The following is a 57,166-nucleotide window of genomic DNA, read 5'->3' as shown; positions in this document are numbered from 1 at the left end:
AAAAGTTGTAGGTGACAACACCAACAACGGCAAAAGTGATGACAAGCTGACCACAAGTTTAATATTTTAACAAATCTTTTGCCGTAACCCCCTATCTAAATCAAGTAATTGACAGCTAGTAACTTAATTTCGAATATTCAAATTTATCTTAACCCTGTTAACCCCCTCTCATTGCAATCTGCGGTTGCTGTTGTCACCAACAACGGCAAAGGTTAACAAAATTAAATTCTAAAAGCTCGTTCAATCGGACATAAAACTTCTTGAAAATTTCACGCACCCGTATACTTTTTTACATTAAATTTTGATTTAAAAAACATCTGTCTATATTTGCACCGCTAATCTATAGTTTTACTATATAAAAAATGAACGGTATCGCACTACATCATCTTCATCTGCATCACCACCATGTGGTGATCAGCTAATATGTATGTTTCTACGCGAAATAACAACCTCCGTTTATATTCTTTTTTATCATAGTCTCTTAAATTCAATCTTTTGAAAACACTTAAAATAGCTATCCAAAAATCGGGTAGGCTCAACGAAAAATCTGTTGAATTATTAAAAAATTGCGGCTTAAACTTTGAAAACTACAAAAGCTCGCTTATCTCTCCGGTATCCAATTTCCCTTTAGAGATCCTTTTCCTCCGTGATGATGATATCCCTGAATATGTGCAGGATGGTATTGCCGATTTAGGTATCGTAGGCGAAAATGTGATCCAGGAAACCGAAGTTGAAGTAAGCTATCTGCAGCGCCTTGGTTTTGGTAAATGCTCGCTCAAGATAGCAGTGCCCAACAACAGCGATATCAACTCACTGGCCGATTTACACGGCAAAGCAATTGCTACCACCTACCCTGCCATTTTAGGCAAGTTTTTAAAACAACAAAATATTACTTCAGATATCCGCACCATTTCCGGTTCGGTTGAAATATCACCAGGCTTAGGTCTTAGCGACGCCATTTGCGATTTGGTATCAACAGGCGGTACCCTTAAAAGCAACGGACTGAAACCTTTTGCCGATGTAATGTCATCTGAAGCGGTACTGATAGGCAGCAAGGCCATTGCCGAAAGCGACCTTGTGCAGGAACTGATCCAGCGTATTCAATCAGTTTTACGCGCTAAAGAAACTAAATACGTGGTACTTAACGTTGAGAAAAAAAACCTCGATGCCGTTATTGCTTTATTGCCGGGCGTAAAAAGCCCGTCGGTAGTACCATTGGCCGAAGATGGCTGGGTAGCAGTACACACCGTAATTCCCGAACGTGATTTTTGGAACCGTATAAGCCAGCTTAAACAGGCCGGCGCGCAAGGCATTGTAGTAATGCCTATTGAGAAGATCATTTTATAGTAGTTGGCAGTGGCTGTTGGCAGTTTGCACTATGGTAAATTGCTGATTGTTGCAAACTGCAAACTGCAAACTGATAACTGCAAACTGGAATGAAGACATACAATTATTCAGAACTTACTGCATCCGATATCCAGAAGCTGGTTCAGCGTAATGTTGACCCGGCCAATGAGATCAGGACTATTGTTGAAGATGTGATTGCCAACGTGCAGCAGCATGGCGACAAGGCCCTGCTTGATTATGCTTTAAAGTTTGACAAGGTGGAGCTGAACAAGCTTTACCTCGATAGAGCCGAACTGGAAGAAATTGCCAAAGCCATATCTGCCGATCAGAAAGCAGCGTTGGAAACAGCGTATAACAACATTTACAAGTTTCACCAAACGCAGCTAAAAACCGAGGACAAAGTTGAAACCATGCCCGGCGTAACCTGCTGGCGCGAATTAAGGCCGATTGAAAAAGTAGGCTTGTATATCCCCGGTGGCTCTGCTGTATTGCCAAGTACGTTTTTGATGCTGGGAATCCCGGCATGTATTGCCGGTTGCCATGAAATAGTAGTTTGCTCACCCCCGCAAAAAAACGGTAGGGTAAATGCCTTTATAGCTTATGTAGCGCTGATGCTGGGGATCGATAAGATCTACCTGGCAGGTGGTTCGCAGGCTGTGGCGGCAATGGCTTACGGAACTGCAAGCATCCCTAAGGTAGATAAGATCTTCGGGCCCGGCAACCAGTTTGTAACCAAAGCTAAAACCATTATCCAGTCAACCACCACAACGGCAATTGATATGCCTGCGGGCCCGTCGGAAGTATTGGTTATTGCAGATGAAACGGCTATTCCGGCATACATTGCAGCCGATCTGCTGGCCCAGGCCGAGCATGGCATCGACAGCCAGGCTGTATTGGTTTGTACCTCCGTTGATGTTGCCGAAAAAGCCATTGCCGAAGTTGAAAAACAACTGCCTGTATTGCCCCGTGGGGAGATAGCCAAAATGGCCATCGATAATTCATATGTGGTGATCACTGATAACCTGAACGAAGCAATGAGTTTCAGCAATCAATATGCTCCTGAGCACCTGATCCTGGCAACCGACAGTTGGGAACAGATCACCGGAGACATCATCAATGCGGGTTCAGTATTTTTAGGAAACTTAACACCAGAAAGCGCAGGTGACTATGCATCAGGAACCAACCATACCCTGCCAACCAGCAGTTATGCAAGGGCTTATTCGGGTGTGTCAGTTGATTCGTTTGTGAAAAAGATCACGTTTCAGCATATCACTCGCGAAGGGATCCAAAACATCGGTCCAACAGTTGAAGTTTTGGCCGAATTGGAGGGTTTACATGCACACAGGAATGCTGTGAGTGTCAGAAACAATAGTTGATCATGAAAAAGCTTGCATACCTTTTGAGTTTGTTTGCACTCACTGCTTGTCACAACGGTAATCATAAACAATTAATATCTGATACAGTTAAACGAGATACCACTACCTCGTTTAAGCCTTATCAGCTTAATAAAGACTACATTGTAATTGACACAGGTATTTTTGATGCAACTGTTATGGGAGGCAGCTATGCCGTTGTAACAAGAAACGGAAAGCTTGCCGATACTATTGACAAATATTACGGAATTGAGAAAATTGGCAACGATAACTATTTGTATCTAACAATAACAGGTACAGGGTCGGGAGAAGATGATACTTCGAAAACACAGAAATCTCAAAAATCAATCAGTGGGTCTTTGGGCAGTTATATAATGGTCGTAAATGGTAAAAAACAAAATCTGTCAGCGTTTATAACTGACTTTAATGACTATTTTTCTTCACCATCTGTAATAAACGGCAACATTTATTTCTGGCAAATAAAAAAAATAGATACAACAGGTAATAACAGTATATCGGCTGCTAAATATGATCCGGTTACCAAGAAAACCACGAATTATTATTTGGTTGATGATTATATCGAAACAGATGATGCCAACTATTTTTCAGCGCCATATTTAAAAAATGACACCATCTATTTTGACGGAGAGAATAAAAAATTAAGAAAATTCACAAAGGATTTTAAGCCTTACAATTAAAATGTTCGACATAAATAATATACTCAGAGAAAATATAAAACGTCTTGTACCCTATTCATCGGCACGCGATGAATACCAGGGTGAAGCAAGCGTTTTCCTGGATGCCAACGAAAATGCTTTTGGCTCTCCTTTAGATCAGCAGTTTAACCGCTACCCTGATCCTTTACAGTACAATTTAAAAAAACGCATTACCGAAATTAAAGGCGTACCGCCGCGCAATATTTTTGTAGGCAACGGCAGTGATGAAGCTATCGATATCCTGTTCCGCAGCTTTTGTAACCCAGGTGTTGACAATGTGATATTGGTGCCGCCTACTTATGGCATGTACGAGGTATCGGCCAATATCAACGATATCCAGGCCCGCAAAGTAAACCTTACGGAAGATTATCAGCTAAATTTAGAGGGAATTGCCGAAGCTATCGACAAAAACACCAAGCTCATCTTTATCTGCTCGCCCAACAACCCGACTGGCAATTCTATCAACCGCGATGATATTCAAACCCTGCTGGCCAACTTCAGCGGAATTGTAGTGGTTGATGAGGCTTACATCAACTTCAGCCGTCAAAAGTCATTTATACAGGAATTGACCGAATGTGCCAACCTTGTGGTAATGCAAACCCTTTCCAAAGCCTGGGGCCTGGCCGGTTTACGTGTTGGTATGGCTTTCGCCAGCGAGGAAATCATTGAGGTGATGAACAAAGTAAAGCCGCCTTATAACGTTAACGAGTCCTCACAACAGCTGGCATTGGCTGCCCTGGCAAACGTTGGTCAGGTTAATGAATGGATTAAAGAAACCCTTACACAACGCGACAGGTTGGTTTTACAACTGAAAGATTTTGAGTTTGTGGTAGATATTTACCCTTCAGATGCCAACTTTATCCTTGTAAAAACCACCAATGCTAACGGTATTTACGACTACCTGGTAAAACAGGGCATTATAGTGCGCAACCGTTCAAAAGTTGAGCTTTGCGAGGGCTGTCTGCGCATCACTGTAGGCACACCAGATGAGAACACTATTTTACTCGAAGCGCTTCAAAACTTTAAATAAAAAAATCACTAACTCAATAATTCGCTAATTCACTAATTATAAAGAATGAGTTTACAGAAAATATTATTTGTCGACCGCGACGGCACCCTGATCAAAGAGCCTGCTGATGAGCAAATTGATTCATTTTCCAAGTTGGAGTTTTATCCGGGCGCGTTAACCTATCTGCCCAAAATAGCCAAAGAACTTGATTTTGAACTGGTAATGGTTACCAACCAGGACGGTTTAGGAACTTCTGTTTATCCTGAAGATACATTTTGGCCTGTCCACAATTTCATCCTGCAAACCTTTGAAGGTGAAGGCGTAAAATTTGCTAACCAGATCATTGACCGTACTTTTGCGCGTGATAATGCCCCCACCCGTAAGCCGGGCACTGCACTGTTAACGCAATACTTAGATGCGGATAAATACGACCTGAAAAATTCGTTTACCATCGGCGATCGTAAAAACGATGTGCTGCTGGCAAAAAACCTGGGTGCAAAAGCTATCTGGCTTAACAACAACAGCAACCTTGGCGGCAACGAGTTTAGCGAAGCAGATCATATTGATGACGTTATCGCCCTTGAAACTACCGACTGGCAAAAGATCTATGAGTTTCTGAAACTTGGTCAGCGGGTATTTGAACATCGCCGTGCCACTAAGGAAACCGATATCTATATCAAAATAAACCTTGATGGTAAGGGCGATGCCAAAATATCAACCGGTTTGCATTTTTTTGACCACATGCTGGATCAGATTGCCCGTCATGGTAGTATTGACCTGGAAATTACAGCCAAAGGAGATCTGCATATCGACGAGCATCATACCATTGAAGATACCGGCATTGCTTTAGGCGAAGTATTTGCCGCTGCTTTGGGCAACAAAATGGGAATTGAACGTTACGGTTTCTGTTTGCCAATGGACGATTGCCTTGCACAAGCTGCTATTGATTTCGGCGGCCGTAACTGGCTTGTTTGGGAAGCCGATTTTAAACGCGAAAAAGTAGGCGATGTGCCTACCGAAATGTTCTACCACTTCTTCAAATCATTCAGCGATGCCTCAAAAAGCAACCTGAATATAAAAGCAGAAGGACAAAACGAACATCACAAAATTGAAGCTATATTTAAAGCCTTTGCCAAGGCAATAAAAGTGGCTGTAAAACGTGATGTAGATAAGATGGTTTTACCAAGCACTAAAGGGCTTTTGTAACTCCCCAGCCTCCTAAAGGGGGAGTAACTAATCAAAATGGAAACACCAGATCAAAACAATACATCGGGAACCGATAAAAGCCTCGCAGAGGCACCCCCTTCAGGGGGCGGGGGGGGTATCGGCATCATCCTATACGGAGCCGGAAACATATTTTCCCTAACTGCCGCTTTAGAGCGCTTAGGTATCCCCTATGGCTTTATAAACAGCGAGGAGGATTTTGACAAGTACGACCGCTATATCATCCCCGGTGTCGGACATGCGGGCGCAGCCATGAATAAGCTTAAAGCTACCGGGCTTGTACCTTCCATCAAAGCGTTAAAAAAGCCCACCCTCGGTATTTGTGTAGGTATGCAATTGCTTACCTCTTACTCTGAAGAGGGCGACTCTAACCTGTTGGATATCATACCGGTTAAAACTTTAAGGTTTAAAGATAGCGCCGATCATAAAGTGCCGCACACGGGATGGAACAGGGTTTATCCCGAAAAAGAAAACCCGCTATTTGAAAATATACCGTCAGGTTCACATTTTTACTTTGTACATTCATACTTTATTGAGTATGATAAAGCATACACTTTATTAGCTTCTGATTACGGAAATGAATTTTCGGCATCAATTTGGCTTGATAATTTTTATGGCGTTCAATTTCACCCCGAAAAGTCGGGTGTGGTTGGCGAAACATTGTTAACTAATTTCTCAAAAATATAAAGGATATGTACATTATTCCTGCCATTGACATTTTGAACAAGAAGGTTGTTCGTCTTCGTGAAGGCGACTACAAACAGGTGACCGAATACGATGTTACCCTTGAAGAAATGATTGAACGCTACCAGAGCAACGGCACCAACTTCATCCACATTATCGACCTTAATGGCGCAAAAAATGATTTCAGCAATCAGCAGTACCTGTTTGATGTGATCCGCAAAACCGACATGAAAGTGCAGTACGGCGGAGGTATCCGCAGCATCGATAAGGTAAAAGAGCTGATAGATGCAGGCGTTCACCGCGTTATTGTTGGCACGCAGGCACTTACCAACCCTGATTTTTTACCAGATCTGAGCAAAGAGATCTGCGGCAAAGACAAATGCTCCGACCAGGTGGTAGTAGCCATCGACGTACTTGACGAGGTAATCAAATACTCAGGCTGGATGGAAAGCTCCCCCATCAAACTGATGGATTACGTTGATAAATGCCTGGCTTTAGGTTTCTTCCGTTTCCTTTGTACCGATATTAACAAAGATGGTAAATTAGGAGGTGCAGGTATTGAGCTATACGAAAAACTGCTTGATCATTCTCCATTCATTAAACTGATCGCCTCAGGCGGCGTTAGCTCCATGAGCGATATCGAAAAACTTAACCGCTTAAAAGTTGAGTCGGTAGTAGTTGGCAAAGCCATATACGAGGGCCATATCACCATTGAAAACGTGAAACACTGGAATTTGGACGCATTGATATCGATATAACCCCCCGCCCCCTGAAGGGGGTGCTGCTTAGCAGGTGGATTATTTATCAAGTATAATTTAAATGTTTTTGAAAAGCCGGGTATGAAAAAGAAGTTATTTCTGGGCGCTAACCCCGAAATATTTGCTAACGCCAAGGCACTCAGGTATAACATGACACCGGCCGAAACATTTTTATGGAGTCAGTTGAATGTTACCTTTTCAGATATAAAATTCAGGAAACAACATCCGCTGGGGAGTTACGTTGCTGATTTTTATTGTCACAAACATAAACTTGTGATTGAATTAGACGGAAGGATTCATAGCCTTCCTGACGTAATTAAAAACGATATCGACAAGCAGACTTTTCTTGAAGGTCAAGGTTTGAGGGTATTAAGATTGTCGAACAATGAAGTTTTCAATAACTTAAATAAGGTTTTGGAGCAAATAAATATGCAAATCAAAGGCACCCCCTTTAGGGGGCGGGGGGGGTTAGCCAAGCGAATCATCCCCTGTCTTGACGTTAAAGACGGTCGTACGGTAAAAGGTGTAAACTTTGTTGACTTGCGCGATGCCGGCGACCCGGTAGAGCTGGCCTGGAATTACTCGAACCAGGGAGCCGACGAGTTGGTATTTCTGGATATCACAGCTACCGTTGAGCGCCGTAAAACTATGGTGGAGCTGGTAAAAGCTGTTGCCAAGCAGATCAATATCCCTTTCACTATTGGAGGAGGTATTAATGAAATTGCGGATGCCGATGCACTGCTCAATGCCGGAGCCGATAAAATCTCCATCAATTCGGCCGCGGTACGTAATCCTAAGCTGATAGATGAACTTGCTAATGCCTTCGGTGTACAGTTTGTGGTGATTGCTGTTGATACCCGTAGCATTGGTGATAAAAATATAGTACACCTCAATGGCGGAAGACTGCCAACCGAGCGCCAAACACTGGAGTGGATCCTGGAGGCTGAAAGCCGTGGCGCAGGCGAAATCCTGCTCACTTCTATGGATCATGACGGCACCAAAAGCGGCTTTGATAATGGTTTACTGAAAACTGTTAATGATGCCGTGCACATCCCGGTGATAGCTTCGGGCGGTGCAGGCAAGGTTGAACACTTTGTTGATGTATTTGAAAAAACCAATGTGGATGCAGCACTGGCGGCTTCAGTGTTTCATTATGGTGAGATATTGATACCCGATTTAAAGCGGAAGTTACAGGGTAATAAAATAGAAGTTAGGATTTGAGATAAAGCGGCGGCCTTGCGCGATTCCCTCCCTTGGGAGGGTGTAAAGAGGGGTTTCAGCAACAGATGTAAAACCCCTCCCTGCCATTGCACATTCCCAATACACCCCTCCCCAGGGAGGGAATTAAAAGAAAAGAATGAATATAGATTTTGAAAAAACCGGTGGACTTGTCCCCGTAATCATACAGGACGAGCAAACTTTAGAAGTACTGATGCTGGGTTACATGAACCAGGAAGCTTATGATAAAACCGTTCAGGAAAATATCGTTACTTTTTATTCTCGTACAAAAAACCGTTTATGGACTAAGGGCGAAACCAGCAGCAACTTCCTGCATGTAAAAAGCATCAGCATTGATTGCGATAATGATACGCTGCTGATCAAAGTGAAAGCCGACGGCCCAACCTGTCATACAGGCTCACGCAGCTGCTTCAACACCGAATTTAATCAAAATTTTATCCTGGAGCTGGAAAATATCATTGCCGACAGGTATACTAACCCGGTTGAAGGATCATATGTAAATAAACTTCGCAACAAAGGCCTTAACAAAATAGCCCAGAAAGTTGGTGAAGAAGGAGTTGAAACTGTTATCGCCGCCCTTGCCGAAACAGAAACCGACCTGATCAATGAATCATCAGACCTGGTTTTCCATCTATTGGTTCTGCTTCGCGAAAAAGGTTTAACACTGGAAACTATCGCTAAAAATTTAGAATCAAGGCATAAGTAATATTTGTTCATGGTTCATAGATCATGGTTCATGGCTAAAATTGCCTAACATGTTAATTTTGCTATGATCTATGAACCATCAACTATGAACTAAAATGATCACCATTCAAAAAACAGCCGAGCTCACAGGCCATGCCAACCCGATATTCACGCTTGAGTTATCGCAAAAGCCGGGCATATTGTTTACGGGCGGAAATGATAAAGGATTGGTTGAGTGGGGCCTGAATGATTTCACTTTTATTAAAGTGATGTTCCCGGTTAATGCATCTATTTATGCTATTCATTGCCCGGAGGGATATCCACTTATGTTTGCGGGTTTACGCAGCGGCGAAGTTCTGGTGTTTGATTTTATTCAGCAAAAATTGCTAAAACCTTTAAGGCACCACCGCAAGGCTATCTTCGATATCAAATCATCAGTTAAAAAAGATGAGTTATTAATAGCATCGGAAGATGGCACCGTATCTGTATGGAACCTTAAAACGCTTGAAATGGTGCACAGCATAACAGTATCCAGGGACACCGTTCGTTGTATTGCCGTTTCGCCGGATCAAAAACAGGTGGCATTCGGTTGCCGGGATAATCACATCGCCATTTACGACCTGGAAGATTATACTATTATTAAAGCTCTTCACGGCCATACTATGGCTGTTTTTGCGCTTGTCTACAGTCCCGATGGGAGTTACATTGCTTCCGGCTCAAGAGATGCACAGGTAAAGATTTGGGATAGCAGCAGTTATCATGAAATAAAAAATGTTCCGGCCCATTTATTTGCGGTGAACCATATTGCATTCCATCCCACCCTACCCTATTTTGCTACCGCCAGCATGGATAAAAGTATCAAGATTTGGGGATCGGACGATTTTAAACTCTACAAAAATATCAGCAGGGAAAAAGGCTATCCAGGCCATGTGCTATCTATCAACAAATTAGCCTGGGGAACGTCCGACCAGCTCCTTTCGGTAAGTGACGATAAAAAGATCATTTCATGGGAGATTAAATTTAGTTGACATCCTTCTTTTTTTCAGGAAACTTATCTTACCAAATTAAACTACCTTCCCTCCGTATGCCTTTACCATTTTTGGATAAATAAGGCATGAAGCTAATTAAAAAAACGCTTTATACTGCACAGGTTATGGGTATGTTTTTTTTGCTCCCGCGAGTATATACCATCTTCGTTAATGGTATCAATTTTAACCTTGCCCGATGCATGAATGATGTGCTCATTATTAAGTATAATACCCACATGAGTTACCCTGCCTTCGGGATTATCAAAAAAAGCCAGATCACCTAACCGTGCTTCCTTTATCGAATCAACCTTGGTACCTTCTTTCACCTGCATGCTTGCATCCCGCTTAATTCTGAGGCCTTTAAGTTTGTAAACCATTTGCGTAAAGCCCGAGCAATCAATACCAAAATGCGTTCGCCCGCCCCACAAGTAAGGAGAGTTCAGAAATGCTTTAGCGGTAGCAGCAATATCTTCAGGCTCACCAATTTTACCAATTATTTCAAAACGTTCATGACCAATGCGGCATGAGGTCCCTTCTAAAAAAGCAAGCGAGCTGCCCGCCGGCAAATAAACAACACTATTGTCGCTCATTTTCCATGCCTGCGTAACCGGCTGGTAAGTGAGCTTTGAGGGATGGTTCCTGATATTTTTATAAGCTATATGACCAAGCATAGCAAATTGCAAGCGGCCTATCCACCCGATATACCCATCCGCCTCGGCAATGATCTTAACCCAGTTGTTTTGCCACTCAGTAATTTCAAACACTTCGCCAAATAGTAATTGCGATACCTGCTCGCTCCGCTCACTGGGCTCGGCCCTGAGCGGGATTACAGCAAGATTACATATCCCGTACTCCATAGTTCTGTAATGTCAAATAAACAAAAATCTGGCGCGTAGTTTTCAATCTACACGCGGTTAACATTTTAATATGATATTATTTAATAATTGGTATCAGTAACTTTTGGAGGTAAAAGCTATACGATAATACAAAATATTTTTAAAATATTTAGCCCAACAGAAATCTTCTGGCAATCCTTAATATTTAATTTATCACTCGCCGAATCGTCGCTAACTAAAAAGGGACATGCATTGCATATCCCTTTTAATATCCTTAAAATAAAATCCTATTCGTTCATATGCAGCCACTCTTTTTTGGCAAGCAGCTCTTCTTCGCTTTCACGGATATCTTCATCATCAACACAACAATCTACAGGGCAAACCGCAGCACACTGAGGTTCATCATGGAAACCCACACATTCGGTACACTTATCGGGTACTATATAATAAATATCGTCAGATAATGCAGCTTGTGTTTCTTCGGCATTCAGGGTATTACCATCGCCAAAATCAATTATCCCTCTAAGGCCAGTCCCATCGCTGAAACGCCAGGCCGCTCCTGCATCATAAATAGCATTATTAGGGCATTCCGGTTCGCAGGCCCCGCAGTTTATGCATTCGTCGGTGATTTTAATCGCCATATTTCTAAATATCTAATAATCTCAATTAACTTTGCCTGCAAATTACAAGCGCACAAATATAACAAAAAAAGGCTTTAAGGGTTTAATCCCTTAACATATATATGTCAAAAATTAATCCAAAAAACTCAATAAATTCATTTTCGGAGTTAGGCAGGCAACTCCTGGCCCCCGATGCGGCATTAAGCGCACTCATTGAAAACGAACAATATCATAATGCCTGGTTTACACCGGCAAGTGTTTCAGAAGCGGTTACAGCCATAGGCGCCATGCTTAACGTGGAAGATCTAACTACATGGCTTTCGAAATATGTGCTTGAAACAGGCAAACCTGCAAAAAACGTAGGGCTTATACTGGCAGGAAACATCCCGCTGGTAGGATTTCATGACGTGCTTTGTGTTATTGCTTCCGGCAACAAGGCGCTTATCAAAGCCTCATCACAGGATGCACGACTCATCAAAGCTGTTTTGGAAAAACTGGTAGCTATTGATCCTGCTTTTGCCGGCAGCTTTAACTTTGTTGACAGGCTGGAAGGTTTTGACGCCATCATAGCCACAGGCAGCAACAACAGCTCGCGTTATTTTGATTATTACTTTGGCAAAGTTCCTAACATCATTCGTAAAAACCGTAACAGTATTGCCGTTTTAAGCGGCAAGGAAAGCGCTACAGACTTATTTAGCCTTGGACATGATATTTTAGATTATTACGGCCTTGGCTGTCGTAACGTATCCAAAATACTGGTACCGGAGGGGTATGACTTTACTTTCTTTTTCGAATCGATAGAAGATCATAAAGCCATTATCAATCATCATAAATACAACAATAATTACGATTATAACAAATCCATTTACCTGGTTAACGGTGATAAACATTTTGATAATGGTTTTTTGATGGTTAAAGAAGATGACAGGCTGACATCTCCGCTGTCAGTATTGTTTTTTAACTATTATCATGGCATAGCAGAGGCCGAAAATATCATCGATCAGAATGCCGAAAATATCCAGTGTATAGTAAGCAAACTACCGCTGCAGGTTACAAGCCAGGTAGTAGGTTTTGGACAAAGCCAGCAACCCAAACTATGGGATTATGCCGACGGCGTGGATACGATGGAATTTTTGTCAAGTCTTTAAATAAAATAAATACCTTTGGGAAGTAAGGTAAAAGGCGAAAGGTTACTACCCTATTGTACTTGAACTACACCTTTTGCCTTTCAGCTTTAACCTTAAAAAAATGTATATCATAAAAGTTAAAGGTGTTGCCAAAATACCTGATTATGTACAACTGCGTGATGATAAGTTTACGCTGTTGGCTTATTTCAGGGTTGACAGACCGGATAAATCGCTTGATAAGGTTGGATTAGGCGACAAGGCCGACGAGATCATGAATATTATCAAAGATCTGCCGTTTGGGCAGATCTTAAAATTAGAGTTATAAAACAATGATTGGAAATTCTATAATAAAACTAAACAACGTTGATATTTTTCAACAGGCGCACCTGGTACTTTCAAACGTAAATTTACATGTTGATAAAGGTGATTTTGTTTGGCTGATAGGTCAGACAGGATCAGGGAAAAGCAGCCTGCTGAAAGTAATTTATGGCGATTTGGGGATTAAAGCAGGTACCGGTCATGCCTGTGGTTATGAATTAAGCAAGCTGCCCAGCCGCGACATTCCCTATCTGCGTCGTAAACTGGGTATAGTTTTCCAGGATTTCCAATTACTTACCGATCGTACCATTGAGCAAAATCTCAACTTTGTAATGCGCGCCACCGGTTGGAACGATAAAAAGCTGATTTCAGATAAAGCTCTTGATGTACTTGAAAAAGTTGGCCTGCGGTCAAAATTAAAGAAAATGCCTCACGAACTTTCAGGCGGTGAGCAGCAGCGTGTGGTTATAGCACGCGCCTTGCTTAATGACCCGGAAATAATCCTGGCCGATGAACCTACAGGCAACCTCGACCCCGAAACATCTGAAGAAATTGTACTCCTGCTCAAACAAATCAGCCAATCGGGCACTGCCGTACTGGTAGCCACGCACGATTATCACATTATCCGTGCTTTTCCATCACGTATTATCAAATGCGAGAACGGTAAGGTTCTGGAAGATGTGGAGATATGACCGCTGACCATCGATGATTACGTTGATTTCGCCGATTTTATCTGAACTCGAATTAAAGATTTTTTAGAATTTACTGGACAACTAATTTAATTGCTTCATTATAAAATCTCTGGTTCAGGCAAAATCGGCGTAATCAAAAAATTAATTTGTGTAGTCCCGCATAAAAATCAACGCAATCGGCGTAATCAAAACACCAGGGTGTCAAATCAGCGGTTCGTCTGTCACCCTTTCTTAAAATCATTTCATGCTACTGACAGCTTGACTGCTTTACAGTTGTGGCAAGATACTTGATTGCACTACTCGCTATGAAATTTAACGATATGTTGAAGAAAAAGAAGAAAGAAAATACGGATAATACTGAAAATATAAACGAAGTGAACAACGAGCAATTACATGATGAAGGGCAGGAACAAGCCCCGGTAGCAGAAGCTACAGCCACAGAAACCCAACAGGGAACTGCCGCTGCCCCAACTGCCGAAGAAAAGTTGAAAGACGAGCTGGCACAGGCTAATGACAAGTACTTGCGTTTATATGCCGAATTTGATAACTTTAGAAGGCGTACCATTAAAGAACGCGAGGAAGCCCGCAAAACTGAAGGTAAAGATGTAATTGTGGCTTTACTACCTGTACTTGACGACTTTGAACGCGCGCAACGCGCCATGGATAAGGCTACCGAAGTGACCCCGGTTAAAGAGGGCGTTACTTTGATCCAAAACAAGCTAAAAAATATACTTGGCCAAAAAGGCCTGAAAGAAATGACATCAATAGGCAATGCCTTTGATGCCGACCTGCATGAAGCTATCACCAATATTCCGGCACCTACTGATGACCTTAAAGGCAAGGTAATGGACGAAATGGAAAAAGGTTATACCCTGAACGACAAAGTGATCCGCTTTGCTAAAGTGGTTGTAGGAGCGTAACTGATTTCGGATTTGAGACTTTCAATTTCGGATTTATCCGGATGTGATAGTCTATCCTGATCTTACACAATATTAAATAATTATAAATCCGAAATCTGAATTTCGGAATCCGAAATTTTTAAAATTATGGCTAAAAGAGATTATTACGATGTGCTTGGGGTTGCGAAAGGCGCAAGTGCTGATGACATAAAAAAAGCATATCGTAAAATGGCTATTAAATATCACCCTGATAAAAACCAGGGCGATAAGGAAGCGGAAGAAAAGTTTAAGGAAGCTGCCGAAGCTTATGAGGTACTAAGCACCCCCGAAAAACGTCAGCGTTATGATCAGTTTGGTCACGCAGCCAACGCTTCATCGCCAAATGGTGGTGGTTATGGTGGCGGTGGTATGAATATGGACGACATATTTAGCCAGTTTGGCGATATTTTTGGTGGTGGCAGTCCGTTTGAAGGTTTCTTTGGCGGCGGCCGTCAAAGCGGTGGCGGCGGCAGGCGTGTAGCCCGCGGCAGCAACCTGCGTATCAAAGTACGCTTAACCCTTGAGGAAATTGCCAACGGCGCCGAAAAGAAGATCAAAGTAAATAAACAGATCATCTGTAAAACCTGCGATGGCAGCGGGGCTAAAGACAAATCATCGTTCCAAACTTGCAAAACCTGCGGTGGTTCAGGAGCGGTACGTAGAGTAACCAATACCATTTTGGGTCAGATGCAAACTACCAGCACCTGCCCTACCTGCAACGGCGAAGGTTCAACCATACTGTCAAAATGTAACGTTTGTCATGGTGACGGCGTGGTTCGCGGTGAAGAATTGATCACCATCCAGGTGCCTGCAGGTGTTAGCGAAGGTATGCAGTTGAGCATGAGCGGTAAAGGTAATGCAGCTCCACGCGGCGGTGTGCCCGGCGACCTGATCATCCTGATTGAAGAGGTACCTCACGAAACATTAAAACGTGATGGCAATAACGTGATTTATGATCTGCATGTAAACTTTGTTGATGCAACTTTAGGCACATCTATTGAAGTACCAACCATTGACGGTAAAGCTAAAATAAAAATTGATCCCGGAACACAAGGGGGCAAAATACTACGCCTGAAAGGTAAGGGTTTACCGGAAGTAAATTCATATCACCGTGGCGATCAGCTGGTGCATATTAACATTTGGACACCAAAAGCGTTAAGCCGCGAGGAACGTGAGATCCTGGAAAAACTGCAGGGTTCTCCTAACTTTAAACCCAACCCCGGTAAAAACGAAAAAAGTTTCTTTGAACGGATGAAGGAATATTTTGAATAGTATTTTCTTTAGGTAAAAGGATAAAGGCGAAAGCTGAAAGGTATATGCAAAGCCCGGAGTTGTTATGACTTCGGGCTTTTTAGTTTAAAGAAAGTTGAAGCGTAGACGCCGGACTTGCTTTATAAAATGCCCGCCTTTTCCAACTCCGCCTGCATCTGTTGCTGCAAACTCAGCGCTTCTGCGCGGGCAGCGTCGGCAAAATCTTCGCCATTACTTGCATATAATATAGAACGCGACGAGTTTACGATAAGGCCGCAATCTTTAGTGATGCCGTATTTGCAAACTTCTTCAAGGCTTCCGCCCTGTGCCCCTACTCCGGGTACTAATAAAAAATTATCGGGCGCATATGCACGGATGTTAGTAAACTCGGTGCTTTTGGTTGCGCCTACTACATACATGATCCTGTCGGCGCCGGCCCAGGTGTTAGCCTTTTTAATGACATTTTCATATAAGTAACCATCGCCGGTTTGCAGGTATTGAAAATCCTTACTGCCAACGGATGATGTTAGGGCTAAAATAATAACCCATTTACCTTCGTAAGCCAGGTATGGTGTAACACTATCGTTACCCATATAAGGCGTAATGGTAATAGCATCAAAGCTCATCCCGCCCGATTGTTCGTCAAAAAATGCTTTGGCGTATTTGTCTGATGTATTGCCGATATCGCCCCGTTTAGCGTCAATGATGCTTAAACAATCTTTGGGCAGGTATTTATAGGTATCAATTAAGCTTTGTAATCCTTTTATACCATAGGCTTCGTAAAAAGCGGCATTAGGCTTATAAGCTATACAGAGATCCTGCGTAGCATCAATGATGCGTTTGTTAAATTCAAGTATAGGATCGGGATACGATTTTAAAAACTCAGGGATCTTATTAATATCGGGATCAAGCCCAACACATAAAAACGATTTCTTTTTTTTGATTTGTTCAATTAACTCCTGGCGGGACATCATCAGCGGCTGAATAATATTTTAATTGTCAAAAAAACTAAAAATTTGGCTTATGTGTTCTGATATAAGTGATATTTATTTAATTAATTTGAAATTAAAGAATAATTGTTTACACTTGCATCGTTTTCCATTGAATTTTTCTTGCACTAAAGAAACAATTTAAATCACCACGCTTTTTATTATCACTTTACATAATACTTGCATGGGTTTGGATGTTTACTAAAACAAGGTTTCAAGATCAATTTCTTTCAATTATAGCCTCATATGTTTTTACATGTGGTCAAGCTTTAACACTTGCATAGAAATTTTTGCCGTTTGAAAACAAATTACAATTAAAAAATCCCATTGAACTATAATTCATATCATGTCTGATAAAATTGAATTGAACGACAAACTCGTTTCTGAGTTGCGCGAAATTGCCAGAAATTTAGGTATTGCTGAGGCCGACGAACTACGTAAAGCTCAGCTTGTTGCCCGTATTATTGAACAACAACAGCTTATTGAAGCCGCCAGGGCCCAACAAGATCTAATTGAATCAAACTATACCCCTACACCCGCGCCAGGCGAAGCGCCTGCTGAAACAATTGAAAAGCCCCGAAAAAGAACCCGTGTTATAAAAACCAAAGATTCATCAAAACCGCGTATAGAGGTTCCTTTAGATGATACCAATCTTTTTGATGCGCAGGATGATGAGCCGTCACAGGATGATCCGGAAACTGAAATTCCTACTGTAAGCACAGAAACGGAAGCGCCGCAAGCCGGTGAAACAGTTACCCGTACAGAAGAAGTTGTTCCGGAAGCCCGCCCGCAAAAATTTGAGCGCAGGGTTAACAGCAACAACCAAAACCAGCAAAAAGCGCAGGAACCGCCAATCAATCTCGATTTTGATAATGTTATTGTAAATGAGGGTGTTTTGGAAATTATGCCTGATGGTTATGGCTTCCTTCGTTCATCTGATTATAACTACCTTACTTCTCCTGATGATATTTACGTATCACAATCACAGATAAAACTATTCGGCCTTAAAACAGGTGACACTGTTAGGGGCAGCATCCGTCCACCGAAAGAAGGTGAAAAATACTTCCCGCTGGTACGTGTTGAGGCCATTAACGGCCGGATCCCGGCCGAAGTGCGTGACCGAGTTCCTTTTGATCACTTAACACCTTTGTTCCCTTCCGAAAAACTGAGCCTCTTCACCGATCCGAACAACTATTCAACCCGCATCATGGACCTGTTTTCGCCTATTGGTAAAGGTCAGCGTGGTTTGATCGTGGCACAACCAAAAACAGGTAAAACAATGTTATTAAAGGATGTGGCAAATGCTATCGCCAAAAACCACCCCGAAGTATACCTTATTATATTGCTGATAGACGAACGTCCGGAAGAGGTTACAGACATGGCCCGTAGCGTACGTGCCGAAGTTGTATCATCAACCTTTGATGAGCCAGCCGAGCGTCACGTAAAAATTGCTAACATTGTGCTTGAAAAATCAAAACGTATGGTAGAGTGTGGTCATGACGTAGTGATCCTTCTTGACTCTATCACCCGTTTGGCACGCGCTTATAATACTGTCGCCCCCGCATCAGGTAAGATATTATCAGGCGGTGTTGATGCTAACGCTTTGCACAAACCTAAACGATTTTTTGGTGCCGCCCGCAACATTGAGGATGGCGGTTCATTAACTATCATTGCTACAGCGCTTACCGAAACCGGCTCAAAAATGGACGAGGTTATTTTTGAAGAATTTAAAGGTACCGGTAACATGGAGTTACAACTGGATCGTAAATTATCGAATAAGCGTATTTTCCCGGCTATCGACATTACAGCTTCAAGTACCCGCCGCGACGACTTACTGCTTGACCGTGACACGCTTCAGCGCATCTGGATTCTCCGCAACCACCTTGCTGATATGAATTCGCAGGAATCAATGGAGTTTTTACAAGCTCAAATTAGGGGCACAAAAACTAACGAAGAATTTCTGATTTCGATGAATTCGTAATATTTTAGCGATAATGAAGTTATAAGTAAGTAGAATATTATTTGTAACTTCATTATTACTTAATAAATTCCTGATAATTTCGATGGCGAAATGAAGAGACGCGTCAAAAAACACCTTCCAAATGCTATTACCTGCGCCAACCTTTTTAGCGGTTGTATAGGTATAGTTTTCGCTTTCCAGGGTAACCTCATAGTGGCTGCTTATGCCATTTTTCTTTCCTCAATATTTGATTTTTTTGATGGCCTTGCATCAAGGGTTTTAAACTCTTATTCATTTATAGGCAAAGACCTCGATTCGCTGGCCGATATGGTAAGCTTTGGCGTATTGCCATCGGTGATCATGTACGAACTATTTTTACAGGCTCCGCAATTAGACGGCATAAGTCACCTGTTAAACTTCGTTGCATTCCTTTTACCGGTATTTTCGGCATTGAGGCTTGCAAAATTCAATAACGACACGCGGCAATCAGATAGCTTTATCGGCTTGCCAACACCAGCAAACGCCATCCTTATAGCATCGCTGCCTTTAATAGTACAACAGTACGATGCTTTGGCGCATTACATTTTAAATCCTTACTTTCTAACGGTTCTGGTTTTAATAATGTGTACGCTACTTGTATCCGAAATACCGCTCATGTCGCTTAAATTCAAGAACCGCGACTTTAACAAAAACATTTTCCGTTATTTACTGCTCTTGTTTTCGGCAATACTCATACTATTTTTTAAATTTGTGGCCGTTCCGGTGGTTATATTTATTTATATCACCTTATCTCTAATTCAAACAAAACTCACAAATGACAAAGTTCCAGGCTGAAATCGACGTAATGCCAAAAAAAGAAATACTTGACCCACAAGGAAAAGCAGTAACCGGTAGCATGAAAAACCTTGGCTTAGCCGAAATTCATAACGTGCGCATTGGCAAACACATTACGCTTGAAATAGAAGCCGAAAATGCCGAAGCTGCCAGCGCCAAAGTTGACCAGGCCTGCAAAAACCTACTGGCCAACCTGATTATGGAAAGCTATACTTTTAAAATATCTGAAGTTTAGGTGAAAAGCGAAAGGTAAAAGGCCAAAGGTTTCTTATCTCTATAAAACAACTAAAAACTTTATAAAATACAAAAGGCAAAAGGGAAACCTCTTGCCTTTGTTTTTTATATCTAAGCGGCGAACCTTTCACCTTTCACCTTTCACCTTTCACCTTTCACCTTTCACCTACAAATTAGCTTCCTTCTCGGCTTTAATTTCCTTTAAAGTGATGAGGTTTGCAGATACCATACTGTTTACCTGGTTAAATTTTTCAACTATTTCGGTTGGGTTTTGACCGCCGGCTTTACAGGCCAGCTCAACTTCCTGTATGGTAGCCTGGCTTATGGGCATACCAAAAAAACCGAGGTTAGGCTTTAATTTATGAGCTGCCTGGGCTGCTAAAGCCCAATCCTGGTTATTTAATGCATTGCTGATCGTATTAAGTAGATCGGGCGATTGCTCAAGGAACATCCCAATCGAGTCAACAATAAAATCGTCACTACCGTCGGCGATCTCGTATAAAAAAGAAAGATCAAGATCCTGTTCTGGTGAAATATCTGCCATTATAAAAGCTTTGTGTTTATTCAAAAATATGCTTTTTTACGATTAAGTTATCCTTTAGTTCTTGCTTTAGCTGCAAAATATTTTTTTTGAACACAGGATGAACAAGGTTAGGTGCTATCTCGGCCAGGGGGATCAGCGTAAAACTGCGTTTATATAATTCGGGATGTGGCACTACCAGGTTAAAATCATGGATCACTTCATCGCCATAAAACAAAATATCAATATCAATAATGCGCGATCCCCATTTAACCTCCCGTTTACGGCCCATTTGTAATTCGATACCCAATATTTTTTCCAACACATCCTGCGCCGAAAGCTCAGTTTGGAGCATCAGCACCTGGTTTAAATAGTCGGGCTCATCGGTTTTACCCCACGACTGGGTTTCATAAACCGATGATATCAATTTAACCGGAGCAATTTGGGCCGAAACAGATTCAATTACCTGCTGCAGAAACAATTCGCGGGTGCCAAGGTTGCTCCCAAGCAATAAAAAAACATCAATCATGTTGTAACAAATATAATGGAAACCGCTCTTAGCATTATACGGCTCCTTATTACTAAGTTTGCATAGTTAAAAAGATTTATAACATTAATGAAACAATTCTTCAAATTCGTTCTGGCCACTATTGTAGGGGTAATTATTTCGGGTATAATAATAGGTGTTGTAGGAGCGGTTCTTGTTATCGGCCTTATTGCATCCGCTGGCAGTGATAAAACTGTAGACGTTAGCCCAAACTCTATTTTATACATGTCGCTTAAAAATCAGATCACCGAGCGAACACCAAACAATCCCCTTGCCGGTCTGGATTTTTTGGGTTTGAATGAAGATAAATCAATCGGCTTAAATGATATCCTGGCTGATATTAAAAAAGCCAAAACCGACGATAATATTAAAGGCATATACCTTGATGAGAGTTATATGACCGCCGGCCAGGCCACTACCGAAGAGATCCGCAACGCACTTATCGACTTTAAAAAATCAGGCAAATTTATTGTAGCCTACGCCGAAGTATATACACAGGGCTTTTACTATCTGGCATCAGTAGCCGATAAAGTTTATATTAACCCAAAAGGTATTTTTGAGTTTCACGGCTTTAGCTCTCAAACCACTTTCCTGAAGGGTGCACTGGACAAATTAGGCATTGAAGCACAGATCATTAAAGTTGGTACCTTTAAAAGCGCTGTTGAACCGTTGTTCCTTACCAAGATGAGCGATGCTAATAAACTACAGGTAACCTCATATCTTGGTTCACTGTACAATCATTTTTTAACCGGCATCAGCAAAAGCCGCGGCCTTAACAGGGATTCGTTATTCACTTATGCCGATAATATGCGTATTCAATTTCCTGAAGATGCATATAAATTGAAGCTGGTTGATGGCTTAAAATATAAAGATGAGATCCTTAACGACTTAAAAAGGCGCACTGGTACCGATTTAAAAGACGATTTAAAAAGCGTTGACCTTAGGGATTACGCCAAAAGCAAAAATGATGATTCGGACGATAAGGAGGATGATTCATCATCTAAAAACCGGATTGCTATAGTCTATGCATCAGGTGATATTACCGGTGGCGATGGCGACGACAACAGTATCGGTTCCGAAACTATTTCGAAAGCATTACGCAAAGCTCGTTTAGATGATAAAGTTAAAGCTGTGGTATTGCGTGTAAATTCGCCGGGCGGCAGCTCACTGGCATCAGACGTGATCTGGCGCGAGGTGAAACTCATCCACGAAAAAAAGCCGATCATTGTTTCTATGGGTGATTATGCTGCATCGGGCGGTTATTACATTTCATGTGCAGCCGATTCGATCATTGCCCAGCCTAATACTATTACCGGTTCTATCGGCATTTTCGCCGTATTGCCAAACATGCAAAAACTGTTTAACGATAAACTGGGTGTAACCTTTGATGGTGTAAAAACCGGGAAGTATGCAGATTTGGGCGATATTAGCCGTCCGCTTAGCCCCGACGAACGCCTGATATTACAAAACAGCGTAAACCGTGGTTATGACGAATTTACCAAAGCAGTGGCCGAAGGCCGCGGCAAAACACAGGCTTACATTAACAGCATTGGGCAGGGCCGTGTTTGGACCGGTGAGCAAGCCCTAAAAATTGGCCTGGTTGACCGTTTGGGGAATATCAACGATGCTATCACTTCAGCTGCCAAAAAAGCTAAGATCAAAACCTATAATATTGTAAGTTATCCCGAGCAAAAAAGCTTTTTCAACAAGGTGGGCAGCGGCTTAAGCGCCGAAGTACAAACCCGCATGGTGAAAAACGAGCTTGGCGAAAATTACCGTGTTTATCAGCAAATAAAAGGGATCACCCAAATGATGCGCACTCCGCAAGCCCGCCTTCCTTACGATTTGGTGATCAAATAATATTTCATTAATACATTAATTTTGATTGTGAAAAGCTGCCCGATTTGGGTGGCTTTTTTTATTTTTAGAAAAAACTTAAACCATGAAATATCCATTGGATTTCTATACTTCATAAAGTCAGTTTTATGTTTATGACGAGTACTCTCCCGGCCAAACTGACTCTGCCAGTTTTTGGACAAACGAAGCTTACGAAGATAGATTAGCTATTGAAGATGGCGTGTTAGGCATAGGAACGGAATGTTATGGCCCGATTAAAGCTGAACTTGAAATTTTGGAATCAGCGAATAACATTGTAGATTTTTCCAGTTTCGATCACATTGTTGAAGCTGGCATTGACATAAAATCCGGGGTAATTCAAATACTTAATTGCCCGGATTGGACAGTGCAGATAGAATTACACACTGCACCCGGAACTTACAGGGTTAGAATATATTCTTCAAACCTCGCTTCCGTTTATGGCGATGAAGGTGATGATTTCTATCGAATAGAGATTTGGCCCAGTGAAAATATAGAAAGAACGGTTTTAAAAAGACATTCACGTTAATCCCTATCCTCTCTTCAAATAAGCATTCGGCACATTTTTCGGTACATAATCAATTCCGTAAGCATGCTTTATAAGCAGGCTAACTACCTCCATAATAGCCTGCTCCCTGCGGTGAAATTGAGGCAATGAACCCATCATAGCATAGCTTATCGGGTTTACTGCCGGAATAAACGTTTCCCATTCGTATCCCCTGCCCCATATCAATCCTTTAACGCTGTACAACAAGTCTGCACAATTTTGTAACAGAAAATGAAGCATATCAACAGAACTATTTCCGTTTTGATTAACCGTATGAATAATAGGTGTATGTCCGCCGAAACCATGCTCATCATAAGCAGCTTTAGCGTTTACATCTGCGCCATGTTGTAAAAGTATTTTGGCACAGGCAAGGCTGTTATATTCGGCACAAAAATGCATTAATGTACCGCCGGTTAAAGGAGTATAGGTGTTATTGTATAAAAAATAGGTTTTGCTAACAGCATATGGATCTGTCGTCAAAGCCTGTTTTAACATTGCCTCATCATGGGCTAAAACGGCCAGTAGCGGCTCGTCGTGATACTCAAGTCCGGCGTCAATAAAAGCCCGTACACAATCCTTAAACCTGGGACCGCGGGCATACATTTCAACCATCATGGTAAAAACCGGCATTCCGTCATGAACTTCGTTCGGGCTGCCCCCTTTATTAAAATACGCTTTGATCTCATCAACTGAGTGGGTTTCTGCAGCGTAAAGGATGTCGTTGTAGTTGGGCATGATCTTCTTTTTATTAAAGTTAAACAATCAAAGAACTACTTATCAGATAATCTGGAATCTCGCAGAGATGTAAAACCGATAAGCTTCCTCAAACTTATTGCAGCATCACCGTGCCTTAAAACCTCTCTTTACAAAAACAAACCCACCATCTAAGCTGTCATTACAATGGCTTTTTGTATTTTTACCGCCTCATTGTAATTATGGAAAATAAACCCATAGCCCGTACACTTCGATTACTTTCGCAACTCATGGAACTCCATGAAGTTAATCCATTCAAGATCAAATCGGTAGCTAATGCAGCTTTTAAGGTTGATAAGCTCCCCTTCCCTATCGCCGGTAAAAAACTGGATGAACTGGAAAAGATTGATGGCATTGGCAAAAGTATTGCCGGCAAAGTTGCTGAGTTGCTTGAAACCGGCACCATGACCGAGCTGCAGGATATGTTGGATAAAACCCCTGCCGGTGTGGTTGAAATGATGGGTATCAAAGGCATCGGCCCCAAAAAGGTAGCTGTCATCTGGAAAGAGTTGGGCATTGAAAATACCGGCGAGCTTTTTTATGCCTGCAATGAAAACCGACTGATCGAGGCTAAAGGCTTTGGCCTTAAAACGCAGGAAGAGATCCGTAAAGCTATCGAGTTCAGAATGGCGAGCAATGGTAAGTTTCTTTTTGCCCAGGTTGAGAAGGAAGCCAACGAACTGATGGATGAGGTAAAAGCCATTTTCCCTGATGCGCTAAAACACTTCGCAGGCGAATTCAGGCGTTTGAATGAGATCATCACCGAAATTGTGATCGTAGTAGGTAGCCTTAACCATGATATTGCTTACGATGCGCTGGTGAATTCAACTATACTTTGTAACGTAAGCAAAAATAAAAACCATATCCAGGGCGAATTGCAAAATGGCTTGCTGGTTGATATTGTTTGTGTTGATAAAGCTGATTATTACAAAGAACTATTCATCAATACCGGTACTGACGATCATGTACAGGCCGTTTTCGACAGGATTAATGTACCGGTCGAACAGCCCGAAACTGAGGAAATGATCTACACCAAGGCCGGCTTAAGCTGGATGCAGCCCGAACTGCGTGAAGGTACCCTGTTTATTGAAAAAGCTGAAAAAGACGAGCTGCCAACGCTGATCAACTGGCACGATTTGAAAGGCACGCTCCATAACCACAGCACCTGGAGCGATGGCGTAAACACCATTGAAGAAATGGCCTTATACTGCCGGGATACCCTAAAACTGGAATACCTGGGCATGTGCGATCATAGTAAAAGCGCCTTTTATGCCAAGGGACTGAGCATTGAACGTGTGCTACAGCAACACGAAGAAATTGATGCCCTTAATAAAAAGCTCGATGGCTTCCATATTTTTAAAGGCATAGAATCGGATATTTTGTACGATGGATCGCTTGATTATCCGGAAGAAATTCTGCAAAAGTTTGACTTTATTGTCGCCTCTGTACATTCCATCCTTAAAATGGATGAAGAAAAAGCTACATCAAGGCTTATTACCGCTATCGAGAATCCGTACACTACCATATTAGGCCACCCTACCGGCAGGCTTTTGCTTAGCCGCGGCGGGTACCCTATTAATTATAAAAAGGTGATAGATGCTTGCGCGGCCAATAACGTAGTTATCGAGATCAACGCCAACCCATTGCGGCTCGATCTCGACTGGCGCTGGCACCAATATGCTTTGGATAAAGGCGTTATGCTTTCCATAAACCCCGATGCCCACCGCATTGAAGGTTTTACAGACATGCATTACGGCATCCTGGCAGCCCGCAAAGGAGGTTTATATAAGGAGATGTGCATGAACGCTATGTCTTTAGAAGAAATCACTAAAGCATTTGCTGTTAAAAGAGGTTAGAGATTAGAGGTTGGGGATCAGAGATTAGCTGATACGCCACCAATGAACTATTGAACTAATGAGCTAATGAACAATCTAAAAGATAAAGTACAATCCATACAGGCAGCAGCCAGCAAACCGGCAATACTGGTAATTGGCGACCTGATGGTTGACCATTATATATGGGGAGATGCCACCCGCCTTTCGCCCGAGGCTCCTGTACCTATTGTAAATGTAAAAAACGAAACCACTACATTAGGTGGTGCCGGGAATGTGGTTCAAAACCTGGTATCATTAGGTGCAAAAGTTATTGTTGCCGGAGTAATTGGAAACGACCAGGCTGCGGGTGAACTGATCAAAATCCTGACCGACGAAGGCGTTGAAACGGACTCTATTATTAAAGATAGCAACCGCCCTACCACAGTAAAAACCCGCGTTGTTGTTGGCAGCCACCAACTGGTACGTGTTGACCGTGAAGTTACCGACGAAGTATCGGAGCCTATTGCCAACGAGCTTATAAGTAAGCTAAGCAGTTATATTGACAACGCAGATATGGTACTTTTATCGGATTATAACAAAGGTCTTTTTTCACCGTTTTTAACGCAAGGCATTATCAGGGCGGCCAATGCTAAAGGCAAAAAAGTGATCATCGACCCTAAAGGGCTTAATTACGAAAAATACAAAGGCGCTTTTATCATTAAGCCTAATCGCAAGGAATTGTCTGAAGCTGCTAAAACCGATAAGATCAACTCGATAGAAAGCCTGCAACAGGCCGGCAAGGTAATTTTTGAACAAACCGGGACCCAATATATAGTAGTTACCTTATCCGAAGAAGGTATGGTAATACTGAATGAAGAAGGCTATCAAAGTTTACCGGTAAAGGCAACCGAAGTATTTGATGTAACCGGTGCCGGCGATACTGTACTGGCCACCATGGCATACTTTATGGCAGGAGGTCTGAATATTGAGGATGCCTGCGAATTGGCTAACCATGCCGCTGCTATAGTGATTCGCCGTGTAGGTAGCGCAACAACCACTGTAGATGAGATAATTGAAGATATATTAAAAGGCGAAAGGTGAGATAGAGGTGAAAGGCCAAAGGTTAAAGGCGAAGGGTTTGAAATGTGCTTGCCCTAACCAACCAATGAACTAATGAACAAGTGAACTAATGAACCAAAAGATATTAAACGAACTTAAAGATCACCAGGATACGCTGCAAAGGGTAATTGATACGCTTGGCGGCGATATCGAGATAGCCTGTGATATGATTACCTCAACCATAAAAAAAGGCAATAAAGTATTACTGGCTGGCAACGGCGGTAGTGCTGCTGATGCTCAGCATATTGCAGCAGAGCTTACCGGGCGTTATGTAAAAGATCGTAAACCCTTGCCGGGCATTGCATTAACAGTTGATACTTCGGCGCTTACATCTATTGCCAATGATTACGGCTACGAACATGTATTTTCACGCCAGTTGGAGGCATTTGCCAAACCGGGCGACTTGTTCATCGGCATTTCGACCAGTGGAAACAGTCCGGGGATCCTAGCGGCATTTGAGTCGGCTAAAAAACTGGAGGCTAAAACATTAGGCCTTTCGGGCAGGGATGGCGGTAAAATGAATGGTCTTTGCGAGCTGAACATTATCGTGCCGTCAAACATTACCGCGCGTATCCAGGAAATGCATATCCTTATCGGGCATATCCTGTGTACCGCCGTTGATGACCTTTTTGATTAAACAGTACCGTAGAGACGCATCACACGCGTCTTTCTGATAATATACAAAGACACATGTGATGTGTGTTTACAGGAAAAACAAATGAGGACAGGCTTCGAAAAAACCCTTCTTGATAAAATAACAGATCAACCGTCGCTACAGGCACAGATCAAAAACTGGCAAGCTGAAGGCAAAAAGGTAGTGTTCACCAATGGTGTTTTTGACCTGCTGCACATAGGCCATCTCACCTACCTGGCCAAAGCGGCCGAACTTGGCGACAAGCTGGTGATCGGCCTTAATGCAGATAGTTCGGTTAGGCGCATCAAAGGCCCAACCCGGCCGGTAAATGATCAAAACAGCCGTGCAGCACTGTTGGCGGCTTTATTTTTTGTAGATGCCATCGTTGTTTTTGAGGAAGATACCCCTCTTAATTTGATCAGCTCCCTTCTGCCCGACATACTGGTAAAGGGAGCCGATTATGCGGTTGAAAACATCGTAGGCGCCAAAGAAGTGATTGCAAACGGAGGCGAGGTTAAAACCATTAATTTTGTTGAAGGATATTCATCCACTTCTATAATCGAAAAAATCAGGAACCAGATTTCCTGAACTTGATAACAACATGAAGATACTGGTGATCCGCTTTAGTTCAATGGGTGATATAATTTATACCACGCCTGTTGTACGTTGCCTCAAAAGGCAGGTCGCCAATGCCGAAGTCCATTTTTTAACTAAACCGGCCTTTAAATATATTTATGATAATAACCCTTACGTTGATAAGCTGCTATTATTAAAACCTTCTTTAGCAGATACCATCAACGAAATTGAGGCCGAAAAGTATGATCACATCATCGATCTGCATAACAATCTCCGCACAAGCATTATCAAGCTACGTGCCGGTATTAAAGCATCAACTTATAAAAAACAGCCGCTTTTAAAGTGGCTAAGTTTAAAGTTGAAACGCAACCTGGTAAGTAAAGAGCATTTGGTTGACAGGTATTTAAAAGCTGTTAAGTTTTTAGGTGTGGTTAATGACGATAAGCCTATCGATTATTATATCAAAGCCCAACACGATATAACTAAATTACTACCGGTTAGACATCAGCATAGCTATGTTGCTTTTGTAATAGGTGCAACACATTTTACCAAGCGGATGCCTAATTACAAGATCATTAGCATTTGCAGGCAGCTTAATTTACCTGTTTTGCTATTGGGCGGCAATGATGTAAAAGCAAATGGCGATGAAATAGCTGCGGCAGTTGGTACTTCAGTTTATAATGCCTGCGGAATAACATCACTTGATGAATCGGTTTTCCTGGTATCGCGCGCAAAAAATGTAATTGGTTTTGATACAGGTCTCACACATATTGCAGAAGCGTTTAATGTGCCTATAGCCTCGGTTTGGGGTGGCACCACACCCGATTTGCTGGGGGTTTGGCCTTATAAAGTAAAAGAAACACTGATTGCCGGTATTGAACTATCCTGCCGTCCCTGCTCCAAATTCGGACTTGAAAAATGCCCGCTCGGACACTTTAAATGTATGAACGATATGCCAGAAGCTGATATTGTAGACTTCTCCAATCTTTAATTGCGGGTGTGACCTTGCCTAAGTTATACTTACAAATCCACAATTGTTAATATTTCACCAAAAAACATCAGATACCTTTTAATGTTAGTGTATTTGTATACTTTTGTGTATTAACTTAAATCCCTTACACGATGAAAAAAACATTACTAAGCCTGTGCCTTTTAATGGCATCCTTTGCAGCATTTGCACAATTACCTACTGTTGGTTTTAAAGGAGGTGTAAACTTCGCAACGTTACACGCTACAGTTGACGGGGTTAGCGGCTCCGGTAATTCGGGCAGCTTAACCACATTCAACGTAGGCGCTTTTGTCGATTTTAAATTTGGCAACGTATCATTACAACCAGCCTTAAACTTTACCGGTAAAGGCGGATCATCAAGTGTTTCTTTTGATGGCGAAGCAAACTCTGGCGGCAAAGTAAAACTCTATTACCTGCAAGTTCCGGTAAATGTTGTGTACCACGTGCCTGCGGTAGTCGGTGACTTTTACCTTGGTGCCGGCCCTTACCTTGGTATGGGTGTTTCCGGCAAAGCAAAAGACAACAACGGCAATTCTGAAGACATTAAATTTGGCAGTGGCCAGGACGAAATCAAAAGAACCGACGCGGGTTTAAATGCTATTGTTGGTTTTAAATTCAAAACCGGTTTCCTGATCAATGCTAATTATGATTGGGGCCTTACCAACATCACCAACGTTGATGGTATCAAACTTACAAACCGTGTTTTCGGTATTTCAGTTGGTTACGCGTTTTAATTAACCTGGTGAAAAATTGAAGCCAACTTCGTTTGTCTTTTATTATAAGGAGAAGCAACAGCTTCTCCTTATTTATTTAGTATTATTGGAAACTTATTACAAATGTCTCACGTTATAATCACAAAACCGTAACATTATAAACCGATCGGTCAGCCGTTTAAAATCATGAAAAAGTTATTATTAATACGCCACGCAAAAGCTACCCATGAAAGCGGTTATGTTGATTTTGACCGACCTTTAAAACAATCGGGAATGCAGGATGCGGTTTTAATGGCTACTCTTTTGAAAGGACAATTACAAATTCCTCAAATTATTATAACCAGTCCGGCACTTCGTACCAAAACTACTGCCGAAATTTTTGCCAACCAGTTTAAATTACCGGCTCCCGGGGAAGACAAAAGAATTTACGAAGCCAGCGAAAACTCCTGGGTTAAAGTGATTAATGGCCTGCCCAATGAATATGATTATATAGGCGTAGTTGGGCATAACCCTGGCGTAAGCCAAATACTATATTACCTCACCAGCCAGTTAAAAGAGATGCCTACGTGTGCTGTAGCTATCATTACTTTTGAAAACGATACATGGCAATCTATCAGCGAAGAGGATGGGAAACTGGTACACTTTGATTCACCGAAGGGGTAGCGGAGAAGCCCGAAAGTCAGAGAAGTCAGTAAGTAAACATTATTTAGGGCGTAAAAGTCTCCCATCTTTCGAACTTCCTTTACATTCGGACTTTCCAACTCCTTACAAATCTTAATTTGCACGATACATTTTCCCAGGAAGCGAACTGATATATCCCTGCATCTCCATAGTAAGCAAATTCATAGCGAGTTGGCTCATAGGCATATTAGCCCGCAGGGTTAAATCATCAATAGCAACGGGCGTATTGTTTTGCCGTAATATATCCATGATCAGCCGTTCATCGTCCGATAGATCAAACGGCAGCATAAATTGCTCAACAGGTTTACTTACATCATTCTTTTCCCAACCTAAACTATAAGCCAGATCAGCAGGGCAGGTTAGCAGGCTCGCTTTATTATTGCGAATCAGGAAGTTACATCCTTCAGAAAATTCATCACCTAATCTGCCCGGAAAAGCAAAAACATCCCGGTTATAGGAGTTGGCAATTTCGGCCGTGATGAGCGCACCTCCTTTTATACTGGCTTCAATTACCACGGTTGCATCGGCAATACCGGCAACTATCCGGTTTCGTTGCGGAAAGTTTTCCCTGTCGGGATTAGTGCCTGAAGGGTATTCGGATAATAAGCCGCCGTTTTCGAGCATTTTATCAGCGGTACCCCTATTTTGAGCAGGATAAAGCCTGTCGAGCCCATGGCCAAGTACACCGATGGTTGGCACATTTAGCTTTACACATTCTTTATGTGCCGCTACATCAATGCCATGCGCCAAACCACTTACTATTAATACATTATATTGCTGTAACTCCTCAACTAACTGGCGGCATAATTGCCTGCCATAATCGGTCGCATTACGGGTGCCCACTATACCAATAATGTGTGGCGGGTTAAGATCCATTTTACCCTTTGCATAAAGTAGCACCGGTGAATCGTGGCAGTTTTTCAAGCGTTTAGGATAACGGGTATCGGTGTAAAAAACAACGTCGATGTTATGCTCTTCTATAAACTTCAGCTCCCTTTCGGCTTGCCTTAAAGCATCGTCAAAATCCCATTTTACAGCGCGCTTCTCACCTATTCCCGGGATCCTGGTCATCTTTTCGGGCGATGCGTTAAACACTTCTTCCACGCTGCCAAGATACGCGATCAGTGACTTAGCCGCTACCGGCCCGAGGTTTTTAACAAAAGATAAAGCTACTTTATGGAGTAATGACATTGGGTTTAGACATGCAGATTAGAGCCTTGCAAATTATGAATATTCGGGCGATTTGCAAGCAGGACCTGTTATTTGCAATGCAATAAATAAAGTCTGGATATCATACTCACCCCTAAAACATATACCTTTCGTTATTTAATTTGCACATCTGCACAGCCCTAATCTGCACATCTATTAAAAAACTACAAAAATAGTTTGCAAACTATAAAAATAGTTCTACCTTTATCTAACTATAAAAATAGTTTGCTATGCATATCAAAGAACTAACCAAAGCCGAAGAGCAGGTAATGCAGATCCTTTGGCAACTGAAAGAAGCTATTGTTAAAGATATTATTGAAGAAATGCCTGAGCCTAAACCCGCTTACAACACGGTGTCGACTGTGGTAAGGGTATTGGAAGGCAAAGGCTTTATCGACCATAAGGCCTATGGTAACTCGTATGTTTACTTCCCGCTCATCAGCGACGCGGAGTACAAAAAATTCACTTTTGATAAGATGATGAAAAACTATTTCAGCAATTCATATCAAAGTTTGGTATCCTTTATTGTGGATGAAAAGAACATCAGCGTAAAAGAACTGGACGAACTAACATCATTAATTGATAAACTTAAAAGCAAACAACAATGAACTGGCTATATTATTTGCTTGAAGCAAACTTGTACCTATGCGTATTTTATGCAGGGTACTGCCTGTTTTTAAATAAGGAAACACACTATACCTTAAACCGTATATACCTGTTATTGAGCTGTGTGGTTTCATTTGTATTACCCGTTGTACAAATTGGCTGGCTAAAACCGGTTGAAACTGCAACCAAAACAATCGTTATCATTCCTCAAACGGCTTACCAAACAACAGTGCAAAAACTTACCGTGCGGCAAACGTTAACCTTTAACGATATTTGGGTTTACGCCTATATACTTGGTATAATAGTACTTACCACAGTACTATTTATCAGGCTTTATCAATTGGTCAAATTAACAAAGGTCGCCAAAACCCTGGTTGATGGTAAGTATAAACTCATCAATATAGAGGGATCAAACACCGCCTTTTCCTTCTTTAACTACCTTTTTATTGGCACAAAAACCCAGGTTAATAATATCATTATCAGGCACGAGCTGGTTCACATTCGTCAAAAACACTCAGTTGATATTGTTTTTCTGGAGCTGATCAAGATCATTAATTGGTTTAATCCGCTGGTTTATTTATTGCAAATCAGCCTGAAAACCATCCATGAATATATAGCCGACGAGCAAACTGCCGCGCAGGAAAGTGATGCCTTTAGCTATTCGTCGTTTTTGGTAAGCAATGCTTATGGGTTAAACGGCTCGCCCCTGGCGCATTCATTTTTCAATTATAATTTATTAAAAAAGAGGATAATTATGTTAAACCAAAAACGTTCGGGGAAATTAGCCAGGCTAAAATACCTCGTGGCCGTACCCATATGCGCCGGCCTGCTTTGTGCATCAACCCTGGTATTCAGTAAAACTTATGGTTTTTTCGATCTGATGCCCCAACAGGAAATTGTTAATAAAAAGCTGGCCAATACGCATATAGCCCCCGCCGACACTGTAAAAGTAGACCCAGTCCGAATAAAAAAAGCAGATGTTACTTCCAAAGGTTTTAAATACGAAGAAACCGGTTACCTTGTTAATAAAAAAACCGATTTCAGGGTAATTATTACCGAAAAGAACGGCGAGCAAAAAGAATACTATAAAAGCAAAGCTACCCCGGAAGAACTGGCTACACTGAAAACTAAATACGGCTATACATTTCCTAAAATGTTAATTTATCCAAAGCTTCCACCACCTCCGCCTGCTCCACCCGCAAACAGCAAAAAACCAAAAGTTATTGATGTAAAGCTGCCACCTCCGCCACCGCCTGCAAATCCGGAAAAGATAAAGAAAGCACCTAAAGTGGTAGAGGTGACACCGGTTACCCCGGCAGCACCGGCAGGTCCTGTACCAGCAGTTACAGAGCGCGTTCCGCCGCCACCGCCACCTGCCGATCCATTTCAGAACCTGTATTCGTATGTTGCAAAACACGTTCGCTATCCTTCAAAGGCACGCTTAAACCATATTTCGGGAAGAGTGATCCTCACCTTCAGTATCGATAACGGGAAAATAAACAATGTAAACATTATCAGAGGTGTTGACCAGGAAATTGACAATGAGGTGCAGCGGGTAGTGAATGATTTTGATGGCAACCTTAGTGTAAAATCAGGTTACTATAATATACCTGTAACTCTATCATTGGTAGATGCCCAGGATAAAAAATACGCTTATACCCCTGCAAAACTATATGCTCAGGCAAATACATCCGCCGCTAAACTTTCAACTACTCTTCGCGAAGTTGTTGTTTTAGGCTATGACCCCCTGACTGACAATAAGTAAATAAAAAGGCTTTTAACAAGCTTTTCTAATTGCCGACCGGCCTAAAACCGTCCCGGCAATTTTCTGCGTAAACCCCTCTGTTCTCTTTAACCGCCCTGTTTTACAAATAGCTAAATAATTTCTTTTAGTATCCAAAAATTTGTAACTTAGATAAATCCCATCGGGACAATTTCTTTTAAAATATATCTAAAACAAAGCAAACACATTAAATACCGCTTTGTTTAATAAGTACCAATTATACTTCCTGGACCTTACCGTTAGCCTGATTTTGTTCATTTTTAAACCTCATAATATGAAAAAGTTTGGGATCATTTTAGCAATAGTAGGCATTGTGATGCTTATTGCAGGTAATTTTTTTTATAAGCATACCATCAATGCGGTAGATAGCTCTGGCAGTTCAATTATCACTACCGGCTTAAATGGCGGATGGACATTTAAACTGCCTGTTTTTGCCGGCGGTGCGTTATTTTTTCTGGGGTTTGTTTTTTGGGCAGCATCACGCACCGACAACCAGCATCATGATCATTTGATATAGAAGTTAAACCGCATTTTATAAATGATTTCTCGCAAAGACGCGAAGGCGTAAAGTGATTTACTTTAACGCAGTAGCGTCTTTATGTGCATATTTATAATCAGAACGGTGGATTACAAATAGATTATCCCTTCACGTATATCACCTGTTTTGTTTCGAAAAACTCCTCTTTAAAGTAATCTTTCAGATGATATTGGGTAACTTTTAAGCCCGATTCTTTGATCTCCTTCTCCAAATCGCCGCCCTTTAAATATAGGATACCGTTGGGTAATTTGTTATTCGATTGCTTGTTGAATTTACCTTTTACCCATGGATAAAAATCCTTTAATTGGGTAACAGCGCGTGATACTACAAAGTCAAATTTATCCGCAATTTGTTCGGCCCGCAGGTGTGATGCTTTCACATTTCTGAGGCCTAAGGCTACAGCTACTTCCGTAACAACCTTGATTTTTTTGCCTATCGAATCAACCAAATGAAATTGTGTTTCGGGGAATAAAATAGCCAGTGGGATACCAGGAAAGCCCCCACCGGTACCCACATCAAGCACATTTTCGCCCGGTAAAAAAGCCATTACTTTGGCAATCCCAAGCGAGTGGAGCACGTGACGTTCAAATAAAAGATCAATATCTTTGCGGGAAATTACGTTGATCTGGCTGTTCCAGTGTTCATATAAAGCAGGCAATTTTTCAAATTGCTCACGCTGTTCGGCACTTAAATCAGGAAAATATTGTAGAATTATTTCAGATGTCATCCCTGTTAAAACGGTTAATAATATTGCCAAGCAGGTACCTTGCCCTAAATAATTGCGCCTTTACCGTCCCTAAAGGGAGGTCGAGTTGCTGAGCTATTTCTTCGTACGAAAGCTCATCAAAATAGCGTAAGGTAATCAGGTTACGGTAACGCGTCGGGAGGCTTTCAATTAATGATCTTAGCTCCTGAGTTTGTTGTTTTTTGATAGATGTTTCTTCGGGGTTAAGGCTGTCAGCCTTAATTTGCAGCGGTTTTTCATCCCCTTCGTCGTCCATCATGCCGTGAATTGACATGGTACTTAGTTTCTTTTTGCGGATAAAATCGATGCAATTGTTAGTTGCTACCCTGAAAAGCCAGGTGCTAAAAGCAAAATCAGGCTGGTATTTTTCAAGTTTTTCAAATGCCTTGGCAAACGTTTCAACCGTTAGGTCCATTGCATCTTCTTTGTTGTTTACCATCTTAAGCACCATGAAATAAATCGAATCTTTATAACGGTGCATCAAATCGGCATAGGCTTTTTGATCTCCCTGCCTGGCCTTCACTACCAGGTGAAAATCATTCTTTGCGTTCTCGGTAAAGTTGGCGTTTATTTCCATTGAGTAGTTTTTAAAAAGGTACCGATCAATCCAAAAACATTTAAATATGTATAATATAATAGGTCAAAAAAGGGGAGATACCACCAAAGGTCTTTGCCATTAAGTTTTTTAAATATACGATTATAAATGGCCATTTGTAATATCAACCTAAAAACGTACAAACCTAATGCCAGTAACGGCTCATATCTCAAAATAAGGAATAATATCAATAAAATATAGAATATAAACCCGCTAACTGCATCAAAACTAAGCATACGCCTGTGCTGGTTTTTATACAGTTTCCCTACCCCCATGTGTCGCTTTTTTTGTTTAAACCATGATTTAAAAGTGGTTTTAGCCTCTGTAAACATAAATGATTCGGGACTCAGTTCAACCACTGTGTTATCAGGAGTAGCATGCTGGTTAACAAACAGGTCATCATCGCCTGATATTACGTGCATGTGCGAAGCAAAACCTTTTGCACTAAAAAATAACGTTTTTGTATAGGCAAGGTTGCGGCCAATACCCATATAGGGGTCGCCGGTTAACGCGCCCGACAGGTAACTGGTTGCTGTTTTTATGGTTTCAAAGCGGGTAAAAGCATTAATAAAACCACCTTTTTTATAATAAGGAGAGTATCCCAAAACTATTTGCACCCCGCTTGCAAAATTGGCTGCCATACGGCTTATCCAGTTTTCGGAAGCTGGCTTACAATCAGCATCGGTAAATAAAAGGTGTTCATTTTTTGATGCCTTGATGCCTAAGGTAAGGGCAAACTTTTTACCGGTTTTAAAGCGGTCATGCTCGGTAATGGTAACAACTTTAAGGTGGGCGTATTTTTTTTGCATGGTTTCAAGCACCTCGTCGGAAGTATCAAAAGAGCAATCATTGATAACAACCACCTCAAAATCAGGATAGTTTTGTTCCAGTATCGATGGGAGATTTTCCTCTAAGTTACGGGCTTCGTTGCGGGCGCTGATAATAACAGAAATGGGGATTAAGACTCTGGGCGGCGGCCCTTCGGCGGGTTTATGGCCTGCAAGGCGGGTATGCCTGCTTACCAGGTAATATAGCTGAACTATAAAACAAAGCTGAAAAAGAATAAAAAGCGCGTCGTGTAAGTACGTTTCCAAACAAAAAAAATAATGAGGCAAATTTGTTAAAAATCAATGAAATTAAGGCTCAATATCAGCGTTAATTTGAAGTTTAATGTACTCTTATTTAATCTCCCTTAAAATAAAATTACTTTAATTAACATGGTTTTAATATTCAGCACGTTTATAAATAGCTTTTATCCTGCCGCCGTTTTGGAAAGGACGGGCATGAGGTTTTTTTTTGCTAATTTTGCAACCCTAAAATGAAATTTAACTTAACAGCACAAGACCCGCTTTCAAAGGCCCGAGCCGGCGAGATCACTACCGACCACGGTACCATACAAACCCCTATTTTTATGCCCGTAGGCACAGCCGGCACTGTAAAGGCGGTACACCAGCACGAGCTTAAACAGGATATTTCGGCGCAAATTATATTGGGCAACACCTATCATCTATATCTACGTCCTGGTTTAAATACACTTGAAAGCGTCGGAGGACTACATAAATTTAATGGATGGGACGGTCCCATCTTAACCGATAGCGGCGGCTACCAGGTATATTCATTAACCGAAGTACGCAAAATAAAAGAGGAGGGGGTAACGTTCCGCTCGCATATTGACGGATCAAAACATTTGTTTACTCCCGAAAATGTAATGGACATTCAGCGCATAATCGGCGCCGATATTATCATGGCGTTTGATGAGTGTACCCCCTATCCCTGCGATTACAACTACGCAAAACGATCGATAGAAATGACCCACCGCTGGCTGAAACGTTGCTGCGACAGATTTGACAGCACCGGGCCAAAATATGGCTACAGTCAAACACTTTTCCCAATTGTACAAGGTTCGGTATATAAAGATCTGCGCGTACGATCGGCCGAAGTAATAGCCTCATATGAGCGTGAAGGTAATGCCATAGGCGGCCTTTCGGTCGGTGAACCGGCCGAGGAAATGTATGCCATGACCGAAATTGTATGCAATATATTACCGCAGCAAAAACCGCGTTACTTAATGGGGGTAGGTACGCCTGTAAACATTTTGGAAAACATAGCTCTGGGTATTGACATGTTTGATTGCGTTATGCCAACCAGGAACGCGCGCAATGGCATGCTTTTCACCAAAAACGGCATCATCAACATCAAAAATGAGAAATGGAAAAACGACTTTTCGGCCATTGAGGATGACAGCGATCTGTTTGCCGACAGGGATTACAGTAAAGCTTATTTACGCCATTTAATCCACTCTGGCGAGATGTTAGGCGCTCAAATTGCCACCTTGCATAACCTCCATTTTTATCTATGGCTGGTTAAAGAGGCGCGAAAAAAAATTATTGCGGGTGAGTTTTACGATTGGAAAAACATGATGGTAAAGCGCCTTGGACAGCGTTTATAACAACTCATAAAATCACAAGAAATCTCCAGGAAAAACATGGAAATTAACAATCAAACAACCGACAGATGACAACTTTTTTTCATAGATATTTAAAGATCATCGACAGGTTTATTATTGGCAAATACCTCGGCACTTTTATATTTACTATGGGTATTTTCATGGTGATATCTGTAGTGTTTGACGTATCAGAAAAGCTGGATAATTTTCTGAATAAACACGCCAGTTTGCACGATATCGTCTTTAGATATTACGCGGGTTTTATTCCGTTTTATTTGAATATGTTATCGCCGCTGATCAACTTTTTGGCAGTAATTTTCTTTACAGCCAAGATGGCAAACCAAACAGAAATCGTTCCGATACTAAGCGGCCGGGCAAGTTTTAATCGATTTTTAAGACCTTATGTAATCGCTTCATCAATCATATTTGTGGTGTCTTTTTTTGCAAATGTATACCTTATTCCTTTCACAAATCGGTTGAAAATCGACTTTGAAAATGCCAATGGCATGATGGACAATGACCCGACTAAGGTGGAGGTACACATGCAAATTGACAAACATACTTTTGTTTATCTTGCCAATTACGATCCCACAACTCATTTAGGTTACAATTTTATAATGGAGAAATTTAATGGTGATACGTTGCGTGAAAAACTGATTGCCGAACAAATTCAATACGATTCTTTAAAACGAATCTGGTCGCTTAAGCAATACAGTGTAAAATATGTAAACGGGATGAAAGAACAATTCATTACAAGCAATACGCCAAAAGACACAGTTCTGGATATGCACCCAAGCGATTTTATTGTATATGATAACGTATACCAGGCCATGTCTTTAAGCGACCTGAACAAGAATATTGACAAGGAAAAACTGCGCCGCCCGGAATATTTAAAGGCCATTTATTTTGAAAAATATCACCGTTTTGTATACCCTTTATCAGCCTTTGTACTTACTTTAATCGGTGTTTCCATATCGTCGAGAAAGGTACGCGGAGGTGTTGGATTACCCCTGGGGATAGGTATTCTATTATGCTTCGCTTATATTATATTAGAACGGTTTGCGCTTGTATTTTCGGTAAAAGGGGGCATGACACCTTTAATAGCGGTATTCATTCCTAACATCGTTTTTGGCATTTTAGGTTACTATCTGCTTTTAAAAGCACCCAAATAATGACGCAAAACACCCCTTCATCCCCAAATAAGAACCTAATTATTCTCCATTTTACAGTTTTTGTATGGGGATTTACCGGAATTTTGGGCGCCCTGATCACCATTTCGGCCGTACAATTGGTGTGGTTTAGGGTACTTATTGCCTTTTCATCGTTATTTTTGTATTTCAAATTCAACAAAACTGATTTTAAGGTTGACAGAAAAACCCTTGTAAAATTGGTACTCACTGGCGCGATTGTGGGCGGGCATTGGATCCTTTTTTTCGCTGCCATCAAACTTTCTACCGTCGCTGTCACCTTGGTTTGCCTGTCATCCATCACACTTTTCACGGCAATATTTGAACCCCTGATCAATAAAAAAAGCATTTCAAAACTTGAAATTTTAGCCGGTCTTTTAATCATCACCGGCATTATTTTAATTTTTAAATTTGAAAGCAGATACACTAAGGGCATCACAACCGGGCTTGCAAGCGCCGTTTGTGCAAGCCTTTTCTCTATCATTAATTCGCGCCAGGTGCAAAAAGTACAGGCATCAGTCATTGCATTTTATGAGCTGTCAGGGGCCTTTGTATGGATCTCGATATACCTGTTTATAACCTCCGGCTACACCCGTGCCATGCTGTTAAAGCCTGCAGATATCGGTTACCTGGTGCTGCTTGGCACCGTATGCACATCGCTTGCTTACGTGGCCGGGGTATCTGTAATGCGTGAGCTTTCCGCCTTTCGGGTAGCACTCGTCACCAACCTTGAGCCGGTGTATGGTATCATCCTGTCGTTTATTTTTTTTGGTGATCTTAATAAAATGACGCTTGGATTTTGGGGCGGGGCCATCCTTATTTTGTCTACAATTTTTTTATACCCCGTAGCCCGAAAGCAAATTTCACGGCATAAAAGCATGTCCTAATTCTTAGCTTCCTCATTTGCTTGCCTCATACAGATACTTGTACGGCCGTACTTCTGCCTGTTATTAAACAGCGATTCAACAACTCCAATCAGCCTTAGTTTTCACATCCTCCACTCCAAAATAGGAGCGAAATATCAGCGTCCGCTTTGGCTATTTTTAGCCCCTCAGAGCGATTTAAATTTTTCAAGGCATTCTGGGCTCAACTAACATCTCAGCGCAAAACAGCGGCAAAATCCAATTTTAACTTAGTGTATTAAGTTCCAATATAAAAATTGGATCGGCAAACTATACAATTTAAATTTAAGTCATTTTACATCAATTAATAAATTTGAACTAACTATTTATATTATAAAAATATAAATTTAAAAATCAGATATTTATATAATTTATATAAACAAATAATCAAACAAAAGCAATGCAAATAAAATCACAAAAAACTAAAGAAATTAGCATTTAAAAAACAACAAGAAAAAAATCATCATATAAATTTATAAATCAAATAATTAATACATCTTATTTAGTGTAAAACTTTCCAATTCGGCACGAACAAAGCCCACGTCAGAAAGTGTAGTGAAGTAATGATTCAGGAATAAAAAAAAATCGCGGCACCTCTCCTGCTTGTATACAAAATCAGTTTTCGAACGGATTTTTTTTCACTCTCGCAGGATTCTCGCAAAGAAATTTTGGGCGAAAGAAATCCTCGCAATATCAAATTCCAGGGGTATTAAAAGTTCTGATTTTAGCCTTTGAAAAATATGGGCAAAATTTCACTGCGGTTATTGTCACCTCATTTTTGAAAGGGCAATTATCAACCGGGCAAAATCTGGGCGATTTAAAATTGAAGAGCTACCAGAGGTGGACACAGCCAATAAAATATGAACCTAAAAATGCAGACACATCTCCGCACTATTTCGCGATCAAATTCCATGACCTCGATTTACATGAGATCAATTTTTATTAAACATTTAAAAAGCGGATATTGTATTACTCTAAAACCAACATCCATCATGAGCATTAAAACAATAGTCATTGTAGCCATCGCAGTTTTGCTTACCATCGTACTAATGCAAAATACCGACGAGGTTTACTTCAAATTTTTGTTCGCCACTTTCAGGGTATCCAAACTAATGATGATGCTGGTAGTTGCGGTAACAGGTTTTATATTGGGCTTGATCGTGGCATGGCCTAAAAAACAAAAGTTCGATATTGAAGGCTATCATGACGCCATGCACAAAAAAGACGGCACCGATACACTAAGTGACGAAGACAGGGAATACATCAGCTAAAATATGAAAACAAAGATTGGATTTATAGGGCTTGGCAACATGGGTGCCAGCATGGCCAAAAACCTCATTGACTCAGGGTACCATTTGCAGGTTTACAACCGCACACTTTCAAAGGTAGACGAGCTTGGCACCGACAGTGTAACAAAATGCCAGAGTCCTGCTGAAGCTGCGGCAAATGTGCCATTTTTGATCACCATGGTATCAGATGACGAGGTGCTGCGAGAATCGGCTGTAGGCGACGGCGGAATTTTAAAAACGCTACAGCCAAATGCTGTACACATATCCATGAGCACTATTTCACCTGGAACTTCTGAAGAATTGGCCAGGTTACATGAACAGTCAGGAAATCGCTACCTCGCTTCTCCTGTATTCGGAAGGCCCGAAGCAGCCGCTGCACGTAAGCTTTGGATTTGCGTTTCGGGTGATGAACAAACTAAAACTGATGCCCGTCCTATACTTGATTTACTTGGCCAGGAAGTGATTGATTTTGGCCCCTCGGCGGGGGGTGCAAATGTGGTTAAAATAGCAGGCAATTTTATGATCATGGCATCCATGGAAATGATGGCCGAGGCATTCACCCTTGCCGAAAAAAACGGACTAAGCAGAATGCAGGTAGCCGACTTTTTCAGCTCGACGCTTTTCAACGCTCCAATTTTCCAGAGCTACGGCAAGGCCCTTGCCGGCAAGCAATATCAACCGGTAGGCTTCAAATCAAAATTGGGTTATAAAGATGCGCGCCTCGCATTTAAATTATCGCAGACAAGCGAGATGCCCATGCCTATTGCAAACGCCGTACACAGCCGTTTACTAACCGCTATTGCCAAAGGCTGGGGCGAGAACGACTGGGTGGAAGGGATAGGGCGAGGCGTGAGTGAAGACGCGGGCATTTGATTTCGGATTTCGGATGTTTGATTTCGGAATTTGTAAGTAGGATTTTGGAATCGGATATTTCTTTTAAATAAAATGCCGGATGGTCTATCGACTGATAAAATGATCGATAAATCATCCGGCATTTACATGCAGCAGGATAAGTAAGTTTGGTAGCAGAATTGCTTTATATCACAACGTCATTGCGAGGTACGAAGCAATCCCAAACTATACAGGGACGACCTGCCAATCGGGGATTGCTTCGTACCTCGCAATGACGATTTTATTTTGCTTCGGGACAGCTTCCCGAATCCTACCAAATCCGAAATCAAACATCCGAAATCCGACATCACAAATAGAACACCTGGTTCTCCTCTTCCAAAAATTTCAAATCGGGAGTTTCAGCAAAAATACCGAACACAGATGCTCCGGTTCCGCTCATGCTTGAGTATATGGCCCCTGCCTCATAAAGGGCCGCTTTGATGCCTCTGATTTCCGCATGATTTTTAAACACGGTTTGTTCAAAATCATTTTTGATAAGCTTCTTCCAGTCGGCTATCGGTTCGTTGATCAAATCAAACAGCGAATCTTTTACCGGAGTTGGTTTTATGCCTCTGAAAGCCTCCCCTGTTGATACATGAACAGGAGGCATCACCAACACTATTTTGTATGCCGATAGATCAAGTTTAATGCTCTCAAATTCGTCTCCGCGCTCAAAGGCGAACACGGGCTTGTTCTCGATGAAGAAGGCGCAGTCGGCACCAAGGCGACGGGCGTAATCAGTCATCTCGTCAACAGATAAACCGAGCTTAAATTTGTCGTTCATCAGCCGGATAAAAAACGCCGCGTCAGATGAACCGCCGCCCAGTCCCGCGCCTATGGGGATATGCTTATGCAGGTGAATGCTTACCGGCGGCAGGTCATAATCCTGCTTAAGCATATGGTAGCCTTTAACGCAAAGATTATCCTCCATCAACCCGGGAATTTCCAGGCCGGTTGAGGTGAAGCTGAGCTTGTCGCTTTTCACCACTTCAAGGGCGTCTTTAATATCGATAGGATAAAAAATGGTTTCGAGATTATGATAACCATCCGGCCGGCGTTCGGTAATATTAAGGCCGATGTTTATTTTTGCATTCGGAAATAAAATCATACAAAGTAATTAACACGTGATGTATTTGCCAACATCAGTAGGAAACCAAAGGTAGATTATTTTTCTTTGCCCTTTAAATTTGGTCATCGAGTCATTTAGTCATTAAGTCATTGTTTTTTTCAAAGCCTTGCCTAAGTATGCCTATCTGATTGATCACCTTAATCTAACTATACAAAAAAATGAAACAGTATCTTGATCTGATGAGGCATGTGATGGAAACCGGAGCGCAAAAGCATGACAGAACCGGCACCGGTACAGTAAGTGTGTTTGGCTACCAGATGCGTTTCAATCTCAAGGATGGTTTCCCGATGGTAACCACCAAAAAACTGCACCTCAAATCTATCATCCATGAGCTCATCTGGTTTTTGAGCGGCGACAGCAATATCCGCTACCTGAAAGAAAATGGCGTAAAAATATGGGACGAGTGGGCCGACGAAAATGGCGACCTTGGCCCCGTGTACGGCAAACAATGGCGCTCATGGCCTACACCGGATGGCGGCCATATCGACCAGATCAAACAGGTGGTGAACCAGCTTAAAAACAATCCCGACTCGCGCCGTATCATCGTGTCAGCCTGGAACGTTGCCGAGGTTAACCAGATGGCCTTGCCGCCATGCCATAGTTTGTTCCAGTTTTACGTAGCTCCGCCCGATATTTCAAAAGGCGAGACTAAAGGAAAGTTATCATGCCAGTTGTATCAGAGAAGTGCAGATATATTCTTAGGAGTTCCGTTCAACATAGCTTCCTATGCGTTGCTCACCATGATGATGGCACAAGTCTGTAACCTTGACCTTGGTGACTTTATACACACTTTTGGTGATGCACACCTGTACAACAACCACATGGACCAGGCCCGGCTGCAGCTAAGCCGCGATCCTCGCCCCCTGCCAACCATGAAAATCAATCTGGAGGTAAGAGATATCTTCTCATTCAAGTTTGAAGATTTCACTTTGGAGAATTATGATCCCTGGCCGCATATTAAAGCGGAAGTGGCGGTGTAACTTAGTCATTGGCTTCGCGTCATTTGGTCATTGAGTCATTTTTTGATTGTCCTGCTTTTAGCTGTCCTAATCTTATCATGAGTAATAGAATTGAAGAACTCGAGGTATACAATCTTTCGGAAGCATTTGCTGATAGGGTTTGGTTTATGGTGGCCAAGTGGGAATATTTTGCCAAGGATACTTTGGGCAAGCAAATCGTTCGTCCGATTCAATAGGCGCAAACATTGCTGAGGGCTTTGGACGATTTCATTACAAGGAAAATAAAAAATTCTGTTATTTTGGCAGAGGCTCAGTGATTGAAACTAAGGGTTGGCTAAAGAAAGCAAACACAAGAAGCCTGATCAGCGACGAGGATTATCAAACATTACTCAAAGAGTTATAAACAATTCACATAAAACTAAACATCTACATCAAACTCATTGGAAATAGCAATCTATAATTGCAAGTCAAAAAAAATGACTCAATGACCAATGACTTAATGACCTGCAAGAAATGATACTATCCATCATCGTAGCCATAGCCAAAAACCACGCTATCGGTAAAGACAATAAATTACTCTGGTATTTGCCTAACGATCTAAAACATTTTAAAGATGTTACTACGGGGCATACCGTGATCATGGGACGTAAAACTTTTAATTCGGTTGGTAAGCCATTGCCTAGGCGCCGCAACATTGTTATTACCCGGCAAGCCATCAGTATCGATGGTTGCGAGGTGGTGCCAACCATTGAAGCGGCTATTGAGCTTTGCAAAACCGAGGATGAAGTTTTTATTGTTGGCGGGGCCGAGATCTACCGGCAGGCTATCCCGCTTACAAACCGCATATATCTCACCATTGTTGACCAGGATTTTGAGGGGGATACATTCTTCCCGGAGTTAAATCCTGATGAGTGGCAGGAAAAAGATCGTGAAGATTTTGAGCCCGACGAAAAAAACAAGTATAAATATTCGTTTATCACACTTGAGCGTCGCTAACATTCTTTGTCATGATTTTGTTTTAATTTAAAATTTTGTGCTTACGAAATTTTATTAGATTTGCTGCCTTATTGAAAAAAAGCTTATAAACTAATTTATTACATATTACAAATTCGATGCAAGGCAAAGGGGTTATTAAATTTTTCGCCATACTACTGGCAGTGGTGTGCTTATACCAGCTATCATTTACGTGGGTGGCCCATAAGGTTAGGGAGGATGCCAAAGTATACTCAAAGGGAGATCCTGAGAAAGAAAAAGCTTATTTGGATTCTATTTCCAATCAACCGGTTTATCCGCTATTAAAACATGATTACGCTTATGTATTGCAAAGGGAAATTGCATTAGGCCTTGACCTTAAGGGTGGCATGAACGTTACCATGCAGATCCAGCTTGATGAGCTGGTTAGGAAAATTGCCAACAACAATCCTGATGCTACTTTTAACCAGGCTTTGGCTAACGCCGATAAATTGCAGGCAAATGCTCAAACCAACCAAAAAGATTACATCGCTTTATTTGTAAGCGAGTACGAAAAGCTAAACCCCAATGGTAAACTTGCCGCTATCTTTTCAACAAAAGATAACCAGGACCACCTGAAGTTCAACGCTTCAAATAGTGAGGTTAAAACTTATCTTGAGGATTTGGCTTCAACTGCGGTTAAACAATCATTTACTGTTTTGAACACCCGTATCAACCAGTTTGGTGTAACCCAACCAAACATCCAGTTGCAACAAGGCTCAAACAGGATTTTAGTTGAGTTGCCAGGCGTTAAAGAACCAGAGCGTGTTCGTAAATTGCTTTCGGGTTCTGCGAAACTGGAGTTTTACGAAACTTTTGATAATGCTGAGGCATATCAATACCTGATCAATATTGACAACCTGCTTGCTGCAAAAAGCAAAACTGCCAAAGCGGACACAGGTAAATCAGCGAAAGCTGATACCACTGCTAAACTTGCAGCCGGAAAAGCTGATACAGCTAAAGGTGGTTCATTGTTAAGCAAGGTTCAGAAAAATGCCGCTAAAAACGATACTTCAGCTGCTTCATTAAGCAAAACAAAATTAGCTGCACAACACCCGTTGTTTGCAGTAATGTCATTAAACGTTGGCCAGGGTGCAAACGGCCAGCAGCAATTAGGCCAGGGCCCTGTTGTTGGTTATGCTCCGCTTCAGGATACTGCTAAAGTAAATTCATACCTGCACAGTGCAGATGTTTTAGCAGTTATTCCACGTAACATCAAATTTTTGTGGGAAGTAAAACCTATTAAAAACACCAAAACTTTCGCGTTATACGCTATCAAACTTACAGGTGCCGAAAATGGCCCGGTATTATCTGGCGACGTAATTAACGACGCCCGTGCTGATAACGACCAGAAAGGCAGCCCTGAGGTTGTGATGATCATGAACTCAGAAGGTGCTCAAAAATGGCGTGCCGTTACGGCCGAAGCATCATCAGGCACCAACAAAAAAGCTATCGCCATCGTTTTAGATGATAACGTATACTCTGCTCCTACCGTACAAAACGAAATTTCGGGCGGTGTATCATCAATCTCCGGTAACTTTACCATTGATGATACGCGCGACTTAGCCAACGTATTAAAAGCAGGCCGTTTGCCGGCTCCTGCTCACATCGTGTCTGAGTCAATTGTAGGTCCGTCATTAGGCGAGCAGGCTATCTCTGCAGGCATAACTTCAAGTGTCTTAGGCTTAGTTGTGGTATTGATCTTCATGATCGCTTACTATAACCGTGCAGGTACTGTAGCGGTAGTTGCAGTAATCATCAATATCTTCTTCCTGATGGGTGTACTGACCAGTTTAGGCGCGGTATTAACTGTGCCAGGTGTTGCAGGTATCGTATTAACCCTCGGTATCGCGGTAGATGCCAACGTACTGGTTTATGAACGTGTGCGTGAAGAGCTTGGCCTTGGCAAATCATTAAGGGTTGCTGTTGCCGATGGGTTCAAACATGCTTTGCCTTCAATCCTCGATTCACAGATCAGTACCTTCCTTACCGGCTTGATCCTGTTTGTATTTGGTTCAGGTCCTATTCAGGGCTTTGCAACTACATTGATGATTGGTATCGCTACTTCATTGTTCTGTTCATTGCTGATCTCAAGGGTTATATTTGAGTGGATGCTTGACAAAGGCATGGATATCAAATTCTCTAACCCTTGGAGCTCACATACCTTTAAAAATGCAAACTTCGCGTTCGTAAAAAACCGCGGCAAGTTCTACATTTTCTCAGGCTTATTCATTGCAGCAGGTTTGATATCTATCTTCACCCGCGGCTTTACCTACGGTGTGGATTTTGAAGGCGGCCGTAACTATATTGTTAGCTTCCCTAACAAAAACGTTACTACCGAGCAGATCCACGATGCTATCGACGCCACTTTAGGTCGCAGTACCGAGGTTAAAACCATGGGTACCGATAAATTCAGTATCACTACCAACTATCTGTTCAATGATAACTCAACAGCTGCCGATGCCAAGGTAAGGGCAACCCTTGTTAGCACATTAGCTGCTAAAGCTGAAACTAAAATTACCGACAGCAACATTTTAGGTGGTTCAAAAGTAAGTGCTACTATTGCCGATGAGTTAAAAACATCAGCTATTTACACCGTATTGTTCGCCATCTTTGTGATTTCGGCTTACATCCTGATCCGTTTCCGTAAATGGCAGTTCAGCTTGGGAGCGATGATCGCGACTGCTCACGATGCCTTATTGGTATTGTCGTTTTTCTCATTGTTCAATGGCTTCCTTCCGTTTTCACTGGATATTGACCAGGCGTTTATTGCGGCTATATTAACGGTTATTGGTTATTCAATTAACGACACCGTGGTAGTATTTGACAGGATCCGTGAATTCCTTGATCACTCTAACAAAAACGAAAAACCAGAAGAGGTTATCAACAGGGCCATCAACAGTACATTAAGCCGTACAATTATCACAGCATTAACCGTGGTATTCGTATTGTTGGTATTATTCATCTTTGGTGGCGACGTGATCAAAGGCTTCTCATTTGCGTTATTGATCGGTGTTCTTTTCGGTACATACTCGTCGATCTGTGTGGCAACACCAGTAATCGTTGACTTTGGAAAGAAAGACCTTAAATAAGAAAAAGGATAAATTGTTAAAAGGCTCCAAAGTAATTTGGGGCCTTTTTTGTTATCATCTATTGCTATTAAAAAAAACAAAACAACCGACAGATGGTGTTGCATATCGTAATCAATGAAGTATAATTGCACTGTATTTCAATACAAATCGGCATTGGCGGCACGGTGATTGTGCTACTTTCATATGCGGGCAGTATTGCCTGTAAAAGAATAGATTTTAAATATCAACCTGCATAAATGAACACATCAAATAATTCAAAATTTCCACTTGTAGTGATCGTAGGCGGCGGCTTCGGCGGCCTGCAGGTAGCAAAACAACTAAAGGACAAACCTGTAGACGTTTTGATGCTGGATAAGCACAACTACCATACTTTTCAGCCCCTCTTATACCAGGTTGCTATGGGTAGCCTCGAGTCGGAGTCGATAGCTTTCTCATTAAGGAAAAATTTTGCGAGCCAAAAGAATTTCCGCTTCAGGATAGCGGAAGTAACCAGGGTGGATGCGGAAAATAACATACTCGAAACCACTATAGGCAATTTAGCTTATGATTACCTGGTGATAGCAACAGGCTCAACGACCAACTTTTTTGGGAATAAAGACATCGAGCATTATGCTATGCCGATGAAGTCGATCCCTGAGGCGTTGAACCTCCGGTATTCTATTTTGCAGAACATTGAAGAGGCCCTGCTTAAAGTAGGCAAGGCCGAGCGCGATCCCTACCTTACTTTTGTACTGGTAGGCGCTGGCCCAACGGGTGTTGAGCTTGCAGGCTCACTGGCCGAACTCCGTAACCACGTTTTAACAAAAGATTACCCGGAACTTAAAAAGGAGGACATGAAGGTGTACCTGGTCGATTTTTTACCGAAAGTACTTGGCCCCTTCTCCGACCAGGCATCCAACGCGGCCCGCACCTTCCTGACCAATATGGGTGTTGAAGTGCTAACCGGCGTAAAGGTGGAAAGCTACAACGGCGAGGAAATCAAATTTGAAGGCGGTAAAAGCATTCGCACCAAAAATGTGATATGGAGTGCCGGGGTTATGGGTGTTGTGCCCGAGGGCTTTGATAAAGAGGTTATTGAACGTGGAAATAGAATAAAAGTGGATAGCATAGGCCGCGTTGCCGGCTTTAACAACGTATTCGCAATTGGCGACGTTGCAGCCATGATCACCGATGAAACCCCTAAGGGACACCCCGGCGTAGCGCAGGTAGCCATACAAATGGGCCAGCACGTGGCTAAAAATATCATTCATATCATTAACGGCGAACAAACCTCACCGTTTAAGTATAACGATAAAGGCTCATTGGCAACTATTGGCCGCAATAAGGCGGTGGCCGATTTGGGCAAAGTAAAATTCCAGGGATTTTTTGCATGGCTTGTATGGATGTTTGTGCACCTGATATCGCTTTTAGGCGGCCGTAATAAGGTGATTGTATTCATTAACTGGGTATCGAGCTATGTAACCTATAATGGCGGTACAAGGCTTATTATCCGCAAATTTGAGCGCGAAGGCTTAACTGAGGATCAGCATTTGCCTAATACGGTTGATTAGCTTAAGTCCGGAGTCTAAAGTCTCGGGTTCTAAGGCTTAAGTCAAAAGTTTTAAGTTGGAAGTTTAGCGTTTTGTAAACTAAATTGATGACTTTTGACTTAAGACTTAAAACCTAAGATTTCCAAAAATGAGCATCAAAATAACCGAATGTCCCCGCGATGCCATGCAGGGCATTCATGATTTTATTCCTACCGATATAAAGGCGGAATACATTAACCTGCTTTTACAGGTGGGTTTTGATACGATAGATTTTGGCAGCTTTGTATCACCCAAGGCTATCCCCCAGTTACAGGACACGGCGGAGGTATTAAAAAAACTCGATCTGAGTAATACTCGCTCAAAGCTATTGGCTATTATAGCCAACTATCGCGGGGCAGAAGACGCGGCTAAACATGAAGAGATCACTTACCTTGGTTATCCATTTTCCATATCCGAAACATTTCAGCTTAGAAATACAAACTCAACCATTGAGCAGGCTTTTGAAACCGTACAGCGGATAAATGAATTGAGCCATAAAAACGGCAAGCAATTGTTAGTTTATCTTTCCATGGGTTTTGGAAACCCTTACGGTGATGAATGGAATACCGGCATCATTGAACACTGGGCAGAAAAAATGACAGCAGAAGGAATAAAAAACATCGCTCTTGCGGATACCGTAGGTATTGCGGATGCAGAACAGATCAGTGGCATTTACCCCAACCTTTGCCGTTTATTCACCAATACCGAGTTTGGCATTCACCTGCATTCCACTCCTGATACATGGCAGCCAAAAATAGCCGCAGCCTACCAAAGCGGTTGCAAGCGTTTCGATACTGCAATAAAAGGCTACGGAGGCTGCCCAATGGCCAAAGACGATCTCACAGGCAACATTGCCACCGAAAACCTGATAGGTTATCTTAAAATACAAAATGAGCCCACAGGGCTTAATATGGATAAATTTAAAGAAGCGATGGATTACTCGGGAAGGGTGTTTGCCTGAGCATAATTTACAGAACTTAAGAAGTTACAGAATTGAAGCTTGCATACCAGGGCAAAGAAATTAATTCTGCTAATTTAAAAATTCTGTAAATTCTGATTCAGACCATTCTTTATGCCGCGGCGTGCTTAGTTGCTTTAGCTGCTTTATTTTTCACCACTCTGTCAAAGTTTTCCATTACCAACACAGCCGCACCAATTAACTCAGCATCAAATCCAAGTTCAGATACTAATAGTTCGGTACCGCCTGCCAGGCGCGGGATACAGTACTTGTGAAGGGCTTGTTGTATCGGGGCCATCAGTATCTTGGCAACTTTAGCCCCGCGACCACTTAATACAATGATGGCGGGGTTCATAATATGGATAAGAATGGCCAGGGCCTTCCCTATTTTATAACCCGCATCCGATAATAGTTCAATCGCAAACTGATCGCCATTATTGGCGGCTTCTATCAAGGCATCACCCATTAGTTTGGAGTGATCTTCCTCATTATATTTTAAGCTGGTTACACGGCCTTTTTTGATACCTGCTATGGCTTTTTGAGCAACTACCAATAATGATGCTTCGGCTTCCAGGCAGCCACGTTTACCACATTCGCAAAGGGAACCATCTTCCGATAGCGGGATATGGCTTAGCTCGCCTGCAAAACCGTTGTGACCGCGGAACAGTTTTCCATTTACGATCATCCCCAGGCCAATACCCCAGCCCAGGTTTATTACCATAACTTCCTGCTGAGATTTGGCTATACCGAATTTTTGTTCGGCAAGTGCTATAAGGCTCGAGTCATTATCGATATAAGTGGCGATGCCTGTTTTGGAAGTAAGGTAAGCAGTTAAGCTTTGTCCGCCGGCGTCAAGGTAAGTGTAATTGATACCTTCGGTAATATTGATGAAGCCGGGCATACCGATGCCTATTCCGGCAATCTTATCTTTAGGGACCCCACTGTTTGCTATGTAGTTATTAATCTGCTCAACCAGCGTCGGCAATGCCTCGGGGTTATTGAGTAGTTTAAGCTCAAAGGTAAGCATATCGGCAACCGGATTATTCAGCAGATCAAACATCTGGATACGGGCGGTGAGCTGATCGAGCGCGATAGCTAAAATATGCATAGCGCTTGACTTTACCGAATACATTAACGGGCGACGGCCGCCGCTCGAAGGGGCATACCCCTGTTCAACCACAAAACCCTCGTGCATTAACTCGTTTATAGCTTTGGCTATAGACGGGATACTTTTATCAAATAACTCACTTAATCCTGCACACGACATGGCCTTATTAAAATAAAGCCTTTTAATGATCATATTTTTTAACTGGCTGCCCTTTACCCCTTTATTCGTAAGTTCCATCAACAATTATTATAGTTTGGTTTATAACAGGCAACACCTTAGTGTTCTGAATTTTATAAAATTAAAAATAAAGTTATTAACTACAACTGTAAATATTACAGTATTAAACCTGTTGTAAGTACATGGACACTATTAATACACCATTTGCCTACAACGTACAAAAATATCTATTATATCCGTGTACGATATAAAATAAGCGAAAGTTTTGATTAAAATTTACCATCCCAGGCTCTTCGGTCTGTGTTTTTTCTTGTTGAGAGTTTGGAATACACCTCGACACCAGCGGGATTATCAAGGTCAGCAGGTGACTCAATATCAGTTTCATAACAATCCTCATAACTATCAATACGCCACCTCACAAACCGTCCGTATGGATTTAAATAAGACCGCGTGTATTCATGTTCCCGCTTTTCCAGTTGTTCATAAGCATCCTCACTTGATTTTGCTTTAATAAGTACAAAGCGTTTTTCAATTTGCTGCTTCTTAGATAAAACTCCCTCTTCCTCAACAACAACAGTCATTTTTACACAAAAATACCTGTCGACTAATACCTTTTCTTTACCTAAGGGCTCTGCAAAATCTATCGATTGGATCCAGATGCCCGCAATATAGTTAAGTGCGGCAATATCTTTGAGCCGGCTATATTTTAGCTTCGCAATAACAGCTTGTGGCCTTTTTTTATGATCTGAAATTTCAAAACTTTCAAACAGATCAAGAGCGATAAGTTTTTTACAATTATCCCTGAAGCTTTTGTTTATTGCCTTAATACGTTCCTTAGGCTTAAGGTCGATATACAGATCCTCCTCCGGGTATTGGAGAACTATCTTGACTACGGCAAAGCGTTTATTATTGGAAACCTTTTTATCTAAAGCCCAATCTTTTAATGCGTGAATTTCTGCCATAAAATAACTGATTGAGTTCTATGGCAGCAGCCAAAACCGCCACCCGCTCCAGTATTCATCATACTGCGATCTAAAATCTTTTAGTTGCCGCGATAGTGGTAAACCGTACGAAACAGCAAAAGCATTATACATTGGCTCATCACTGAAATTAACAACACCTTTAGTTCTTAAATTATAAACTTTATATCCCGAATCAACCGACATGCAAAGATTATCGCCTTTTAAAAGATAGGTATCCACAAGGATTTGTTTACTTTTCCCTTTAGGCACAAAATAAGCAAACTGGTCGCTCTCCTCCATAGCTTCTCCATGCCCCAAAGGGATCCGGGATTCATCACCAAGACCATGATCGCCATAATAGGTAAAGGAAAACACCATTAATGATATACCGACAATTTTATAAACTGCAAATACACTGAGCCATTTAAAGTTGGTATACTTTTTCTGTGCTTTTAAAAACAGCATCCATAAAAACCAGATTACCGGGGTATAAAACAACCCAAGAATGGATGATTTAATTACAACAAACAATAAATGGAGCAGCGTAGTCATAAGGAGGTTTAATCTCTTTCAATTTGCATAAACATCCAGCGCTGCCCCTCCAGGTCGGCAGCACGATAGCGGGTGCCGGGGAAACCATATTCCAATTCACTTAATATCCTTGCACCTTTACTTTTAGCAGTTCTGTAATGCTGTTCAACATCATCGACGTACACCAAAACCCCGTTAATAATATATGGAACACTGCTCCATTTTGCGGCGATATTACAATTTTGAGCGTGATGTAATGGCCCCTGATAGTGAGGCGAGGGTTCGGCTAGCATAACCAGGCTTTCGCCCATTTTGAGCTCCCCATGAGCAAGGCGATCAGCCGCATCCGTCATCCGCATATTTTCAGTAAAACCAAAAACATCGCATAACCAGTTCATAGCCGCGATGCCATCTTCATAGGCAAGCATAGGGATTATTTGCTGGTTATTGTTCATCGGTTTACCTCTGGCTGTTGGCAGCACTAAAGGTAAACTATTGCGGCCTATTTATCAAAGCAGCTTATTTTTCTTCCAGTTGCTTTTTAAGTTTTGCTATTTCGTACTCGAGTTTAAGTACGTACTCATTTTGCGGGGCGAAGGCTTCCTTAATTTCATCAACGGTGTAGCGCGGCGTAATATGCTGCGGGCAATTCCAGTCGAACGCTTTTACATCGAAGATGAGCATTCTTTCGGGCGTATGTTTGTACTCAGCGGGATCAATAAGGTCAAATAGTTCAGGATTGTCGGCAAGCTCAACAATGCGGGCGTCAGCGTAGATCTTGAGCCTTGTTTTATGCGGATAATCCATCAAAAATAAAGACACCTGCGGATGTTCCATTACGTTACCAACCGAAATGTACTGCTTGTTTCCCCTGAAATCGACCACGCCAAGCGTATGGTTATCTATCACTTTAATAAAACCGGCCGGCCCTCCCCTGTGCTGAATATATGGATAGCCGTTTTCGCCTATACTGGCCATATAAAAGCTGTCGCGGCTTTCAATAAACATTTGTTCAGGTTCGGTAATGCCATCTTTATCAGCCATGAGGCTTTCCATACGGGCATAACTACTACGGCTGCCATATTTTTCCTGCAGCTTTTTAACACCATCAGTAAAAGCAAAACGTGCAAAGTTCATAATGTAAACAATTTTAAGATAAATACTTATGCCCGCCCTGCAGTGCAGGGCGGGCATAAGGGTGTAAACTATAATTATAAATCAGAAGTATTATTTTACCAGTTCAGGGATAGCAGGCCAGTCGACTGGTACCTCTGTTAAGGCGTATACGTAGTTGGTAATGGTTTTATCGCCAACAGCTACGGCAACATCAATCAGGTTAGCTTGTGTATAACCGGCAGCGTAAAAGTTTTCAACCAGTTGATGATCGGCATGGCCTTTATTTTCGGTAATTGATTTAGCTACCTTAACTAAAGCATCAATTTTTGCATCGAACGAAGCTGAACCACCACGGATCTCAACGATCTGGTCATCATTAAACCCATTCATTTTAGCAATGGCAGTGTGTGCGGCAGAACAATAAGCACAATCATTTACCTGGCTTACGATAAGGTTTACAGCTTCTTTTTCTTTAGCACGTAATGATGTTTTACCGTTTGAAAGGGTTATATAGTTAGCCAGCGCATGATCTGAAGTTGCAAAAACTGCAAACAGGTTTGGCACGCGGCCTACTACTTTTGTTAATGTATCAAATATAGCCTGATTTTCTGGAGTAACTTGTTCTCTTGTTGGAATTGCGAAAGTTTTCATTTTTGTAATGTTAATTTTTGTTGTTTTGAATTAACAATACAAAAGTGGCAACTTTAGCAGCCCTGCGGAATGGGCAAATTTCCCGGGTACTTGTAATTATTTCCCTTCGGCAACTAAAACCTTATTATTTCTGAAATCGGTTGGTGAAAATGAGGTGTGTTTTTTAAAAAAATTGCTAAAATAAGCCGCGTCATCAAAGCCCAATTCATAAGTAATTTCCTTAGCCGATTTATCGGTATAATACAATAGGCGCTTCGCCTCAATAATCAAACGCTCTTGTATCACCTGTAAAGGCGTCTTATGGTTATACAGGGCAAAAAGGTTGGAAAGCGTTTTAGGCGATTTATTTAACTGCTGCGCATAATAAGCCACGGTATGGTGTTCACGGTAATTATTCTCCACCAACAAATTAAACTTACGAATGGTACCAAATTTTTCATCGGCCAAAACTTCACGAGGCCCGCTGTGCGCCTTGGCAAGGCGCGTCACGATAATGATAAGCCGCTTCAACAGCATCCGGAGCATGTCTATCTGTATATTATCTGCTGTTTCAAATTCTTCAATGAAAATATCCAGCAGGCGCTGTAATTTAAACTGCATGGCTTCATCAAGGGTAACAAATACCTGGTCGGAGCTACCATAAAACAGGAAGCCTACGCAGCTTACTTCTTCGTCATGATCAACAATGCAATAAAAATCGCGGTTAAACTGCCAGGCTACTATATCTTCAGGCCGCTCAAAACGGAAAGATTGGTTAACCATTAGGGGCAGAACGGTGTTGGGCTGAAAATCATAATCCACCTCATCAATGGTTACAGTTTGCTTTTCGCCACGGTTCCAGGCTATGGTAAGGTATTTATGCTGACGATCGCGGGTAAAAAACATCCTGTCGAAATGTTTTTCATTGATAAGCAGCAGCAGATCGCCGCCTGTAGATTGTTCTGTAGCTGATAGTTTCATTTTGCGCAAACGCAAAGATATTTAAAAGTAATAATTAAGCGCTCACCACCATCGGTTTATCGCAGCCGGATGACCAATCGTGCTGAACATTGGTCATAAGTAAC

At 41.8% G+C, this 57,166-nt stretch carries 59 protein-coding genes and 1 pseudogene (1 of these 60 running past the window's edge); 41 read left to right on the top strand and 19 right to left on the bottom strand.

Going from position 1 to position 57,166, the window contains the following annotated elements; genetic code table 11:
• The first annotated feature begins 495 nt into the window (after positions 1–495).
• The 11 genes and pseudogenes from hisG to BLS28_RS00760 all read left to right on the top strand — a co-directional run bounded on the left by hisG (position 496) and on the right by BLS28_RS00760 (position 10,062).
• Positions 496–1,347: an ATP phosphoribosyltransferase gene (gene hisG, locus BLS28_RS00805; protein WP_090526584.1), complete on the top strand. Its 852-nt coding sequence runs from the start codon at positions 496–498 to the stop codon at positions 1,345–1,347.
• An 89-nt stretch (positions 1,348–1,436) separates the two neighbouring features.
• Entirely contained in the window at positions 1,437–2,723 is a 1,287-nt protein-coding gene (hisD, locus tag BLS28_RS00800; protein WP_090526582.1) for a histidinol dehydrogenase, read from the top strand.
• 2 nt (positions 2,724–2,725) lie between these two features.
• Positions 2,726–3,418, top strand: coding sequence for a hypothetical protein (locus BLS28_RS00795; protein ID WP_091162331.1), 693 nt, complete (start codon positions 2,726–2,728; stop codon positions 3,416–3,418).
• A gap of 1 nt (position 3,419) precedes the next feature.
• Entirely contained in the window at positions 3,420–4,466 is a 1,047-nt protein-coding gene (gene hisC, locus BLS28_RS00790) for a histidinol-phosphate transaminase (protein WP_091162330.1), read from the top strand.
• 45 nt (positions 4,467–4,511) lie between these two features.
• Positions 4,512–5,651 carry a bifunctional histidinol-phosphatase/imidazoleglycerol-phosphate dehydratase HisB gene (hisB, locus tag BLS28_RS00785; protein ID WP_090526576.1) on the top strand — a complete coding sequence of 380 codons (1,140 nt, stop codon included), beginning with the start codon at positions 4,512–4,514 and terminating at the stop codon, positions 5,649–5,651.
• A 36-nt stretch (positions 5,652–5,687) separates the two neighbouring features.
• Complete coding sequence (gene hisH, locus BLS28_RS00780; protein WP_091162327.1) at positions 5,688–6,356, top strand: imidazole glycerol phosphate synthase subunit HisH; 669 nt, start codon at positions 5,688–5,690, stop codon at positions 6,354–6,356.
• 5 nt (positions 6,357–6,361) lie between these two features.
• Positions 6,362–7,111 (top strand): 1-(5-phosphoribosyl)-5-[(5-phosphoribosylamino)methylideneamino]imidazole-4-carboxamide isomerase, encoded by a 750-nt coding sequence (locus BLS28_RS00775; protein WP_091162325.1) that lies wholly within the window; start codon positions 6,362–6,364, stop codon positions 7,109–7,111.
• Positions 7,112–7,192: 81 nt separating this feature from the next.
• A pseudogene (locus BLS28_RS31285) lies at positions 7,193–7,537 on the top strand (endonuclease domain-containing protein); the annotation flags it as partial.
• A 3-nt stretch (positions 7,538–7,540) separates the two neighbouring features.
• Positions 7,541–8,332, top strand: coding sequence for an imidazole glycerol phosphate synthase subunit HisF (hisF, locus tag BLS28_RS00770; protein WP_256337334.1), 792 nt, complete (start codon positions 7,541–7,543; stop codon positions 8,330–8,332).
• A 136-nt stretch (positions 8,333–8,468) separates the two neighbouring features.
• Positions 8,469–9,056, top strand: a complete 588-nt coding sequence (gene hisIE, locus BLS28_RS00765) for a bifunctional phosphoribosyl-AMP cyclohydrolase/phosphoribosyl-ATP diphosphatase HisIE (RefSeq protein WP_091162321.1) — start codon at positions 8,469–8,471, stop codon at positions 9,054–9,056.
• Positions 9,057–9,150: 94 nt separating this feature from the next.
• The gene (locus BLS28_RS00760) at positions 9,151–10,062 is read left to right on the top strand and encodes a WD40 repeat domain-containing protein (protein WP_091162319.1); all 912 of its coding nucleotides are present in this window, start codon (positions 9,151–9,153) and stop codon (positions 10,060–10,062) included.
• 92 nt (positions 10,063–10,154) lie between these two features.
• Here BLS28_RS00760 and BLS28_RS00755 read toward each other — a convergent pair whose 3' ends face one another.
• Together BLS28_RS00755 and BLS28_RS00750 are read right to left on the bottom strand one after the other, a co-directional pair.
• Positions 10,155–10,919, bottom strand: a complete 765-nt coding sequence (locus BLS28_RS00755; RefSeq protein ID WP_091162317.1) for a C40 family peptidase — start codon at positions 10,917–10,919, stop codon at positions 10,155–10,157.
• A 266-nt stretch (positions 10,920–11,185) separates the two neighbouring features.
• Positions 11,186–11,539 carry a 4Fe-4S dicluster domain-containing protein gene (locus BLS28_RS00750; protein ID WP_090526563.1) on the bottom strand — a complete coding sequence of 118 codons (354 nt, stop codon included), beginning with the start codon at positions 11,537–11,539 and terminating at the stop codon, positions 11,186–11,188.
• Between the two features lie 101 nt (positions 11,540–11,640).
• Here BLS28_RS00750 and BLS28_RS00745 point away from each other — a divergent pair, with 101 nt between their 5' ends.
• The 5 genes from BLS28_RS00745 to dnaJ all read left to right on the top strand — a co-directional run bounded on the left by BLS28_RS00745 (position 11,641) and on the right by dnaJ (position 15,865).
• The gene (locus tag BLS28_RS00745) at positions 11,641–12,666 is read left to right on the top strand and encodes an aldehyde dehydrogenase family protein (RefSeq protein ID WP_091162314.1); all 1,026 of its coding nucleotides are present in this window, start codon (positions 11,641–11,643) and stop codon (positions 12,664–12,666) included.
• A gap of 100 nt (positions 12,667–12,766) precedes the next feature.
• On the top strand, positions 12,767–12,970 hold the full coding sequence (locus tag BLS28_RS00740) for a fructose-6-phosphate aldolase (RefSeq protein ID WP_090526558.1): 204 nt from the start codon (positions 12,767–12,769) through the stop codon (positions 12,968–12,970).
• Between the two features lie 4 nt (positions 12,971–12,974).
• Positions 12,975–13,655 (top strand): cell division ATP-binding protein FtsE, encoded by a 681-nt coding sequence (locus BLS28_RS00735; RefSeq protein WP_091162312.1) that lies wholly within the window; start codon positions 12,975–12,977, stop codon positions 13,653–13,655.
• Positions 13,656–13,960: 305 nt separating this feature from the next.
• Positions 13,961–14,575: a nucleotide exchange factor GrpE gene (locus BLS28_RS00730; protein ID WP_223266176.1), complete on the top strand. Its 615-nt coding sequence runs from the start codon at positions 13,961–13,963 to the stop codon at positions 14,573–14,575.
• A gap of 126 nt (positions 14,576–14,701) precedes the next feature.
• A complete protein-coding gene (gene dnaJ / locus BLS28_RS00725; protein WP_090526554.1) occupies positions 14,702–15,865 on the top strand; it encodes a molecular chaperone DnaJ in 1,164 nt (387 codons plus the stop codon).
• A gap of 119 nt (positions 15,866–15,984) precedes the next feature.
• Here the strand turns inward: dnaJ and pyrF are convergent, their stop codons facing one another.
• Positions 15,985–16,815, bottom strand: a complete 831-nt coding sequence (gene pyrF / locus BLS28_RS00720; protein WP_091162309.1) for an orotidine-5'-phosphate decarboxylase — start codon at positions 16,813–16,815, stop codon at positions 15,985–15,987.
• Positions 16,816–17,179: 364 nt separating this feature from the next.
• Here pyrF and rho point away from each other — a divergent pair, with 364 nt between their 5' ends.
• From rho to purS, 3 genes are all read left to right on the top strand, one after another.
• Entirely contained in the window at positions 17,180–18,814 is a 1,635-nt protein-coding gene (gene rho / locus BLS28_RS00715) for a transcription termination factor Rho (protein ID WP_091162306.1), read from the top strand.
• A gap of 90 nt (positions 18,815–18,904) precedes the next feature.
• Positions 18,905–19,627 (top strand): CDP-diacylglycerol--serine O-phosphatidyltransferase, encoded by a 723-nt coding sequence (gene pssA / locus BLS28_RS00710; protein ID WP_091162304.1) that lies wholly within the window; start codon positions 18,905–18,907, stop codon positions 19,625–19,627.
• Complete coding sequence (purS, locus tag BLS28_RS00705) at positions 19,608–19,862, top strand: phosphoribosylformylglycinamidine synthase subunit PurS (protein ID WP_090526546.1); 255 nt, start codon at positions 19,608–19,610, stop codon at positions 19,860–19,862. The genes pssA and purS overlap by 20 nt, the downstream gene beginning before the upstream one ends.
• 165 nt (positions 19,863–20,027) lie before the next feature.
• Here the strand turns inward: purS and BLS28_RS00700 are convergent, their stop codons facing one another.
• Positions 20,028–20,405, bottom strand: a complete 378-nt coding sequence (locus BLS28_RS00700; RefSeq protein WP_091162301.1) for an Hpt domain-containing protein — start codon at positions 20,403–20,405, stop codon at positions 20,028–20,030.
• A 16-nt stretch (positions 20,406–20,421) separates the two neighbouring features.
• Positions 20,422–20,910 (bottom strand): 2-amino-4-hydroxy-6-hydroxymethyldihydropteridine diphosphokinase, encoded by a 489-nt coding sequence (folK, locus tag BLS28_RS00695; protein ID WP_091162299.1) that lies wholly within the window; start codon positions 20,908–20,910, stop codon positions 20,422–20,424.
• Positions 20,911–20,997: 87 nt separating this feature from the next.
• Here folK and sppA point away from each other — a divergent pair, with 87 nt between their 5' ends.
• Positions 20,998–22,788 (top strand): signal peptide peptidase SppA, encoded by a 1,791-nt coding sequence (sppA, locus tag BLS28_RS00690; protein ID WP_091162297.1) that lies wholly within the window; start codon positions 20,998–21,000, stop codon positions 22,786–22,788.
• A gap of 547 nt (positions 22,789–23,335) precedes the next feature.
• Here sppA and BLS28_RS00680 read toward each other — a convergent pair.
• A complete protein-coding gene (locus BLS28_RS00680) occupies positions 23,336–24,085 on the bottom strand; it encodes an ankyrin repeat domain-containing protein (RefSeq protein ID WP_091162293.1) in 750 nt (249 codons plus the stop codon).
• Positions 24,086–24,285: 200 nt separating this feature from the next.
• Here BLS28_RS00680 and BLS28_RS00675 point away from each other — a divergent pair, with 200 nt between their 5' ends.
• From BLS28_RS00675 to BLS28_RS00645, 7 genes are all read left to right on the top strand, one after another.
• Complete coding sequence (locus BLS28_RS00675) at positions 24,286–25,959, top strand: DNA polymerase/3'-5' exonuclease PolX (protein ID WP_091162292.1); 1,674 nt, start codon at positions 24,286–24,288, stop codon at positions 25,957–25,959.
• 66 nt (positions 25,960–26,025) lie between these two features.
• Complete coding sequence (gene rfaE1 / locus BLS28_RS00670; protein ID WP_091162290.1) at positions 26,026–27,018, top strand: D-glycero-beta-D-manno-heptose-7-phosphate kinase; 993 nt, start codon at positions 26,026–26,028, stop codon at positions 27,016–27,018.
• An 88-nt stretch (positions 27,019–27,106) separates the two neighbouring features.
• Positions 27,107–27,673, top strand: a complete 567-nt coding sequence (locus tag BLS28_RS00665; RefSeq protein WP_091162288.1) for a D-sedoheptulose 7-phosphate isomerase — start codon at positions 27,107–27,109, stop codon at positions 27,671–27,673.
• A gap of 81 nt (positions 27,674–27,754) precedes the next feature.
• Positions 27,755–28,258 carry a D-glycero-beta-D-manno-heptose 1-phosphate adenylyltransferase gene (gene rfaE2, locus BLS28_RS00660; protein WP_091162286.1) on the top strand — a complete coding sequence of 168 codons (504 nt, stop codon included), beginning with the start codon at positions 27,755–27,757 and terminating at the stop codon, positions 28,256–28,258.
• Positions 28,259–28,271: 13 nt separating this feature from the next.
• Positions 28,272–29,237 (top strand): glycosyltransferase family 9 protein, encoded by a 966-nt coding sequence (locus BLS28_RS00655; protein WP_091162284.1) that lies wholly within the window; start codon positions 28,272–28,274, stop codon positions 29,235–29,237.
• A gap of 131 nt (positions 29,238–29,368) precedes the next feature.
• Entirely contained in the window at positions 29,369–29,989 is a 621-nt protein-coding gene (locus BLS28_RS00650; protein ID WP_091162282.1) for a porin family protein, read from the top strand.
• Between the two features lie 165 nt (positions 29,990–30,154).
• Positions 30,155–30,631 (top strand): SixA phosphatase family protein, encoded by a 477-nt coding sequence (locus BLS28_RS00645; protein WP_091162280.1) that lies wholly within the window; start codon positions 30,155–30,157, stop codon positions 30,629–30,631.
• Between the two features lie 111 nt (positions 30,632–30,742).
• On the opposite strand, the gene dprA is transcribed toward BLS28_RS00645, so the two are convergent.
• Complete coding sequence (dprA, locus tag BLS28_RS00640; RefSeq protein WP_091162278.1) at positions 30,743–31,840, bottom strand: DNA-processing protein DprA; 1,098 nt, start codon at positions 31,838–31,840, stop codon at positions 30,743–30,745.
• A gap of 248 nt (positions 31,841–32,088) precedes the next feature.
• Between dprA and BLS28_RS00635 the strand changes: the two genes are divergently transcribed.
• The 3 genes from BLS28_RS00635 to BLS28_RS00625 all read left to right on the top strand — a co-directional run bounded on the left by BLS28_RS00635 (position 32,089) and on the right by BLS28_RS00625 (position 34,764).
• Positions 32,089–32,466: a BlaI/MecI/CopY family transcriptional regulator gene (locus tag BLS28_RS00635; RefSeq protein WP_091162276.1), complete on the top strand. Its 378-nt coding sequence runs from the start codon at positions 32,089–32,091 to the stop codon at positions 32,464–32,466.
• On the top strand, positions 32,463–34,229 hold the full coding sequence (locus tag BLS28_RS00630; RefSeq protein WP_091162275.1) for a M56 family metallopeptidase: 1,767 nt from the start codon (positions 32,463–32,465) through the stop codon (positions 34,227–34,229). The genes BLS28_RS00635 and BLS28_RS00630 overlap by 4 nt, the downstream gene beginning before the upstream one ends.
• A 292-nt stretch (positions 34,230–34,521) precedes the next feature.
• The gene (locus BLS28_RS00625) at positions 34,522–34,764 is read left to right on the top strand and encodes a hypothetical protein (RefSeq protein WP_091162272.1); all 243 of its coding nucleotides are present in this window, start codon (positions 34,522–34,524) and stop codon (positions 34,762–34,764) included.
• Positions 34,765–34,885: 121 nt separating this feature from the next.
• Here BLS28_RS00625 and rsmG read toward each other — a convergent pair whose 3' ends face one another.
• From rsmG to BLS28_RS00610, 3 genes are read right to left on the bottom strand one after another with little or no spacing between them, the layout of a single operon-like run.
• Entirely contained in the window at positions 34,886–35,512 is a 627-nt protein-coding gene (rsmG, locus tag BLS28_RS00620) for a 16S rRNA (guanine(527)-N(7))-methyltransferase RsmG (protein WP_091162270.1), read from the bottom strand.
• Positions 35,502–36,107 carry an RNA polymerase sigma factor gene (locus BLS28_RS00615; protein ID WP_090526513.1) on the bottom strand — a complete coding sequence of 202 codons (606 nt, stop codon included), beginning with the start codon at positions 36,105–36,107 and terminating at the stop codon, positions 35,502–35,504. The genes rsmG and BLS28_RS00615 overlap by 11 nt, the downstream gene beginning before the upstream one ends.
• Positions 36,098–37,219 (bottom strand): glycosyltransferase, encoded by a 1,122-nt coding sequence (locus BLS28_RS00610; RefSeq protein WP_243770809.1) that lies wholly within the window; start codon positions 37,217–37,219, stop codon positions 36,098–36,100. The genes BLS28_RS00615 and BLS28_RS00610 overlap by 10 nt, the downstream gene beginning before the upstream one ends.
• A 224-nt stretch (positions 37,220–37,443) precedes the next feature.
• On the opposite strand from BLS28_RS00610, the gene tgt reads away from it, so the two are divergent.
• The 5 genes from tgt (at position 37,444) to BLS28_RS00585 (ending at position 42,822) form a co-directional block, all read left to right on the top strand.
• Entirely contained in the window at positions 37,444–38,574 is a 1,131-nt protein-coding gene (gene tgt / locus BLS28_RS00605) for a tRNA guanosine(34) transglycosylase Tgt (RefSeq protein ID WP_091162264.1), read from the top strand.
• 65 nt (positions 38,575–38,639) lie between these two features.
• Positions 38,640–39,743 carry an LptF/LptG family permease gene (locus BLS28_RS00600; RefSeq protein WP_091162262.1) on the top strand — a complete coding sequence of 368 codons (1,104 nt, stop codon included), beginning with the start codon at positions 38,640–38,642 and terminating at the stop codon, positions 39,741–39,743.
• Positions 39,743–40,645 carry a DMT family transporter gene (locus BLS28_RS00595; protein WP_091162260.1) on the top strand — a complete coding sequence of 301 codons (903 nt, stop codon included), beginning with the start codon at positions 39,743–39,745 and terminating at the stop codon, positions 40,643–40,645. The genes BLS28_RS00600 and BLS28_RS00595 overlap by 1 nt, the downstream gene beginning before the upstream one ends.
• A 1,007-nt stretch (positions 40,646–41,652) precedes the next feature.
• Positions 41,653–41,931: a lipopolysaccharide assembly protein LapA domain-containing protein gene (locus BLS28_RS00590; RefSeq protein ID WP_176844329.1), complete on the top strand. Its 279-nt coding sequence runs from the start codon at positions 41,653–41,655 to the stop codon at positions 41,929–41,931.
• Between the two features lie 3 nt (positions 41,932–41,934).
• Positions 41,935–42,822, top strand: a complete 888-nt coding sequence (locus tag BLS28_RS00585; protein WP_091162256.1) for an NAD(P)-dependent oxidoreductase — start codon at positions 41,935–41,937, stop codon at positions 42,820–42,822.
• Positions 42,823–43,147: 325 nt separating this feature from the next.
• Here the strand turns inward: BLS28_RS00585 and ispE are convergent, their stop codons facing one another.
• On the bottom strand, positions 43,148–43,948 hold the full coding sequence (gene ispE, locus BLS28_RS00580) for a 4-(cytidine 5'-diphospho)-2-C-methyl-D-erythritol kinase (protein WP_091162254.1): 801 nt from the start codon (positions 43,946–43,948) through the stop codon (positions 43,148–43,150).
• Positions 43,949–44,127: 179 nt separating this feature from the next.
• Here ispE and BLS28_RS00575 point away from each other — a divergent pair, with 179 nt between their 5' ends.
• The 6 genes from BLS28_RS00575 to BLS28_RS00550 all read left to right on the top strand — a co-directional run bounded on the left by BLS28_RS00575 (position 44,128) and on the right by BLS28_RS00550 (position 51,560).
• Positions 44,128–44,949 (top strand): thymidylate synthase, encoded by an 822-nt coding sequence (locus tag BLS28_RS00575; RefSeq protein WP_091162252.1) that lies wholly within the window; start codon positions 44,128–44,130, stop codon positions 44,947–44,949.
• Between the two features lie 157 nt (positions 44,950–45,106).
• A complete protein-coding gene (locus tag BLS28_RS31500; RefSeq protein ID WP_218134326.1) occupies positions 45,107–45,331 on the top strand; it encodes a four helix bundle protein in 225 nt (74 codons plus the stop codon).
• A gap of 110 nt (positions 45,332–45,441) precedes the next feature.
• The gene (locus tag BLS28_RS00565) at positions 45,442–45,924 is read left to right on the top strand and encodes a dihydrofolate reductase (RefSeq protein WP_091162250.1); all 483 of its coding nucleotides are present in this window, start codon (positions 45,442–45,444) and stop codon (positions 45,922–45,924) included.
• A 116-nt stretch (positions 45,925–46,040) separates the two neighbouring features.
• Entirely contained in the window at positions 46,041–49,031 is a 2,991-nt protein-coding gene (secDF, locus tag BLS28_RS00560) for a protein translocase subunit SecDF (RefSeq protein ID WP_091162248.1), read from the top strand.
• Between the two features lie 236 nt (positions 49,032–49,267).
• On the top strand, positions 49,268–50,581 hold the full coding sequence (locus BLS28_RS00555; protein ID WP_091162246.1) for an NAD(P)/FAD-dependent oxidoreductase: 1,314 nt from the start codon (positions 49,268–49,270) through the stop codon (positions 50,579–50,581).
• Positions 50,582–50,708: 127 nt separating this feature from the next.
• A complete protein-coding gene (locus BLS28_RS00550; protein ID WP_091162244.1) occupies positions 50,709–51,560 on the top strand; it encodes a hydroxymethylglutaryl-CoA lyase in 852 nt (283 codons plus the stop codon).
• A gap of 109 nt (positions 51,561–51,669) precedes the next feature.
• Here BLS28_RS00550 and BLS28_RS00545 read toward each other — a convergent pair whose 3' ends face one another.
• The 8 genes from BLS28_RS00545 to BLS28_RS00510 form a co-directional block, all read right to left on the bottom strand.
• Positions 51,670–52,902, bottom strand: a complete 1,233-nt coding sequence (locus BLS28_RS00545; RefSeq protein WP_091162242.1) for an ROK family protein — start codon at positions 52,900–52,902, stop codon at positions 51,670–51,672.
• A 209-nt stretch (positions 52,903–53,111) separates the two neighbouring features.
• Entirely contained in the window at positions 53,112–53,804 is a 693-nt protein-coding gene (locus tag BLS28_RS00540; RefSeq protein WP_091162241.1) for a DUF4288 domain-containing protein, read from the bottom strand.
• An 18-nt stretch (positions 53,805–53,822) separates the two neighbouring features.
• Positions 53,823–54,356 (bottom strand): hypothetical protein, encoded by a 534-nt coding sequence (locus BLS28_RS00535; RefSeq protein ID WP_091162239.1) that lies wholly within the window; start codon positions 54,354–54,356, stop codon positions 53,823–53,825.
• An 8-nt stretch (positions 54,357–54,364) separates the two neighbouring features.
• A complete protein-coding gene (locus BLS28_RS00530; protein ID WP_091162237.1) occupies positions 54,365–54,790 on the bottom strand; it encodes a VOC family protein in 426 nt (141 codons plus the stop codon).
• A 64-nt stretch (positions 54,791–54,854) separates the two neighbouring features.
• Positions 54,855–55,472 (bottom strand): pyridoxamine 5'-phosphate oxidase family protein, encoded by a 618-nt coding sequence (locus BLS28_RS00525; protein ID WP_091162904.1) that lies wholly within the window; start codon positions 55,470–55,472, stop codon positions 54,855–54,857.
• Positions 55,473–55,562: 90 nt separating this feature from the next.
• Positions 55,563–56,102, bottom strand: coding sequence for a carboxymuconolactone decarboxylase family protein (locus BLS28_RS00520; RefSeq protein ID WP_091162235.1), 540 nt, complete (start codon positions 56,100–56,102; stop codon positions 55,563–55,565).
• Positions 56,103–56,198: 96 nt separating this feature from the next.
• A complete protein-coding gene (locus BLS28_RS00515; protein WP_091162233.1) occupies positions 56,199–57,062 on the bottom strand; it encodes a helix-turn-helix domain-containing protein in 864 nt (287 codons plus the stop codon).
• A 34-nt stretch (positions 57,063–57,096) separates the two neighbouring features.
• Positions 57,097–57,166, bottom strand: the 3' portion of a protein-coding gene (locus BLS28_RS00510; RefSeq protein WP_091162231.1) for a DUF2071 domain-containing protein. 656 nt of this gene lie beyond the right edge of the window; only the last 70 of its 726 coding nucleotides appear in the window; the start codon falls outside the window, past its right edge — the gene reads right to left on this strand; its stop codon occupies positions 57,097–57,099.

Origin of the sequence: Mucilaginibacter gossypii (genome assembly GCF_900100945.1) — a bacterium.
Classification (GTDB): Bacteria; Bacteroidota; Bacteroidia; order Sphingobacteriales; family Sphingobacteriaceae; genus Mucilaginibacter; species Mucilaginibacter gossypii.
Note: the sequence above shows the minus strand (reverse complement) of the source record. Positions and strands in the feature narration are given on the sequence as shown.

Bases quoted from the DNA above. Each gene is read 5' to 3' on its own strand.
- BLS28_RS00575 (WP_091162252.1), top strand. From the start codon at position 44,128: ATGAAACAGTATCTTGATCTGATGAGGCATGTGATGGAAACCGGAGCG.
- BLS28_RS00760 (WP_091162319.1), top strand. From the start codon at position 9,151: ATGATCACCATTCAAAAAACAGCCGAGCTCACAGGCCATGCCAACCCG.
- BLS28_RS00515 (WP_091162233.1), bottom strand. From the start codon at position 57,062: ATGAAACTATCAGCTACAGAACAATCTACAGGCGGCGATCTGCTGCTG.
- BLS28_RS00550 (WP_091162244.1), top strand. From the start codon at position 50,709: ATGAGCATCAAAATAACCGAATGTCCCCGCGATGCCATGCAGGGCATT.
- BLS28_RS00595 (WP_091162260.1), top strand. From the start codon at position 39,743: ATGACGCAAAACACCCCTTCATCCCCAAATAAGAACCTAATTATTCTC.
- BLS28_RS00675 (WP_091162292.1), top strand. From the start codon at position 24,286: ATGGAAAATAAACCCATAGCCCGTACACTTCGATTACTTTCGCAACTC.
- rho (WP_091162306.1), top strand. From the start codon at position 17,180: ATGTCTGATAAAATTGAATTGAACGACAAACTCGTTTCTGAGTTGCGC.
- purS (WP_090526546.1), top strand. From the start codon at position 19,608: ATGACAAAGTTCCAGGCTGAAATCGACGTAATGCCAAAAAAAGAAATA.
- BLS28_RS00555 (WP_091162246.1), top strand. From the start codon at position 49,268: ATGAACACATCAAATAATTCAAAATTTCCACTTGTAGTGATCGTAGGC.
- BLS28_RS00585 (WP_091162256.1), top strand. From the start codon at position 41,935: ATGAAAACAAAGATTGGATTTATAGGGCTTGGCAACATGGGTGCCAGC.
- rsmG (WP_091162270.1), bottom strand. From the start codon at position 35,512: ATGACATCTGAAATAATTCTACAATATTTTCCTGATTTAAGTGCCGAA.
- hisIE (WP_091162321.1), top strand. From the start codon at position 8,469: ATGAATATAGATTTTGAAAAAACCGGTGGACTTGTCCCCGTAATCATA.
- dnaJ (WP_090526554.1), top strand. From the start codon at position 14,702: ATGGCTAAAAGAGATTATTACGATGTGCTTGGGGTTGCGAAAGGCGCA.
- BLS28_RS00740 (WP_090526558.1), top strand. From the start codon at position 12,767: ATGTATATCATAAAAGTTAAAGGTGTTGCCAAAATACCTGATTATGTA.
- BLS28_RS00730 (WP_223266176.1), top strand. From the start codon at position 13,961: ATGAAATTTAACGATATGTTGAAGAAAAAGAAGAAAGAAAATACGGAT.
- BLS28_RS00650 (WP_091162282.1), top strand. From the start codon at position 29,369: ATGAAAAAAACATTACTAAGCCTGTGCCTTTTAATGGCATCCTTTGCA.
- BLS28_RS00540 (WP_091162241.1), bottom strand. From the start codon at position 53,804: ATGGCAGAAATTCACGCATTAAAAGATTGGGCTTTAGATAAAAAGGTT.
- tgt (WP_091162264.1), top strand. From the start codon at position 37,444: ATGAAATTTAACTTAACAGCACAAGACCCGCTTTCAAAGGCCCGAGCC.
- BLS28_RS00745 (WP_091162314.1), top strand. From the start codon at position 11,641: ATGTCAAAAATTAATCCAAAAAACTCAATAAATTCATTTTCGGAGTTA.
- folK (WP_091162299.1), bottom strand. From the start codon at position 20,910: ATGATTGATGTTTTTTTATTGCTTGGGAGCAACCTTGGCACCCGCGAA.
- BLS28_RS00525 (WP_091162904.1), bottom strand. From the start codon at position 55,472: ATGAACTTTGCACGTTTTGCTTTTACTGATGGTGTTAAAAAGCTGCAG.
- BLS28_RS00535 (WP_091162239.1), bottom strand. From the start codon at position 54,356: ATGACTACGCTGCTCCATTTATTGTTTGTTGTAATTAAATCATCCATT.
- hisF (WP_256337334.1), top strand. From the start codon at position 7,541: ATGCAAATCAAAGGCACCCCCTTTAGGGGGCGGGGGGGGTTAGCCAAG.
- hisH (WP_091162327.1), top strand. From the start codon at position 5,688: ATGGAAACACCAGATCAAAACAATACATCGGGAACCGATAAAAGCCTC.
- pssA (WP_091162304.1), top strand. From the start codon at position 18,905: ATGAAGAGACGCGTCAAAAAACACCTTCCAAATGCTATTACCTGCGCC.
- dprA (WP_091162278.1), bottom strand. From the start codon at position 31,840: ATGTCATTACTCCATAAAGTAGCTTTATCTTTTGTTAAAAACCTCGGG.
- BLS28_RS00530 (WP_091162237.1), bottom strand. From the start codon at position 54,790: ATGAACAATAACCAGCAAATAATCCCTATGCTTGCCTATGAAGATGGC.
- BLS28_RS00665 (WP_091162288.1), top strand. From the start codon at position 27,107: ATGAACCAAAAGATATTAAACGAACTTAAAGATCACCAGGATACGCTG.
- sppA (WP_091162297.1), top strand. From the start codon at position 20,998: ATGAAACAATTCTTCAAATTCGTTCTGGCCACTATTGTAGGGGTAATT.
- BLS28_RS00735 (WP_091162312.1), top strand. From the start codon at position 12,975: ATGATTGGAAATTCTATAATAAAACTAAACAACGTTGATATTTTTCAA.
- BLS28_RS00615 (WP_090526513.1), bottom strand. From the start codon at position 36,107: ATGGAAATAAACGCCAACTTTACCGAGAACGCAAAGAATGATTTTCAC.
- BLS28_RS00520 (WP_091162235.1), bottom strand. From the start codon at position 56,102: ATGAAAACTTTCGCAATTCCAACAAGAGAACAAGTTACTCCAGAAAAT.
- pyrF (WP_091162309.1), bottom strand. From the start codon at position 16,815: ATGTCCCGCCAGGAGTTAATTGAACAAATCAAAAAAAAGAAATCGTTT.
- BLS28_RS00600 (WP_091162262.1), top strand. From the start codon at position 38,640: ATGACAACTTTTTTTCATAGATATTTAAAGATCATCGACAGGTTTATT.
- BLS28_RS00655 (WP_091162284.1), top strand. From the start codon at position 28,272: ATGAAGATACTGGTGATCCGCTTTAGTTCAATGGGTGATATAATTTAT.
- rfaE2 (WP_091162286.1), top strand. From the start codon at position 27,755: ATGAGGACAGGCTTCGAAAAAACCCTTCTTGATAAAATAACAGATCAA.
- hisC (WP_091162330.1), top strand. From the start codon at position 3,420: ATGTTCGACATAAATAATATACTCAGAGAAAATATAAAACGTCTTGTA.
- BLS28_RS00775 (WP_091162325.1), top strand. From the start codon at position 6,362: ATGTACATTATTCCTGCCATTGACATTTTGAACAAGAAGGTTGTTCGT.
- BLS28_RS00750 (WP_090526563.1), bottom strand. From the start codon at position 11,539: ATGGCGATTAAAATCACCGACGAATGCATAAACTGCGGGGCCTGCGAA.
- secDF (WP_091162248.1), top strand. From the start codon at position 46,041: ATGCAAGGCAAAGGGGTTATTAAATTTTTCGCCATACTACTGGCAGTG.
- BLS28_RS00625 (WP_091162272.1), top strand. From the start codon at position 34,522: ATGAAAAAGTTTGGGATCATTTTAGCAATAGTAGGCATTGTGATGCTT.
- rfaE1 (WP_091162290.1), top strand. From the start codon at position 26,026: ATGAACAATCTAAAAGATAAAGTACAATCCATACAGGCAGCAGCCAGC.
- BLS28_RS00680 (WP_091162293.1), bottom strand. From the start codon at position 24,085: ATGCCCAACTACAACGACATCCTTTACGCTGCAGAAACCCACTCAGTT.
- BLS28_RS00635 (WP_091162276.1), top strand. From the start codon at position 32,089: ATGCATATCAAAGAACTAACCAAAGCCGAAGAGCAGGTAATGCAGATC.
- BLS28_RS00755 (WP_091162317.1), bottom strand. From the start codon at position 10,919: ATGGAGTACGGGATATGTAATCTTGCTGTAATCCCGCTCAGGGCCGAG.
- BLS28_RS00590 (WP_176844329.1), top strand. From the start codon at position 41,653: ATGAGCATTAAAACAATAGTCATTGTAGCCATCGCAGTTTTGCTTACC.
- BLS28_RS00630 (WP_091162275.1), top strand. From the start codon at position 32,463: ATGAACTGGCTATATTATTTGCTTGAAGCAAACTTGTACCTATGCGTA.
- BLS28_RS00565 (WP_091162250.1), top strand. From the start codon at position 45,442: ATGATACTATCCATCATCGTAGCCATAGCCAAAAACCACGCTATCGGT.
- BLS28_RS00700 (WP_091162301.1), bottom strand. From the start codon at position 20,405: ATGGCAGATATTTCACCAGAACAGGATCTTGATCTTTCTTTTTTATAC.
- BLS28_RS00645 (WP_091162280.1), top strand. From the start codon at position 30,155: ATGAAAAAGTTATTATTAATACGCCACGCAAAAGCTACCCATGAAAGC.
- hisB (WP_090526576.1), top strand. From the start codon at position 4,512: ATGAGTTTACAGAAAATATTATTTGTCGACCGCGACGGCACCCTGATC.
- hisD (WP_090526582.1), top strand. From the start codon at position 1,437: ATGAAGACATACAATTATTCAGAACTTACTGCATCCGATATCCAGAAG.
- BLS28_RS00795 (WP_091162331.1), top strand. From the start codon at position 2,726: ATGAAAAAGCTTGCATACCTTTTGAGTTTGTTTGCACTCACTGCTTGT.
- ispE (WP_091162254.1), bottom strand. From the start codon at position 43,948: ATGATTTTATTTCCGAATGCAAAAATAAACATCGGCCTTAATATTACC.
- BLS28_RS00545 (WP_091162242.1), bottom strand. From the start codon at position 52,902: ATGGAACTTACGAATAAAGGGGTAAAGGGCAGCCAGTTAAAAAATATG.